This window comes from Xenorhabdus santafensis (genome assembly GCF_033949405.1).
In the GTDB taxonomy this organism is placed as follows: domain Bacteria; phylum Pseudomonadota; class Gammaproteobacteria; order Enterobacterales; family Enterobacteriaceae; genus Xenorhabdus; species Xenorhabdus santafensis.
This window is the reverse complement of record NZ_VCDN01000001.1, coordinates 1-57,671: the sequence shown is the minus strand read 5'-3', so window position 1 is coordinate 57,671 and position 57,671 is coordinate 1. Positions and strand designations below refer to the sequence as shown.

General features: G+C 42.7%; 54 protein-coding genes and 1 tRNA gene (1 of these 55 running past the window's edge). 17 read left to right on the top strand and 38 right to left on the bottom strand.

Going from position 1 to position 57,671, the window contains the following annotated elements; translation table 11 throughout:
* Positions 1-1,021: the 3' portion of a transcription-repair coupling factor gene (gene mfd, locus FE392_RS00280; RefSeq protein WP_319928238.1), read on the top strand. 2,429 nt of this gene lie to the left of the window's left edge; the window shows 1,021 of its 3,450 coding nt (coding positions 2,430-3,450); its start codon lies off the left edge, out of view; its stop codon occupies positions 1,019-1,021.
* Between the two features lie 190 nt (positions 1,022-1,211).
* Here the strand turns inward: mfd and umoD are convergent, their stop codons facing one another.
* From umoD to yceD, 19 genes are all read right to left on the bottom strand, one after another.
* Positions 1,212-1,685 (bottom strand): UmoD family flagellar biogenesis regulator, encoded by a 474-nt coding sequence (gene umoD, locus FE392_RS00275; protein WP_319928237.1) that lies wholly within the window; start codon positions 1,683-1,685, stop codon positions 1,212-1,214.
* Positions 1,686-2,340: 655 nt separating this feature from the next.
* Positions 2,341-3,645 (bottom strand): NAD(P)/FAD-dependent oxidoreductase, encoded by a 1,305-nt coding sequence (locus tag FE392_RS00270; RefSeq protein WP_319928236.1) that lies wholly within the window; start codon positions 3,643-3,645, stop codon positions 2,341-2,343.
* A 429-nt stretch (positions 3,646-4,074) separates the two neighbouring features.
* Positions 4,075-5,094, bottom strand: coding sequence for a beta-N-acetylhexosaminidase (nagZ, locus tag FE392_RS00265; protein ID WP_319928235.1), 1,020 nt, complete (start codon positions 5,092-5,094; stop codon positions 4,075-4,077).
* Positions 5,095-5,209: 115 nt separating this feature from the next.
* Positions 5,210-6,106 (bottom strand): phosphotransferase, encoded by an 897-nt coding sequence (locus FE392_RS00260; RefSeq protein ID WP_319928234.1) that lies wholly within the window; start codon positions 6,104-6,106, stop codon positions 5,210-5,212.
* Entirely contained in the window at positions 6,069-6,641 is a 573-nt protein-coding gene (gene lpoB / locus FE392_RS00255; RefSeq protein WP_319928233.1) for a penicillin-binding protein activator LpoB, read from the bottom strand. The genes FE392_RS00260 and lpoB overlap by 38 nt, the downstream gene beginning before the upstream one ends.
* A 288-nt stretch (positions 6,642-6,929) precedes the next feature.
* Complete coding sequence (hinT, locus tag FE392_RS00250; RefSeq protein ID WP_319928232.1) at positions 6,930-7,280, bottom strand: purine nucleoside phosphoramidase; 351 nt, start codon at positions 7,278-7,280, stop codon at positions 6,930-6,932.
* A gap of 20 nt (positions 7,281-7,300) precedes the next feature.
* Positions 7,301-8,086, bottom strand: a complete 786-nt coding sequence (locus tag FE392_RS00245) for a metal-dependent hydrolase (RefSeq protein ID WP_319928231.1) — start codon at positions 8,084-8,086, stop codon at positions 7,301-7,303.
* A 13-nt stretch (positions 8,087-8,099) separates the two neighbouring features.
* Positions 8,100-9,098, bottom strand: a complete 999-nt coding sequence (gene holB, locus FE392_RS00240) for a DNA polymerase III subunit delta' (protein ID WP_319928230.1) — start codon at positions 9,096-9,098, stop codon at positions 8,100-8,102.
* Positions 9,095-9,736, bottom strand: coding sequence for a dTMP kinase (gene tmk / locus FE392_RS00235; RefSeq protein ID WP_319928229.1), 642 nt, complete (start codon positions 9,734-9,736; stop codon positions 9,095-9,097). Before tmk ends, holB begins: the two co-directional genes overlap by 4 nt.
* Positions 9,733-10,758, bottom strand: coding sequence for an endolytic transglycosylase MltG (gene mltG / locus FE392_RS00230; RefSeq protein ID WP_319928228.1), 1,026 nt, complete (start codon positions 10,756-10,758; stop codon positions 9,733-9,735). The genes tmk and mltG overlap by 4 nt, the downstream gene beginning before the upstream one ends.
* A 91-nt stretch (positions 10,759-10,849) precedes the next feature.
* Entirely contained in the window at positions 10,850-11,677 is an 828-nt protein-coding gene (gene pabC / locus FE392_RS00225; protein WP_319928227.1) for an aminodeoxychorismate lyase, read from the bottom strand.
* A 207-nt stretch (positions 11,678-11,884) separates the two neighbouring features.
* Entirely contained in the window at positions 11,885-13,126 is a 1,242-nt protein-coding gene (gene fabF, locus FE392_RS00220; protein ID WP_319928226.1) for a beta-ketoacyl-ACP synthase II, read from the bottom strand.
* A 74-nt stretch (positions 13,127-13,200) separates the two neighbouring features.
* Positions 13,201-13,437 (bottom strand): acyl carrier protein, encoded by a 237-nt coding sequence (gene acpP, locus FE392_RS00215; protein WP_004247087.1) that lies wholly within the window; start codon positions 13,435-13,437, stop codon positions 13,201-13,203.
* A gap of 151 nt (positions 13,438-13,588) precedes the next feature.
* Positions 13,589-14,323, bottom strand: a complete 735-nt coding sequence (fabG, locus tag FE392_RS00210; RefSeq protein WP_319928225.1) for a 3-oxoacyl-ACP reductase FabG — start codon at positions 14,321-14,323, stop codon at positions 13,589-13,591.
* A gap of 11 nt (positions 14,324-14,334) precedes the next feature.
* Entirely contained in the window at positions 14,335-15,264 is a 930-nt protein-coding gene (gene fabD, locus FE392_RS00205; protein ID WP_319928224.1) for an ACP S-malonyltransferase, read from the bottom strand.
* An 18-nt stretch (positions 15,265-15,282) separates the two neighbouring features.
* Positions 15,283-16,236 (bottom strand): beta-ketoacyl-ACP synthase III, encoded by a 954-nt coding sequence (locus tag FE392_RS00200; protein WP_319928223.1) that lies wholly within the window; start codon positions 16,234-16,236, stop codon positions 15,283-15,285.
* On the bottom strand, positions 16,237-17,295 hold the full coding sequence (gene plsX / locus FE392_RS00195) for a phosphate acyltransferase PlsX (RefSeq protein WP_319928222.1): 1,059 nt from the start codon (positions 17,293-17,295) through the stop codon (positions 16,237-16,239).
* Between the two features lie 29 nt (positions 17,296-17,324).
* The gene (gene rpmF / locus FE392_RS00190) at positions 17,325-17,495 is read right to left on the bottom strand and encodes a 50S ribosomal protein L32 (RefSeq protein WP_004247080.1); all 171 of its coding nucleotides are present in this window, start codon (positions 17,493-17,495) and stop codon (positions 17,325-17,327) included.
* Between the two features lie 12 nt (positions 17,496-17,507).
* Positions 17,508-18,032 (bottom strand): 23S rRNA accumulation protein YceD, encoded by a 525-nt coding sequence (yceD, locus tag FE392_RS00185; protein ID WP_319928221.1) that lies wholly within the window; start codon positions 18,030-18,032, stop codon positions 17,508-17,510.
* Positions 18,033-18,175: 143 nt separating this feature from the next.
* On the opposite strand from yceD, the gene FE392_RS00180 reads away from it, so the two are divergent.
* The gene (locus FE392_RS00180) at positions 18,176-18,769 is read left to right on the top strand and encodes a Maf family protein (protein ID WP_319928220.1); all 594 of its coding nucleotides are present in this window, start codon (positions 18,176-18,178) and stop codon (positions 18,767-18,769) included.
* Here the strand turns inward: FE392_RS00180 and rluC are convergent.
* Complete coding sequence (gene rluC / locus FE392_RS00175; RefSeq protein ID WP_319928219.1) at positions 18,763-19,719, bottom strand: 23S rRNA pseudouridine(955/2504/2580) synthase RluC; 957 nt, start codon at positions 19,717-19,719, stop codon at positions 18,763-18,765. The genes FE392_RS00180 and rluC overlap by 7 nt on opposite strands.
* Before the next feature lie 561 nt (positions 19,720-20,280).
* Here rluC and rne point away from each other — a divergent pair.
* Both rne and FE392_RS00165 read left to right on the top strand, forming a co-directional pair.
* Positions 20,281-23,565 carry a ribonuclease E gene (gene rne, locus FE392_RS00170; RefSeq protein ID WP_319928218.1) on the top strand — a complete coding sequence of 1,095 codons (3,285 nt, stop codon included), beginning with the start codon at positions 20,281-20,283 and terminating at the stop codon, positions 23,563-23,565.
* Positions 23,566-23,733: 168 nt separating this feature from the next.
* Positions 23,734-24,360 (top strand): SDR family oxidoreductase, encoded by a 627-nt coding sequence (locus FE392_RS00165; protein ID WP_319928217.1) that lies wholly within the window; start codon positions 23,734-23,736, stop codon positions 24,358-24,360.
* 84 nt (positions 24,361-24,444) lie between these two features.
* Here the strand turns inward: FE392_RS00165 and tmaR are convergent, their stop codons facing one another.
* The gene (gene tmaR, locus FE392_RS00160; RefSeq protein ID WP_319928216.1) at positions 24,445-24,765 is read right to left on the bottom strand and encodes a PTS system regulator TmaR; all 321 of its coding nucleotides are present in this window, start codon (positions 24,763-24,765) and stop codon (positions 24,445-24,447) included.
* Between the two features lie 93 nt (positions 24,766-24,858).
* The gene (locus tag FE392_RS00155) at positions 24,859-25,269 is read right to left on the bottom strand and encodes a GNAT family N-acetyltransferase (protein WP_319928215.1); all 411 of its coding nucleotides are present in this window, start codon (positions 25,267-25,269) and stop codon (positions 24,859-24,861) included.
* Between the two features lie 312 nt (positions 25,270-25,581).
* Between FE392_RS00155 and sbcB the strand changes: the two genes are divergently transcribed.
* The gene (gene sbcB, locus FE392_RS00150) at positions 25,582-27,012 is read left to right on the top strand and encodes an exodeoxyribonuclease I (protein WP_319928214.1); all 1,431 of its coding nucleotides are present in this window, start codon (positions 25,582-25,584) and stop codon (positions 27,010-27,012) included.
* A gap of 104 nt (positions 27,013-27,116) precedes the next feature.
* Here the strand turns inward: sbcB and dld are convergent, their stop codons facing one another.
* The 8 genes from dld to yieE form a co-directional block, all read right to left on the bottom strand.
* Positions 27,117-28,862 carry a D-lactate dehydrogenase gene (dld, locus tag FE392_RS00145; RefSeq protein ID WP_319928213.1) on the bottom strand — a complete coding sequence of 582 codons (1,746 nt, stop codon included), beginning with the start codon at positions 28,860-28,862 and terminating at the stop codon, positions 27,117-27,119.
* A gap of 266 nt (positions 28,863-29,128) precedes the next feature.
* The gene (locus FE392_RS00140) at positions 29,129-30,505 is read right to left on the bottom strand and encodes an APC family permease (protein ID WP_319928212.1); all 1,377 of its coding nucleotides are present in this window, start codon (positions 30,503-30,505) and stop codon (positions 29,129-29,131) included.
* A 681-nt stretch (positions 30,506-31,186) separates the two neighbouring features.
* Positions 31,187-33,166, bottom strand: coding sequence for a ligand-gated channel protein (locus tag FE392_RS00130; protein WP_319928210.1), 1,980 nt, complete (start codon positions 33,164-33,166; stop codon positions 31,187-31,189).
* Positions 33,167-33,324: 158 nt separating this feature from the next.
* Positions 33,325-34,113, bottom strand: a complete 789-nt coding sequence (locus FE392_RS00125) for an ABC transporter ATP-binding protein (RefSeq protein WP_319928209.1) — start codon at positions 34,111-34,113, stop codon at positions 33,325-33,327.
* Positions 34,110-35,195: a FecCD family ABC transporter permease gene (locus FE392_RS00120; RefSeq protein ID WP_319928208.1), complete on the bottom strand. Its 1,086-nt coding sequence runs from the start codon at positions 35,193-35,195 to the stop codon at positions 34,110-34,112. Before FE392_RS00120 ends, FE392_RS00125 begins: the two co-directional genes overlap by 4 nt.
* 19 nt (positions 35,196-35,214) lie before the next feature.
* A complete protein-coding gene (locus tag FE392_RS00115; RefSeq protein ID WP_319928207.1) occupies positions 35,215-36,315 on the bottom strand; it encodes an ABC transporter substrate-binding protein in 1,101 nt (366 codons plus the stop codon).
* Between the two features lie 262 nt (positions 36,316-36,577).
* Positions 36,578-38,092: an amino acid permease gene (locus FE392_RS00110; RefSeq protein ID WP_319928206.1), complete on the bottom strand. Its 1,515-nt coding sequence runs from the start codon at positions 38,090-38,092 to the stop codon at positions 36,578-36,580.
* A 137-nt stretch (positions 38,093-38,229) separates the two neighbouring features.
* Positions 38,230-39,093 (bottom strand): DNA-binding transcriptional regulator YeiE, encoded by an 864-nt coding sequence (gene yieE / locus FE392_RS00105; RefSeq protein ID WP_319928205.1) that lies wholly within the window; start codon positions 39,091-39,093, stop codon positions 38,230-38,232.
* Between the two features lie 189 nt (positions 39,094-39,282).
* Between yieE and FE392_RS00100 the strand changes: the two genes are divergently transcribed.
* A complete protein-coding gene (locus tag FE392_RS00100) occupies positions 39,283-40,368 on the top strand; it encodes a YeiH family protein (protein ID WP_319928204.1) in 1,086 nt (361 codons plus the stop codon).
* A gap of 106 nt (positions 40,369-40,474) precedes the next feature.
* Complete coding sequence (gene nfo / locus FE392_RS00095; RefSeq protein ID WP_319928203.1) at positions 40,475-41,317, top strand: deoxyribonuclease IV; 843 nt, start codon at positions 40,475-40,477, stop codon at positions 41,315-41,317.
* Here nfo and fruK read toward each other — a convergent pair whose 3' ends face one another.
* A complete protein-coding gene (gene fruK / locus FE392_RS00090) occupies positions 41,318-42,256 on the bottom strand; it encodes a 1-phosphofructokinase (protein ID WP_319928202.1) in 939 nt (312 codons plus the stop codon).
* A gap of 274 nt (positions 42,257-42,530) precedes the next feature.
* Here fruK and FE392_RS00085 point away from each other — a divergent pair, with 274 nt between their 5' ends.
* Positions 42,531-42,950, top strand: coding sequence for a nucleotide triphosphate diphosphatase NUDT15 (locus FE392_RS00085; protein ID WP_319928201.1), 420 nt, complete (start codon positions 42,531-42,533; stop codon positions 42,948-42,950).
* A gap of 233 nt (positions 42,951-43,183) precedes the next feature.
* Positions 43,184-44,428 (top strand): tryptophan permease, encoded by a 1,245-nt coding sequence (mtr, locus tag FE392_RS00080; RefSeq protein ID WP_319928200.1) that lies wholly within the window; start codon positions 43,184-43,186, stop codon positions 44,426-44,428.
* Here mtr and FE392_RS00075 read toward each other — a convergent pair.
* Positions 44,403-44,576, bottom strand: a complete 174-nt coding sequence (locus tag FE392_RS00075) for a hypothetical protein (RefSeq protein ID WP_319928199.1) — start codon at positions 44,574-44,576, stop codon at positions 44,403-44,405. The genes mtr and FE392_RS00075 overlap by 26 nt on opposite strands.
* Positions 44,577-44,662: 86 nt before the next feature.
* On the opposite strand from FE392_RS00075, the gene yeiP reads away from it, so the two are divergent.
* Positions 44,663-45,235: an elongation factor P-like protein YeiP gene (yeiP, locus tag FE392_RS00070; protein WP_319928198.1), complete on the top strand. Its 573-nt coding sequence runs from the start codon at positions 44,663-44,665 to the stop codon at positions 45,233-45,235.
* Between the two features lie 78 nt (positions 45,236-45,313).
* Here yeiP and FE392_RS00065 read toward each other — a convergent pair whose 3' ends face one another.
* Both FE392_RS00065 and FE392_RS00060 read right to left on the bottom strand, forming a co-directional pair.
* Complete coding sequence (locus tag FE392_RS00065) at positions 45,314-45,625, bottom strand: YmdA family protein (RefSeq protein ID WP_319928197.1); 312 nt, start codon at positions 45,623-45,625, stop codon at positions 45,314-45,316.
* Between the two features lie 280 nt (positions 45,626-45,905).
* Positions 45,906-46,229: a YmdA family protein gene (locus FE392_RS00060; RefSeq protein ID WP_319928196.1), complete on the bottom strand. Its 324-nt coding sequence runs from the start codon at positions 46,227-46,229 to the stop codon at positions 45,906-45,908.
* Positions 46,230-46,693: 464 nt separating this feature from the next.
* Between FE392_RS00060 and FE392_RS00055 the strand changes: the two genes are divergently transcribed.
* Together FE392_RS00055 and mepS are read left to right on the top strand one after the other, a co-directional pair.
* Positions 46,694-47,398 carry a phosphatase PAP2 family protein gene (locus FE392_RS00055; RefSeq protein ID WP_319928195.1) on the top strand — a complete coding sequence of 235 codons (705 nt, stop codon included), beginning with the start codon at positions 46,694-46,696 and terminating at the stop codon, positions 47,396-47,398.
* A gap of 347 nt (positions 47,399-47,745) precedes the next feature.
* On the top strand, positions 47,746-48,333 hold the full coding sequence (gene mepS / locus FE392_RS00050; RefSeq protein ID WP_319928194.1) for a bifunctional murein DD-endopeptidase/murein LD-carboxypeptidase: 588 nt from the start codon (positions 47,746-47,748) through the stop codon (positions 48,331-48,333).
* Positions 48,334-48,441: 108 nt separating this feature from the next.
* Here mepS and FE392_RS00045 read toward each other — a convergent pair whose 3' ends face one another.
* The 3 genes from FE392_RS00045 to rsuA form a co-directional block, all read right to left on the bottom strand.
* Positions 48,442-48,783 (bottom strand): YejG family protein, encoded by a 342-nt coding sequence (locus FE392_RS00045; protein ID WP_319928193.1) that lies wholly within the window; start codon positions 48,781-48,783, stop codon positions 48,442-48,444.
* 629 nt (positions 48,784-49,412) lie between these two features.
* A complete protein-coding gene (locus tag FE392_RS00040) occupies positions 49,413-50,594 on the bottom strand; it encodes a Bcr/CflA family multidrug efflux MFS transporter (protein WP_319928192.1) in 1,182 nt (393 codons plus the stop codon).
* Positions 50,595-50,611: 17 nt separating this feature from the next.
* A complete protein-coding gene (gene rsuA, locus FE392_RS00035) occupies positions 50,612-51,319 on the bottom strand; it encodes a 16S rRNA pseudouridine(516) synthase RsuA (RefSeq protein ID WP_319928191.1) in 708 nt (235 codons plus the stop codon).
* A 322-nt stretch (positions 51,320-51,641) separates the two neighbouring features.
* Here rsuA and radD point away from each other — a divergent pair, with 322 nt between their 5' ends.
* On the top strand, positions 51,642-53,399 hold the full coding sequence (gene radD / locus FE392_RS00030) for a DNA repair helicase RadD (protein WP_319928253.1): 1,758 nt from the start codon (positions 51,642-51,644) through the stop codon (positions 53,397-53,399).
* A gap of 164 nt (positions 53,400-53,563) precedes the next feature.
* The gene (gene rplY / locus FE392_RS00025; protein ID WP_086112888.1) at positions 53,564-53,845 is read left to right on the top strand and encodes a 50S ribosomal protein L25; all 282 of its coding nucleotides are present in this window, start codon (positions 53,564-53,566) and stop codon (positions 53,843-53,845) included.
* A 119-nt stretch (positions 53,846-53,964) separates the two neighbouring features.
* Here the strand turns inward: rplY and yejK are convergent, their stop codons facing one another.
* On the bottom strand, positions 53,965-54,972 hold the full coding sequence (gene yejK / locus FE392_RS00020) for a nucleoid-associated protein YejK (protein ID WP_319928190.1): 1,008 nt from the start codon (positions 54,970-54,972) through the stop codon (positions 53,965-53,967).
* Positions 54,973-55,247: 275 nt separating this feature from the next.
* Here yejK and FE392_RS00015 point away from each other — a divergent pair, with 275 nt between their 5' ends.
* From FE392_RS00015 to FE392_RS00005, 3 genes are all read left to right on the top strand, one after another.
* Positions 55,248-55,475, top strand: coding sequence for a YejL family protein (locus tag FE392_RS00015; RefSeq protein ID WP_092512380.1), 228 nt, complete (start codon positions 55,248-55,250; stop codon positions 55,473-55,475).
* A gap of 31 nt (positions 55,476-55,506) precedes the next feature.
* Positions 55,507-57,246: an LPS biosynthesis-modulating metalloenzyme YejM gene (yejM, locus tag FE392_RS00010; protein ID WP_319928189.1), complete on the top strand. Its 1,740-nt coding sequence runs from the start codon at positions 55,507-55,509 to the stop codon at positions 57,244-57,246.
* Positions 57,247-57,319: 73 nt separating this feature from the next.
* Positions 57,320-57,396, top strand: a tRNA-Pro gene (locus FE392_RS00005).
* The last annotated feature ends 275 nt before the right edge of the window (positions 57,397-57,671 follow it).

The window sequence follows — 57,671 nt, the reverse complement described above, 5'->3', positions numbered from 1 at the left end:
AGTGTACTATCTGTATAACGATGTCGAAAATATTGAGAAGGCCAAAATTCGCCTTGAAGAATTAGTGCCGGAAGCCAGAATTGTTGTTGGTCATGGGCAAATGCGTGAGCGTGATCTGGAACGCGTCATGACGGATTTCCATCATCAGCGTTTTAATGTTCTGGTTTGTACCACAATTATTGAAACAGGGATCGATATCCCCAGCGCCAATACCATCATTATTGAACGTGCTGACCATTTCGGGTTGGCTCAATTGCATCAATTGCGGGGACGGGTTGGGCGTTCACATCATCAGGCCTACGCCTATTTATTGACGCCACATCCAAAAACAATGACCAGCGATGCGCAAAAACGGCTGGAAGCCATTGCATCCCTTGAAGACTTAGGGGCCGGGTTTGCATTGGCTACGCATGATTTAGAAATCAGGGGAGCCGGTGAATTGCTGGGTGAAGACCAAAGCGGGCAGATGGCCAGCATCGGCTTCACGCTTTATATGGAATTACTGGAAAGTGCCGTTAATGCACTCAAGGAAGGCCGCGAACCTTCACTTGAAGATTTAAGCAGTAGTCAGACAGAGATAGAGTTGCGCATGCCTGTTTTACTCCCGGATGACTATATTCCCGATGTTAATATGCGCCTGTCTTTCTATAAACGTATCGCCAGTGCGCGGGATGATGCAGAACTGGATGAGCTTAAAGTCGAACTCATCGACCGATTTGGTTTACTCCCCGATCCAGGCCGTCAGTTGCTGCAATCCGCATCTATTCGCCTGACAGCACACAAACTGGGCATTAAACGGATTGAAGCACATGAAAAAGGTGGATTTATCGAGTTTAGGCATGACAACAAAGTAGATCCTAACTATTTGATAGGGTTATTGCAGACACAGCCCAATGTTTATCGGCTTGATGGCCCATCAAAACTAAAATTCATTACTGAATTGACTGAACGGGCGGCTCGAGTCTCTTTCATCCAAGAATTATTGGGGTCTTTCGCTAAACACTTGCTGTGTGATCAATAGATCCCAGCAGTAACCCGTAGTTTTCACGCACTGGGCAGTGGATAGAAAGATTATGTGGATAAGAAAGATTCAGGTTTAATTTTAAGGTTGCGCTATCACGTCAACGCAATTCACCGAAGTAATTTCATGTGAATTGCGTACAAAGATAGCGCAATCATGAGCGCTATCTTTGACTATCGGGCAGAGAGAATTAATATTCTCGCGGGGAGTTAATAATTAATTGCCCTTTCTCATTTAAAGGGATTGAGCTTCCCGGTTCATATGGCATTCTGACTTTGCCGCCGCCTTTATCCCCGATCTCGTAATTGATGTCATATCCAATGATACTGATTTGCTCAAAATTAACGGGTATGCAATGTTCCAGTGTCGATTGAGATAAAGCAGGATATTCTTTCTTTACTTTTAAGTAATCAAGCAGAGTTAATATCTGGTATTTACGGGCAACCAGACTATTTCCCGGCAGATTTTTTACTGTAACAGGAATAGGGAATACGGCGATATGGCAATAGGATTGATGAATGGTAATAGATGCTCGTATAGGTTCCGAAGATACTACTTTCGCAACATTGGGAAACGGGGGTTTAAAAAAATACGTTGCAACACCAATGGTAGCAATAGTAATTATGAAACCAAGTAAGTACTGTCTTATATTTAGTTTAACCACATAGCACCTTGATATATTAATAATTTTGCGCGCATTTTATTAAGCAATTTTTTCAATGTATAAAAGCAACTAAAAATGCGTTTAATTTATTATTTAAGAAAAGTCCTATTCCAATAATCCAATTTTATAAAAAATATAATTTATTCCAGTAGGATTTACGTGCGTTTATTCCCTCAAGTTTATCTGTATACGAAGCTGATTTGAAATAACAAATAAAATATCTTAGTGGGATACTTTCTAATCCTAACAGCTCAAGTAAAATTGTGATACTACAGTAAGCTAACCAAAACCTGCTTTATTACAACGATTAGTTAAGTGCATAAATAAATTACTTCACTTTCTTAGAGAGCATACCGCAGTAAAACTATCTAAATTATCCCTTTGTATCATATAAATATAACAATATCTCCATTATTTAAAATAAACTCACATATAACAATAATTAGTTATTTCAACGCGATGGCTTCATGGAGTGTAAATAAAACTTTATTCATTATAATAAACAAGTTTGGTAAATTTAGAGAAGAATAATTATGATATGTATAATAATAAATATAACGCGTAAAAAAATGGCCTACGTGAATTAATTAAATTCAGGCAGACCATTTTTCAAATCAGTTTCTCAGCTCAGTTTCCCTGCCGAGTTTTCAATGAGTTAATGCAATTTCAACCGAGGGCGAATCACACGGTTAATTCCACCAACCAACATCATCAGACCCGTTTTAATATACCCGTGCAACGCCACCTGATGCATGCGATACAACGAGATATAAACGATACGTGCAATACGGCCTTCTACCATCATTGAACCACGCATCAAGTTACCCATCAGGCTGCCGACTGTGCTGAATTTAGATAATGAAACTAATGAACCATGATCTTTATAAACATATTCTTTCAATGGTTTTTCATTCAGCAATGCCAAAATATTATCGTAACAACGACTTGCCATCTGGTGAGCAGACTGCGCCCTAGGAGGAACAAAACCGCCCTCTTTTTTCGGACATGAAGCACAATCCCCGATAGCGAAAATATGGCTGTCACGCGTAGTCTGCAGCGTTGGCTCCACGACCAATTGATTGATTCGGTTTGTTTCCAACCCACCAATGTCCTTCATGAAGTCAGGCGCTTTGATCCCCGCCGCCCAAACCATCAGAGAGGCTTTGATCTGTTCGCCATCTTTAGTATTCAGGCCGTGCTCGTCAGCGCTGGTCACCATGGTTTTGGTTAAAACCTTAACGCCCAACTTGGTTAATTCCTGATGAGCTGCGCTGGAAATACGCGTAGGCAATGCAGGCAGGATACGCTCCCCTGCTTCAACCAAAGTCACATTCAAGACATCTGAATTCAGGTTTTCAAAACCATAGCTGTTAAACTGTTTCACTGCATTGTACAACTCAGCTGACAGCTCTACGCCCGTCGCACCGCCACCAACAATCGCAATATTCACCTTTTCTTCTGCACACTGATTTGCAGAATATTTCAGGAATAGATTTAACATCTCGTTATGGAAACGATGCGCCTGATGCGGATTATCCAGGAAAATACAATTGTCTTTCACGCCAGCCGTACCAAAATCATTTGATTGGCTGCCCAATGCCATGACAAGAATGTCGTAAGCCAGCTCACGCTCTGGAACCAACAAATCGCTGCCTTCATCACGGATTTCAGCCAAAGTGATTTTCTTTGCCTCACGATCGATATTCGTGAGTGTACCCAGCTGGAAATTGAAATGATGATTACTGCCATGAGCTAAATAACTCAATGCATCCACACCATCATCCAGAGAACCCGTCGCTACTTCATGTAATAATGGCTTCCATAAGTGGCTGTTATTGCGATCCACCAACGTAATTTCGGCTTTCTGCTTACGCCCTAATTTATGCCCCAAACGCGTTGCCAGCTCTAAACCACCAGCGCCCCCACCAATGATGACAATTCTTGTCTTTGGCGTTGTCATGACTACCCCACTGAAAATACAACTAATGTTATGTAAGAAGTTGAACGCGTTTTTAAATCAAAAACGTTAAATAACGCTCTTAAATAACATCAGGCTAGACAAATTTCATACGGAAATATCCCCAGAATATCATGGCTGGTCAGTTGGTCATACCAAAAATAGCCACAACTAAATTCTTTTGACTAATTAGACACCAATCACAAATTTTGCATTCTTATTTTCAATTAGTTGGATATTAATCATATTTATCACTGATTAATCTTTACAGTGTTAACGCAATGTGAATTGGAAATTTTTCGGTTCAACCAAACCCATCATCAGGGTTCTTGAAAGACTTATGAAAGGGAGTCTCAGAGTAAAAAAGGAATAGGGTAATCAATCACATCCCTATTCCTGATTTTATGGAGAAAAGAACAAATTATTTAAAAATCATTCACATCTTAACCACTTGTCGCATAAATCACGCAATGCCTTATTCGCTTGTTGCCAACGTTCAGATTTATGCAGTTCCTCTAGGCTAAACTGTTTTCCTTGATGATACAACCGCGATACCTTCTCTGAATTGATGATCGGCAGATTATCCAGCACACTGACCGCGCCTTCTCGGTTATTGCACACCAAAATCATGTCACAGCCCGCACTTAACGAGGCTTCTGCGCGTTCGGCATAACTCCCCATAACAGCCGCACCTTCCATTGATAAATCATCAGAAAAAATGACACCTTCAAAACCCAATTGCCCACGCAACACAGATTTCAGCCAATATGGCGAACCACTGGCAGGACGATGATCGACCTGAGGATAAATAACATGGGCAGGCATAATTGCATCCAACAAATTGCGTTGGATAAAATCACGAAATATCACCATATCATGGCAATTAATGTCATCCATTGAACGGTTATCCCTTGGTGTCTCTTTATGGGAATCAGCCGTTACCGCACCATGTCCGGGAAAATGTTTACCCGTTGAGCGCATTCCCGCAGAATGCATGCCCTTAATAAATTTTTCAGCCATTGCCATTGCAGGTGCAGGCTCTTCATGAAACGAGCGCTCACCAATGGCCGTGCACTTGTGCCCCAAGTCCAGCACTGGCGCAAAGCTGATATCAATATCCATCGCAATCATTTCTGAAGCCATCAGCCAGCCAGATTCTTCAGCCAGATAGGCCCCCATAAGATTATCATTCACACTGGCAAAAGATTGTGCGGCAGGTAAACGAGTAAAGCCTTCGTGAAAACGCTGAACACGCCCTCCTTCCTGATCAACGGCAATGACCAAGCGGCCATGGGAAGCCTCACGGATTTGGCGGACTAATTCACGTAATTGTTTTGTATCATGGAAATTGCGGGTAAACAGAATTAAGCCGCCCACTAATGGATGTTGCAGAATTTCGCGTTCTTCACTATCCAATTCATAACCAACAACATCTAACATTACTGGTCCCATAGCTTTCCTCATTATTTCTCTTTATTGGTTGTCATTTTTGACTCATGATCAGTTAAAACCTGCCAGCACAACACACCTGTTTTAAACTTATTACCTGAGTTTAAATTACATGAGCTTAAAGTTTAAAACTGTGGCGCAGAGGAGCCACCAATGATAAAAATTGTTGTTCTCTCGTCTGCTGCCAGCGTACCTCATACCACATCAGCATCATATACCTAACCCATGGCTCCCATCGTTTGATTTGCTGCTGTAACCGCTGGATATCCGAATAGCCTGATGCCTGAATACAATAATAATTCAAAAAAGTTTGTTGCTGTATCTCATCCCATTGATTTCCGTTAAACAGCACAGCCAAAGACAAACCAATATCGACATCTGCGGCATATTCCCAATCAATCAATTTTATCCCTTTATCGGTGATCAGCAGATTATCGGAATGAATATCCATATGGTCAGGCGCAATTTTTAAAGCGGCAGGCATTCTGGCCGTCATAAACAATTTATGTAAGTGTAACCAGCTGGGAGACAGGCGGTTCCGATCAATTTGCTGCCATTGGGAGGCAATTTGTTGTTTGAGTTTGAGTGGATATCCCATTGGAGGATGTCGATGCAGGACAGAAATTGTCTGGGCCAACGACTGTAACAGAGCAGGCTGGCTCAATGTGGTAGAGATTACTTTTTCCCCTGTAACCCACTTCAGCAGTAGCCAACGTTCGTTCATGGCGATAACTTTAGGGGCAATATCGCTAGTAGATAATCTGCGTAATATTTGTTTTTCCCGCCAGCGATTTACCCCAAGCGTTCGGTTATGTATTGTTTGTGCACGCCCAATCATCTGGCGCACACCATCCGTGATATAGTAACTGCCTTGTGTCAGCCCCGTTAGAGGCTCAATCTTCCAATACTCTGCCGGAATATCAGGCCATTGCTGGCATAATATTCTCAGCAAAGAATGATGCTGCAAAATGTTGTCGTCAGTTAACGTCACCACGACCTGACCACAGTATTTCACCCGTTTTAACCAGCATCAACTGCATTTCAATATTACGCTGACCATTGTGATTAGAAACCATAGAGTAAAGAACATAATCAGCATTCAAATAGCGTGCCAGACCGATAGACTTACTCCGCAGACCTAAACTATCCTCCGATGACAACCTAAGTGCTTGTCGAGCTGCATAAATTTGGGATTTGGAAACCACCCGGAAAACTTGTTTTCGACTGATGGCATCTGTAATCGCCTCTGTTGCTTTCAGAGTTCGCAATGAACTGTTGGTATTGTTTTTCACAGAATCAACCAACAGTAATTTTCCGGCATCCGCACCACTGGCTTTAGCCATCTTTTCAATCAATGGCTGAACAATGTCATTCCAATTAGTGGACTGGATTTTGGGAGGCAGGGGAACTTTTTCCGAGGGTTCTATCGGAGATGGTTCCTGTTTTGTCTCAGGCTGGGCTGGTGTAACAGGAGCAGGCTGTTGTGATTCGTGGAATGCACAACTTGCCAGCAGCATCGCTGATAATATAACAAAGAGAACTCTTTTCATTAATCTACTCCGGTTACATCGCTAACTTTTATTGGTACTTACTATCTATTTATACCCGTTGTCTTTCAAGTTACAGCTTTGTTGGCCGCACTCATTCATCCCGCCCCGCTTATATCAATATAAGGTTACTCTGCGCAGTGGCTTCTGTTTCCGAGAAGGGATAAATGGAAAGCTCCCGCCTTTGACCAAAGATCTGCTGTTGACTGGGCAAATTCGTTCCCGACGAACTTGCCACTCCCTTGTTGCCTCAGCAAAACTCAGAAATCCATAGGGTATATAATAAAACTATTATTTTGCTAACAGCGGGCCTAATGGGCGCCCACCAACCATATGCATATGGATATGGAATACTTCCTGCCCTGAATGACGGTTACAGTTCATGATTAAACGATAGCCATCTTCTGCGATGCCTTCATCCTGAGCGATTTTTGCTGCGACAGTAAATAGGCGACCCAGTGCCAGTTCATGATCAGCAGTAACATCGTTAACTGTCGGGATCAATACGTTGGGGATAATCAAAATATGTGTCGGTGCTTGAGGAGAAATATCACGAAATGCGGTTACCAAATCGTCCTGATAGATAATATCAGCTGGAATTTCCCGACGAATAATTTTACTAAAAATAGTTTCTTCTGTCATATCAATTCTCCTTTTATCACTTATTTTTCAGTAAGATCAACATGAAACAATTCACAAAAGTTTTTTGTTGTTACTTCGGCCAACTCATCAATGCTAACACCTTTCAAGACTGCCATATATTCAGCAACATCCCGTACATAGGCAGGCTGATTCTGTTTACCACGATGAGGAACTGGTGCCAGATAAGGCGAATCAGTTTCTACCAAAATTCTATCAAGTGGTACAAATCTGGCGGCTTCACGGATCTGTTCCGCGTTACGGAAAGTAACGATACCAGAAAAAGAGATATAAAAACCTAAATCCAGCAATGCCTTGGCGGTTTCTTTATCTTCTGTGAAACAGTGCAAAACACCACCGCAATCTTGCACATTTTCTTCTCGCAACACCATCAACGTATCATCTCTGGCTTCACGGGTATGCACGATCACCGGTTTATTTAATTCACGGCCAATTTGTATATGTTTACGAAATGAAGTGCGTTGGAGTTCTGCATTATCTTTCTGGTAATAATAATCCAGCCCCGTTTCCCCCATTGCTATGACATCTGTATCAGCGGCCAATCGGGCCAACTCTTCAAAATCGTAACCTTCATCCAAATTTAATGGATGGATCCCGCAGGAATAAGCGACATTTTCCCGCTTACCAATCAGGTTTTTCATCTGCTGAAAACCGGGCAATGTTGTTGCCACTGCCAGCATATATTTCACATCCCGCTCTGCAGCTTTTGCTACAACTTCATCAACACTTTTGTGCAGTGTTTCATAATCAAGGCAATCGAGGTGACAATGTGAATCAACTAAAAACATAATATGCTCGTATCTAAAGGGGTGACTGTATGGAACAAAGCTGCTTTTCCCATTTGAGTAAGTGTTCTGTCAGCAATAATTCCCGGTTGATGCCCACTACAGACAGTAATTGATGACGGCAAAGCACCCAATCATCAACTGTACTTAATAATGTTTCCACACTTTGTGAAAAAGCAAGGTGCTGAATTAGGGCTTGTTGATCTTGGTTAACGCAGTAATCCCGCGCCTGCTGCCGCCATTTCACTGCATCAGACAATAAACTTATCAACCAAAACAAAAATTGTGGCGCATCATCGCGATTCAGCAACGGCAAAAGCGACAGGGTATCACATTTACGCAAACCCTGTGTAATTGCCTGACAAAGCGAATTTCGCTGCTGCCATTTTTCGGTCTGGAGTAGTTGTTCAGCCGCCAATGGCGCCCCTTGTGACAACTTCAATGCAGTCAGTGCATCTGACGATGTTACATTAGGTAATTTATTTTGCAGCCAATAAAGCCCGATTGACGTTTCCGGTGCCGGAAGAAAATAGTAAAAACAACGGCTACGCATTGTCGCCAGCAAGTTTGCGGGATGTTGGCATTGCAATAAGAAATAGGTACTTTTAGGCGGCTCTTCCAGCGTTTTCAGCAAAGCATTCGATGCAGCATCGGTTAAGGATTCTGCCGAAGGTATCCAGACAATTTTCGCCCCACCTTGCTGAGAATATTCATAGAGCCTTTCGCTGATATGGCGCACAGCATCCACGCCAATGATATGCTTTCCCTTTTCGGGAGCAAGCACATGCCAGTCAGAATGGGTACCAGCCAACATCAAGTGGCAGCCATGACACTCGCCACAGCTTTTCATTCCCTGTTTATTCTGGCACATCAGCCAGCGGCTCAATCCGTAGAGTAATGCTTTCGCACCAGTTCCTTCGTGAGCATGCAGTAAAATAGCGTGGTGCCCACGCCCCTGTTGATGAGATTCAACTAACTGACGATACGCATGATTGAGCCACGGATACCAATTCATGCCGGTGTTTCCTGTTGTTGTAGCCACTGGAGCAAAATATAACGAATATTCGCTTGTACTTCTTCCAGTGATTGAGTTGCATCAACCTTTTTGATTCTGTCATCAGACATCACAAACTCAAGATATTTCTCACGAGTACGGTTGAAGAAATCCAAGGATTCCTTTTCAATGCGATCTAATTCGCCTCGCTCACGGGCACGCTTTAGACCTACCTCTGGTGGTAAATCAAGATAGATAGTCAAATCTGGGCAAAAATCCCCTAATGCAGCGCCACGCAATGATGTCATCAGGTTCTGGTCAATGCCACGTCCCCCACCCTGATAGGCCTGGGAAGAAAGATCATGGCGATCACCTACAACCCAAGTTCCCTTTGCCAAAGCAGGTTTGATAACATTTTCAACCAATTGAACTCTGGCAGCATATAGCATCAGTACTTCTGCTTTATCTGTCAGTATTTCACCTTCAATACCTTGTTTAATCAACTCGCGCAACTTTTCTGCCAATGGCGTTCCGCCAGGTTCGCGAGTAAAAATAAGATCAGAAATGCCGTACTGTTTCAATGTTTCAACGACCGTTTTGATTGCAGTCGTCTTTCCCGCACCTTCAAGCCCTTCAATTACAATAAATTTGCTGTTCATTTATCCTGCTTTAACCTCTGACGGTAAAGGGTTACTGCTTTATTGTGCGCAACCAAATTAGTAGTGAATGTATGACCGCCATTGCCATTCGCAACAAAATATAAGTATTCAGTTACGGCGGGATGCGCCGCTGCTTTTATTGAAGCCAGACCCGGCATAGCAATGGGTGTGGGAGGCAGCCCATCAATCATGTAAGTATTGTACGGGGTAAATGTAGTGAGATTGCTACGAAAGATAGTCCCCGTATATTTATCTCCCAAACCATAAATAACCGTAGGATCAGTTTGCAATCTCATTTTTAACCGCAAGCGATTGACGAAAACAGATGCAACTTTGGTACGCTCAGATTCAATTGCCGTCTCTTTTTCAATGATGGAAGCCATGATCAACATTTCATGTGCATTCTTATACGGCAAATTTTTCTCGCGTGATTTCCACTCCTGCTCCAGCACTGTTTTCATTTTATTGTGGGCTCGCTTGAGTAATTCCATATCACTCGTGCCAGCGGTGTACATATACGTGTCTGGGTAAAACCACCCCTCCAGAGATTCTCCCACTTTCATGCCCAAAGCATCAGTCAATTCTTGTCGTGTTTTATTTTCCACAACGTGCTTTAAGTATGGTGCATTTTGCAATATTTTTGACCAGTCAGAGAGATTGCTCCCTTCAACAAAACGAATAGCAAATTGCATTTCTTTACCACTGGCAAATAACTGCAATACAGCTCGCAGAGACATCCCTTTCTGCAAACGGTAAGTTCCGGCCTTAAATTTCATCAACTCAGGCTCCAAGCGGAATAACCACGGCATGAGTTGATTATCATCAATTAATTTATGCTTAATCAGTAAGGCTTCTAAGCCTGTACGCCCAGTTCCCGCCGGCACAGTAAATATGAGATCTTGGCTGAGGTTAATTTTTTGATCAGCAAAGTTTTCTATTTTTTTCATAAAAGAGAAGAAAATGATCACTGCGATCACAATAATCAGGCCAGGTAGAATGAGAATATGTTTTTTAAATTTCATTCGTAATCACTTTTATATGTACTTTAATAACGAATACTTATAGCCGATGTTTTAAGCGTTAATTGAACCAACCGTTTAAGCAATAGAAACGCTAAAGACTTAAGCAGCCGGGTAATAAATACTCACACAACTCTCTTGATTGATATTTCCACAGAGGTTGATTTTTATGTGCTTGTATTTGATTTATTGGGAGTACTGGCATCAAGGAGTTGCAGATAATCACCTCATCGGCATGAGCCAACGCTTCGGGATAGCGCATAATACATGACAGGTTATAATCACTTTCCGATAATAGTTCGATTATTTTCTGACGCATCACTCCTTCGACACCACATTGGGTTAGTTCAGGAGTATAAACATTTTTGCCTTTTCTCCAGAAAATATTAGCAGCGCTACATTCAACCAATAATCCATCACTATCCAGCACTAATGCATCATCAGCTTTAGATTTTTCAATAAACCGTTTGATTAAAACTTGTTCCAACCGATTCAGATGCTTAATACCTGCCAAATGGGGATTAATGCCCAAAGCAACAGGGCTAAGAACCAGTGAAATGCCTTTCTGGCGTTGAGTAATATACTGTTCTGGATATGGTTTCAACGATAAAATTTGAGTAGGTGCAACTGTACCATCCGTGCCATAGCCTCTGCCCCCTTCCCCTCTGGAAAGGATCACTTTTAAAACACCTGATCCACATCCCTTTGCTGCTTGTTTAATTTGGCTCTCAAGTTGCAGCCAATCAAATTCGGGCATAAACAACTTTTCAACACCTTTTTGCAGCCGTTTAATATGTAAAGACAACAAAGCTGGCTGTCCTTGTTCTACTCTTATTGTAGTGAAACAGCCATCACCAAACTGTACAGCCCGATCGCTTACCGCTATGCGATCACACTGATTACCATTAATCCAGTACGTCATTTTTATTTCTTATGTCGATGAAAAGGTGCAATAACCTCAGCTACTAAGGGGCGCTATAATAGTATAGGTGCCCCGACAGTGCAAAAAACCATACCATATATTCAGTTAACCTACATTCGATGACCATTCTTCATTAGTAATAAGAAAAGCAGGCATAAAAAAAGCCCCAACAAAAAATGTTGAGGCTCTTTATTGACGCAAAGTGTTTTAGATCTTGCGGAAAATCAATGACCCATTGGTGCCACCGAAACCGAAAGAGTTACACAGAGCGTACTCCATTCCTTCAACTTTGCGCGCTTCACCCGGAACTAAATCCAAATGACATTCTTCATCCTGATTTTCCAAATTAATGGTAGGAGGAACAATCTGATCGCGCAGCGAAAGAATAGTAAAAATGGATTCAACCGCACCAGCCGCACCTAATAGGTGGCCTGTCATTGATTTGGTAGAACTCACCAATACTTTAGTGCCCTTACCAAAAACAGACTCAACTGCACGCGCTTCTGCAAGATCACCAACTGAGGTTGAAGTACCATGAGCATTAATGTAGCCCACTTGCTCTGGTGAAATACCTGCATCTTGCAAGGCGTTGCTCATTGCCAAAGCAGCACCTGCACCGTCTTCAGGAGGTGATGTCATATGGTAAGCATCACTGCTCATGCCAAAGCCGACAATTTCAGCGTAGATTTTTGCACCACGTTTTTTGGCATGTTCATATTCTTCAAGAACGACAATACCAGCACCATCACCCAGCACAAAGCCGTCACGATCTTTATCCCAAGGGCGGCTAGCGCCTTGAGGATCATCATTACGGGTAGACAATGCACGTGCCGCACCGAATCCGGCAATACCAAATTCTGTGCTCGCTTTCTCCGCACCACCTGCCAGCATAATATCAGCATCATTATAGGCAATAATACGAGCCGCATGACCGATATTGTGTACGCCAGAAGTACAAGCGGTTGCGATGGAAATGCTGGGACCACGCAGACCATAAAGGATGCTCAGATGACCTGATACCATATTGATAATGGTCGAAGGTACAAAGAATGGGCTGACCTTACGAGGGCCACCCGAAAGCAATGTACTGTGGTTTTCTTCAATCAGGCCCAAACCACCTATACCAGAACCAATAGCAGCACCAAAGCGGCTAGCATTGGTTTCTGTTATGTCAATTCCTGCATCTTCAATGGCTTGTATGCCTGCAGCAATACCATATTGAATGAAGAGATCCATCTTCCGTGCTTCTTTGCGCGAAATATTAAAATCTTCATGATTAAAATTCTTCACCACACCAGCAAATTTAGTTGCATGGTTACAGGCGTCAAAATGTTCGATAAGGCCGATACCACTCTGTCCGCTACAAACAGCATTCCAAGAAGATTCTACTGTGTTGCCGACAGGAGATAACATGCCTAGTCCGGTCACGACTACTCGACGCTTAGACACGGTTATCCTCCAGGGAGGGAAAAAATTTAGGACAAAAAACATAGGCGGTCGAACGACCGCCTAGGTATGTGTGCTTATTTACCTGCGTTTTCAACGTAGTCAATAGCAGCCTGAACTGTGGTGATTTTTTCAGCTTCTTCGTCTGGGATCTCGATATCGAACTCTTCTTCCAGAGCCATTACCAGTTCAACTGTGTCAAGAGAATCAGCGCCCAAGTCATCAACAAATGAAGCTGAATTTACAACTTCTTCCTCTTTAACACCCAGTTGTTCAACGATGATTTTCTTAACGCGTTCGTCGATAGTGCTCATACTATTAAATTTCCTATCAAAACTCGCTTTTGCGATGGTTTTCGTAGTTTATAAAATACAGGAAAAGATGCAACCAAATCCCGGCTGGTCGAACCACAATCTGCCTCTTTATGTATAAAAAACACTCCAGAAACAGATAGTTCGCTCATTTTTAGATCATGTACATGCCGCCATTGACATGTAATGTTTCACCCGTAATGTAAGCGGCCTCGTCAGAAGCAAGAAACGCTACAGCACTGGCAATTTCTTTTGCATCACCAAGACGATTGGCAGGAATTGTAGATTCAATACCTGCACGTTGTTCGTCAGTCAACGCTTTGGTCATATCTGTTTCGATAAAACCAGGTGCAACAACGTTGACGGTGATACCACGGGAAGCGACTTCACGGGCCAATGATTTACTGAAACCAATAACCCCTGCTTTCGCTGCCGCGTAATTCACCTGCCCAGCATTTCCCATCGTTCCAACAACAGAGCCAATGGAAATAATACGTCCATAACGTTTTTTCATCATAGAGCGCATTAGTGCTTTTGACAGACGAAAAATCGAAGAAAGATTAGTGTCAACAATGTCTTGCCACTCATCATCTTTCATGCGCATCAACAAGTTATCACGAGTGATGCCTGCATTATTCACTAAAATGTCTATTTCACCAAATTCAGCACGAATATTCGATAGTGCATTTTCAATGGATTCCGAATCTGTGACATTTAGTACAAAACCTTTGCCCTTATCACCAAGGTAGGCACTGATTGCTTCAGCACCTTTTTCACTGGTCGCAGTACCAATAACACATGCACCGCGTTCAGCCAATAATTCTGCAATTGCGCGACCTATACCGCGGCTGGCACCTGTTACCAGTGCAATTTTTCCATCAAAGCTCATGTTTTCCCCAGTCATTTGTTCAGAGCAACTGTGAGTGATGATACATCATTAACTGCCGCAGCACTTACAGTATCAACAATTCGTTTAGTCAACCCGGTTAATACCTTACCTGGCCCAATTTCCAACAGTTGTTCTACACCTTGTGCAGCAATGTATTCAACCGATTCAGTCCAGCGTACAGGATTATACAACTGACGAACCAGCGCGTCGCGAATAGCGTCGGCAGATTTTTCTACTTTTACATCGACATTATTCACGATAGGGAACAGTGGCTGGTTAAATTCAATCGCTTGCAACGCAACTGCCAATTGTTCAGCAGCCGATTTCATAAGTGCGCAGTGTGAAGGCACGCTCACAGATAAAGGCAATGCGCGTTTCGCACCGGCCGCTTTACATGCTGCGCCAGCGCGTTCAACTGCATCTTTCTCGCCAGCTATCACAACCTGACCAGGTGAGTTGTAGTTAACCGGTGAAACAATTTGCCCCTGTGCTGCTTCGTCACATGCTTTTGCAATGGATTCATTATCCAGACCGATAATGGCATACATCGCCCCTTGCCCTTCTGGTACAGCATCCTGCATCAGCTTTCCGCGTAGTTCAACAAGTTTGATTGCCTGGCTGAATTCAATCACGCCAGCACAAACCAATGCCGAATACTCACCGAGGCTGTGACCGGCCATGATGGAAGGTGCTTTTCCTCCCTCTTCTTGCCAGACACGCCAAATGGCGACTGAAGCTGCCAGTAACGCAGGTTGGGTCTTCCACGTTTTATTCAGCTCTTCTACGGTTCCTTGTTGGACTAATGCCCATAAATCATATCCCAAAACCGCAGAAGCCTCTGCGAAGGTTTGTTCAACCAGCGGAAATTCCGTGGCTAAGTCTGCCAACATCCCCAAAGATTGAGAACCCTGGCCGGGAAATACCATTGCAAAATCAGACATGTTTAGTTTCCTGTTGAATTAAAAACGTACTAGCGCTGAGCCCCAGGTAAAGCCACCGCCAAATGCTTCAAGTAAAACAAGCTGGCCGCGTTGGATCCTTCCATCACGCACCGCTTCATCAAATGCTGTCGGTACTGATGCTGCCGAGGTGTTACCGTGACGATCCAATGTCACAACAACTTTATCCATTGTCATATTCAATTTCTTGGCTGTCGCTGAAATAATACGCAAATTTGCCTGATGAGGCACCAGCCAATCAAGCTCGGAGTGAGACATGTTGTTAGCTTCCAATGTTTCATCAACAATATTCGCCAACTCACGGACAGCAACTTTAAAGACTTCATTGCCGGTCATGGATATATATGCCGGATTATCACGTTCCACTCGACTTTGATGGGGCAAGGACAACAAATCGCCATGACGGCCATCAGCGTGAAGATGGGTGGATAATATGCCGGGTTCCTCAGAAGCCCCAACTATCATAGCTCCGGCCGCATCCCCAAAGAGGATAATTGTACCGCGATCTTCTGGATCCACAACTCTTGAAATAATGTCAGATCCAATGACCAGTGCATGCTTCGCTGCCCCGGTTTTAATAAATTTATCAACAACGCTCAATGCATAAGCAAAACCCGCACATGCTGCTGCAATATCAAAAGCTGCAACATTTGGAATTCCCAATAATTGCTGGATTTGGCAAGCGGCACTTGGGAAGGCATGCGTTGAGCTTGTTGTTGCTACAACAATTAGATCAATTTCTGTTTTATCGATGCCAGCCATTTCAATGGCTTTTTCTGCAGCTTTAAAACCCAAGGTTGCAACATTTTCATCTTCAGCTGCAATACGGCGTTCACGAATGCCCGTACGAGCTACAATCCACTCGTCAGACGTATCCACCATTTTTTCTAGATCTGCGTTAGTACGCACATGCGCAGGCAAATAACTGCCCGTACCTAAGATTTTTGTATACATTTATGCTTGTTCACTCTTGGGTAATACTGCATCCAGTCGGGCAGCGATTCTGTCAGGAACCTGTTTTTCTACAGCCTGAACAGCTTGATCAATAGCCGCTTTAAACGCACGTTCATTGGCAGCGCCATGGCTTTTAATGACGATACCACGTAATCCCAATAACGTTGCTCCGTTATACTGATCAGGGTTCAAATGACCAAATCGCTTCGTTACCTGCTTTAGCAACCATTTTTTGAATATCTTCATCTTGAATATTTTCATCAGCCAAGATGATTTTTTCTGCTGACCATCCGGTGATTTTACCAGAGATAGAATCACTCTAATTGCACCTTCCATCGTCTTCAGCGTAACATTACCTGCGAAGCCGTCACATACGAGCACATCAGTTTTCCCCGTCAGTAACTCATTTCCTTCCACATAGCCTATATAATTAATAGTCGGGCTATTGCGCAAGGTTATAGCAGCTTCGCGGATATTATCCAGCCCCTTGGATTCCTCTTCCCCTATATTGAGCAGCGCCACTCGTGGGTTATCTACGCCAGCAACATACTCTGCCATTACAGCGCCCATAATCGCAAACTGAACTAACATACGGCTATTACAATTAATATTAGCGCCTAAATCTAATACAACGGTCTTCCGCTGTTTCAGGTTAGGTATCACAGTCATTAATGCCGGTCGTTCAATCCCTTCTATGGATTTTAGCATCAATTTGGCCAACCCCATCAAAGCCCCCGTATTTCCCGCACTGACACAGGCCTGTGCTTGCCCTGATTTGACCAGTTCCAGCGCCACACGCATCGAAGTACCATGACTGGAGCGAATAGCCTGTGAAGGTCTTGCATCGTTGGAAACGACATGTTCCGCAGGGATAATTTGCAAACGGCCAAGCAGCTCGGCATTTTCATTTGCAAGCAAAGGGGAAATGGTTTCGGGGTTACCGACCAACAATAGCTTTAATTGCGGATTAGATGCCAGTGCCTGCAAAGCAGCAGGCACTGTGACGCGAGGACCAAAGTCCCCGCCCATAGCATCTAACGCTAGGGTTAGATTAGCCAAGATATCAACTTGCTAATGGTTAGCTGAGATTACTTGTTGATTACCTTGCGGCCACGGTAGTAGCCATCAGCGGTCACGTGGTGACGCAGGTGAGTTTCACCAGAAGTTTTGTCTACAGAGACATGTGTTGCAGTCAGTGCGTCATGAGAGCGACGCATACCACGTTTAGAACGAGTTGGTTTATTCTGTTGTACGGCCATTGACCTTACTCCTTAAGTACTTTTCTTTAAACTGGCTAATACGGCAAATGGGTTTGGTTTTTCCGCTTCAGCGGGCAATTCACCAAACACCATGTCCGCGTCGGACACTTCACAGTGTTCAGAATCATGTACCGGAACTACCGGCAGAGACAGAATTATTTCATCTTCAATCATTGCCAGTAAATCTATTTCGCCAAATTCATTAACGTTAATTGGCTCATATTCTTCCGGTAATGCCTCGGCCTTCTCGTCATTGACGATCGGGCTAAAACAATACGTTGTGTGAACATGATGACTGAAATTACTGCCACAACGCTGACAGGCAAGCGTGACATCCACATCGGAATGCCCTTTTACAACAGCCAGACGCTGATTATCAATTTCAAACGATAGTGAGCTATCTACATCACCATCCACACTGACCACACTTTCTGCAATGCGACGAACTTGCTCAGCAGAATAACTACCTTGGTAGTCTAATCTTTTCTGGGCAGCTCGAAGTGCATCAATGGTCAGGGGTAATTTTACCTTCTGCATAAGGCGCGCATATTATCTTTGTAATGAGACATAGTCAAAGAAAAAGGCCACACATCTTACCTTTCCGCCAAATATTCGCTTATTAAGCGACGCATAGTTTAAAATGTCCGCGAATATTTCTCTACGTATTTTATGGAAAAATGATGCTTCCGATTGTTTTATCGTCAACTTCTGTATATCGCCGCCAATTATTGGAAAAATTGGGTTTATCTTTTACTTGTGCTTCTCCTAATGTCGATGAGGAGCCACAAGAAAATGAAAAACCAGAACAGTTGGTAATGCGGCTATCACATGCAAAAGCGACCGCATTGCAATGTGATTATCCCAACCACCTAATTATAGGTTCAGATCAGGTTTGCGTTTTAGATAACAAAATTACAGGCAAGCCACATAATTTTGAAAACGCGTTCAAGCAACTACAAAAAGCCAGCGGGAAATGTGTCACGTTTTATACTGGTGTTACGTTATTTAACAGCAAAACCGGGAGTGCAGATACCCGCTGTGAACTCTTCCATGTTTATTTTAGACAAATTACCGACGCAGAAATCATCAGTTACTTAAACAAAGAAGAACCTTTTAATTGTGCAGGCAGTTTTAAAAGTGAAGGTTTAGGGATCACATTATTTGAGAAACTTGATGGCAGAGATCCAAACACTCTAATCGGCCTGCCATTGATTACCCTGACAGATATGCTGATCCGTCAGGGGCTTAACCCTCTGACGGACTCTTCTCATTGATTATTCTGCCGCAATATTCTTAAACAAGTTTTTAACTTATCATCCAGCGGGGCTTCGAAACGTAAAGTTTCCCCCGTAGATGGATGGGTAAACTTCAGGGAACTTGCGTGCAAAAACAGCCGGTTAAGACCCGTCGCTGCCAATTGTGCATCAAATGCTCTATCACCATAGCGATCATCAAAAGCGATAGGATGACCCGCATGTAATGTATGTACCCGGATCTGGTGCGTTCGACCTGTAACCGGGCTTGCCCGCACCAAAGTCGCAAATGTATACCTTTCTTCAATTTTAAAGCGTGTTTCAGAAGGTTTACCTTCGCTGCTGATTTTTACTACCCTTTCCCCGCTTTGCAGAATATTTTTCAACAAAGGAGCTTCAACCACTTTGCAATGGGATTGCCACTGGCCGCGTACCAGCGCCAAGTAATCTTTCTGCATCTGTTTCAAGCGCAGCTGTTCATGAAGGGCGCGCAACGCAGAGCGTTTTTTTGCAATTAATAAAATGCCCGAGGTATCGCGGTCAAGGCGATGCACCAGCTCAAGAAAACGGGCTTCAGGGCGCAATGCCCTCAACCCTTCAATAACACCAAAACTCAACCCACTGCCGCCATGAACTGCTGTTCCGGACGGTTTATTAATGACCAGAATATAGTCATCTTCATACAAAATACACTCAGCCAGTGCTGCAACCTTGCCCAGTTTTGCAGATACAGGGGGATCCTGTTTCTCTGATACTCTGACCGGAGGGATCCTGATGGTGTCTCCTGCTGCCAATTTATATTCGGGTTTGATTCTGCCCTTGTTAACTCGAACTTCACCTTTGCGCAGAATCCGGTAGATCATGCTCTTAGGTACACCTTTTAAACGAGCCAGCAAAAAATTATCGATTCGCTGACCGGCCTCATCGTCATCAATAGTGACAAATTGTACAATTTGATTATTTGTTTTCATGGGCGAGATTTTAATTATCCAACAAACAGAGCGCCACTCAATTTTTTCAATGTGACTAAATAACATCCATGCTTTTCTACTTCATTGGTATGAATGTCTTTATTTAAAGACCAAAGATTAACAACTTATCACTATTTCCTGATAAAAAAACCCCAAAGCGATAAAGTCACCTTGCTATCACCCCAAAAGCAATGGAATAATGCTTTCTGGCCACAGTTCACTAAACTATGAATGGCAAGATTGAAATTGTTTGTTATCTGTTTGATCGAACAAAAGCGCAGCAATGGCGTAAGACGTAATGTTCAATCAAACAATTTATGGGCTGCGAGTTGCAGCTTACTGGATTGGGTAAAATCTGTGCTGGCTTAATTACAGTATTCCCCAATAAATAGAGTACTGTATTTGAATGAAATCCAGACTCGCCGGCAAATAGGCGCCTCTATACAAACGATAGCCGTGAGGCTGACGGTTTTGTAAAAGACACGAGGCCATCGGTAACCAGTAGCTCATCTTTTTTACTCGCAGCTCTATACCAATGTAAAAAATAATGAGTAAGTTAGAATGAAAAGAATGCTAATCAACGCAACCCAACAGGAAGAGTTGCGTGTCGCCCTTGTTGATGGGCAACGTCTGTATGATTTGGATATTGAAAGCCCTGGGCACGAGCAGAAAAAGGCCAATATATATAAAGGTAAAATTACACGAATTGAACCTAGCCTGGAAGCTGCTTTTGTTGATTATGGTGCAGAGCGACACGGTTTCTTGCCCATAAAAGAAATTGCTCGCGAATATTTCCCAAGTAATTATCACCCGCACGGCCGCCCTAACATTAAGGATATCCTTAAAGAAGGTCAGGAAGTTATCGTTCAGGTTGATAAAGAAGAACGTGGAAATAAAGGGGCAGCCTTAACTACTTTTATTAGTCTGGCCGGTAGCTATCTGGTTCTGATGCCCAATAACCCAAGGGCCGGCGGTATTTCTCGCCGCATTGAAGGCGATGATCGCATTGAACTGAAAGAAGCACTCTCCTCGCTCGAAGTTCCTGAAGGGATGGGGCTGATTGTACGTACCGCAGGTGTAGGCAAATCCGCAGAAGCCTTACAAGGAGATTTAAATTTCCGACTAAGACACTGGGAAGCTATCAAAAAAGCCGCAGACAGCCATCCTGCTCCATTCCTGATCCATCAAGAAAGCAATGTTATTGTACGTGCCTTCCGTGATTATCTGCGTCCAGACATCGGGGAAATCTTGATAGATAACCCGAAAATCCTTGATTTGGCCCGCCAGCATATCACTGCGCTGGGGCGCCCGGATTTTGCCAGTAAAATCAAGTTATACAGTGGTGAAGTTCCCCTGTTCAGCCATTATCAAATAGAATCGCAAATTGAGTCAGCTTTCCAGCGTGAAGTTCGCTTGCCTTCCGGCGGTTCAGTGGTTATTGATACGACTGAAGCCTTAACTGCCATTGATATTAACTCATCACGCTCAACCCGCGGTGGCGACATCGAAGAAACTGCCTTCAATACCAATTTAGAAGCCGCAGATGAAATTGCGCGTCAATTGCGTTTACGTGATCTCGGTGGTTTGATTGTCATTGACTTTATTGACATGACACCCGTACGCCACCAACGAGAAGTTGAAAACCGGCTGCGTGATGCCGTGCGCCAAGATCGTGCCCGTATTCAAATTGGCCGAATTTCTCGTTTCGGTTTGTTGGAGATGTCCCGTCAGCGTTTAAGCCCATCACTGGGGGAATCCAGCCATCACGTTTGCCCTCGCTGTAGCGGCACTGGGACTATTCGTGATAACGAATCACTTTCTTTGTCTATTCTGCGCCTAATCGAAGAAGAAGCACTAAAAGAAAATACACATCAGGTTCATGCGATTGTTCCTGTACAAATTGCTTCCTATTTGTTGAATGAAAAACGCAGGGCTGTCAATGCCATTGAACATCGTCAAGGAGGTGTCGGCGTTGTTATTGTGCCAAACGACCAAATGCAAACGCCGCACTTCTCTGTTTTGCGTGTGCGTAAAGGCGAAGAAATTTCTGCAGTAAGTTACCACCTTCCACAATTGCATGATGCAGAAATGGCAAATGTTCCGGATGACAGCCAGAACGAACGTAAGCGTCCAGAACAACCCGCTATTTCGACATTTGATCTTCCAGCAGATGCTCCTGCTGCGGCTACAGCAAAAGCCAGAAGTGATAAAAAAGCAGTTGTCAGCAATCAGAAGCAAGCTGCTACTCCAGGTTTGTTCAGCCGTTTCCTCACCGCTCTGAAAAAATTATTCAGTGCTGAAGAAGAGAAACAACCTCAAGCTAGCAACAAAAAGCCTTCTGGCAATGATAATCGCCGCTCATCAGAACGTCGCAATCCACGCCGTCAAAACCAACGCCGTGATCGCAACGAAAATGAAAATCGCAATAACCGCGAGCGCGATGAACAACGTAAGGGCCGCAATACACAGCAGAAAAATAATGCTAATGCACAAGAAAACGTTGCGATAGACAATGAAGCACGCGAAGCTCAGCAACAACAACGCCGTGAGCAACGTGCAGAACGTCAACGCCGTCGTCAGGAAGAAAAACGTCAGCAGCAACTGGAAGCCAAGGCTGAACAAGCAGCAAGCAAACCAGAACAAAATGAGGAAGAAGCGGAAGAGCGCCAGCCAGTCATGCCTCGCCGCCAACGCCGCCAGCTTGAGCAAAAAATACGTATAACTGATGAGGTGAAAAAAGAGGCAGTTGTCGCTGCTTTGCCAGCCATCGTGCCAGAAACGGTATCAACCAATGTCGGAGAAGAGAAAAAAGTCTCTGTACCTGCCATTATTGATACTCATGTTGAAGCAGCAAACCAACCTGCAATATCGCAGAATTCGGTTGCTCAGGACATGGCTTCCCAGAACGATGCACCTCAAAATGCTGCCTCACAAAATAACGAGCAGCAAGATAACACCATGCCACGCCGTTCCCGCCGTTCACCGCGCCATCTGCGTGTCAGCGGTCAACGCCGTCGCCGTTATCGTGACGAACGTAGTTTGACTCAATCTCCAGTACCGTTAGAAATGGCTGTGGTTTCACCAGAACTGGCATCAGGCAAAGTTTGGGTTCGTTATCCAGTTACACCAGTGACGACGGCCGAAGCTGAAATGCCAGCGGCTGTTGAAACCGTTGACGAAGCTGCTCCGGTACAACAAGAAAATGTGATCTTGATTCCGGCAATAACAGAGCCTTCACCAAGCCCAATGGAAACTCGTGCGGAAGTGGTAGAACAACTAGAGATCGCTGTTCATCATGAAGCTGCTGTAACCCATGAGGATGCTAAATTAGCTGAAGAATCTTCTTCTGTTGTGGCATCGGAAGAGCCAGAAGCTGAAGCGGTAGAGCCGGTTATTAGTCATGATGAACAACATCCAGCAGAAGTTTTATCGGACGATAAAGCTCCGCAGGTTGACAGCTTGCATAATGAAGCACCTCATAATAAAGAACTGCATAACAAGGTTGTGCGTGATTCTGAAGCATCAGATCCAATCATAGTGTCGCCTTTAGTTGAACAGGAACATCATGAAGAACAACCAACTGTCGCAGCGGAAACAAGCGCTCAGGCAGAGGAAGTTAAAACGGAAGAGACAAAGGTTACTGAGTCTCCGATTATCGTGGAAAAATATCATCACGCTTATTCCCCAATGACGAGGGCACCAGCACCAGATTTGGTGGAAAAGCCCGTCGTGATTAACGAATTGCAGCGCCCTGCTAGCCCATTCAAAGGGAAAGGTGGAGCGGGTGGTCACTCTGCGACAAATATTGCAACTTCTGGCATGGTTAAACCACAATTTTTCAAATAATCGAAAGTTGTAGCTTCTTATAAAAGCAATGGCTCCTGATAACAGGAGCCATTTTTTATCCCATTTCCACAAAAAAACAATCAATCTCATTTCTTTCAATGGGTTATTCCAATAAACTTAAATAATTATCATTTAAAGTTCATTAATTTTATGGAGAGCATCCTGCCTATGAAACCTTGGTTAATTTTTGGTGCTGGGAAAGGTATTGGAAGACATTTAGCCATCATCGGACTCAAACAAAACCGTCCTGTTACTGCTTTGATTCGTAATGAGCAACAAGCTGCCGAACTGAGCGCAATGGGCATTAATGTGATATTCGGTGATGCCTGTGACCACAAGAGCATAGAAACAGCGATTGCAAATGCAGGGGAAAATCCGGTTGTCTTTTCAACCATTGGCGGCGGCAATTCAGATCATTATGGCAATATCGCCATCATTGATGCGCTGGAGAAATCTCAGGTTTCACGCATGCTATTGGTGACATCCATCGGATGTGGAGAAAGCTGGAAGACGTTATCGCAGCGAGCAAAATCACTATTCGGGCAATCAGTCAGGCACAAATCACTGGCGGAAAGTTATTTGCAAACCAGTACACTGGATTTTACCATTATTCGCCCTGGCGGCCTGACCGATCAGTCTGGCACTGGAAATTGCCAACGCTATCAAGATGAAATTCATGGCATGGTAAGCCGTATCGATGTCGCGGAGCAATTAGCTCAGATGGCAGATGATGAACACACTTATTATCAAATTTACGCCTTGGTCGATCCTGAACTCAAACCGCATTGGAATTGATATTCCTATCACCAAAGCCAAAAAAGATAACTACGCGCAATGGCGTGGTTATCTTTATCAAACCCAATATTGGCAACTGAAAGCTTATTTAACCCCACCATCCATCGCTTTCAATTTTTTAGATAATTCACGGCGCTCTTTAGATAGCTCAGCATTCTTGATGATATATTCATCAACACGTTCTTCATAATCACTGCGCATATGGGAAATAATTCCCTGAATATCATCAATCGACATGCCCGGTTTAATGTAATCGCTCAAATTATCGAGCAGTAATACACGCTTTTGGTTATCGCGGATCTTTTTCTCATTATCGACAATTTCGCGTTGCAATTTGTTTTTACGACGAAATATGCGCACAAACTCCAGTACATTATGGAATGTTGGTTTATTTGTGTTGTCCATTATTTACACCTTTTTAATCTGACTGATAATTTATTATGCTAACCCCACAATACAATTTCAGGCAACGTATAGACAAGTCAGTTTCGATAATTTTTAGGATTTAGGCGTTAAACGCCGGTACATTCCCTGTGCTTCTGGGTCCGTCAATTGATAACCGAGCTTTGCATAAAATTCGGGTTTATCTGCAATCAAAGAAACATAAGAGCCTGATAATGCTTGTGCCTCCAACCACGCATCAATCCGAGCCATAATTGTTTTACCAAGCCCTTGCCCCTGATAATCTGGATCAACAGCAATATCCACAATTTGGAAAAAACATGCGCCATCACCAATAACACGCCCCATTCCAACCAGTTTTCCTTGAACACGTAAGTAAACAGCAAACAGTGAGTTAGGTAATCCTTTCTGCGCAGCTTCTATGGATTTTGCTGATAACCCAGCGCGTTCACGCAATGTGACATACTCTTTGGGTGTCGGAAGTGTGTCTGTAATTTCTACCATCATTATCATCCTGTTTAATTAGAGGATTCACGAGATTAAAATAGGGCGTTTACTCCCAAATAATACATTGGAATTAAATCGTTCAATAGCCCAAATGTCACTCTTCTGGCTTTCGCTGAGCCGGCTCATTCTTTCCATGCCACAAACATTCAGATCTGCTAATTCAGATTAGCCAAAATATGGTTTACCATGTATAACTCGCAATTTCGTGTTACTGAGAGCCATCGTTTTTAGTACGCGCAGTTTTTGGTATGCACAGCTTTTGGTACGCATTTTCGACATGATTTAATTGGCGGCGACGGAGAATACACAACATTGAACACCAGTAAAGAACAACAAAGTTTCTACTTCCACGATTATGAGACGTTTGGTAAACATCCTGCCTTAGATCGCCCAGCCCAATTTGCGGGAGTTCGCACCGATAGTGATTTCAATATCATTGAAGAGCCTTTGGTGGTGTATTGTGCTCCCGCTGATGATTACCTTCCCGACCCTGAAGCGGTGATGATTACGGGAATCACACCGCAGTTGGCATTGAAAAAAGGGGTCAATGAGGCTGAATTTGCCCGTCAGATCCATGAAGCCTTCAGCAGACCCAACACGTGTATTCTTGGATACAATAATATTCGTTTTGATGATGAAGTTAGCCGTAACATTTTCTATCGTAACTTTTACGATCCGTACGCTTATAGTTGGCAAAAAGGTAATTCCCGCTGGGATTTACTTGATGTATTACGTGCTTGCTATGCCTTGCGCCCAGAAGGGATTGTCTGGCCGGAAAATGATGATGGGCTGCCGAGTTTCAAATTGGAACACCTGACAAAAGCCAACGGTGTTGAGCACAGCCATGCCCATGATGCAATGTCCGATGTTTACGCTACCATCGCCATGGCAAAGCTGGTGAAAAAAGCCCAGCCCCGCTTATTCGATTACTTTTTCCAATTAAGAAATAAACAAAAAATCAGCAATCAAATTGATATTCCACAAATGAAACCTTTGGTTCATGTATCGGGAATGTTTGGGACTTTACGCAGCAATATTAGCCTTATTGCCCCTTTGGCATGGCACCCGACGAATCGCAATGCTGTTATCATGTGTGATTTGGCAGGTGATATTACTCCACTACTGGAACTCAGTGCAGATAAACTACGTGAACGTTTATATACCCGACGCGATGAATTACAGCCAGATCAAAGCCCGGTTCCTATCAAGTTAGTGCATATCAATAAGTGCCCTATTATCGCGCCAGAGAATACATTACGGTCAGAAGATGCAGAGCGAGTCGGATTAGACCGCAATCAATGTGAGAAAAACTTGGCTATTTTGCGCAATCACCCACAAATCAGGGAAAAGGTTGTTGAATTGTTTTCGCATCCCGAAGAATTTCCTGAATCTGATAATGTTGATGCCAAGCTATATAGCGGATTTTTCGGCGATGCCGATAAAACTGCCATGGAGATTATTCGGGAAACTTCTCCACAGAACTTGCCAGCCTTGGATTTAACTTTTCAGGATGCGCGTATTAAGGCATTGTTATTCCGCTATCGAGCCAGAAATTACCCGGCGACCCTGGATTACGATGAACAACAACGCTGGTTACATCATCGTCAGGATCTCTTCACACAAGAGAGTATCAGCCAATACCTTGCCACTATTGAAGCGCTTTTTGTTGAATATCAATCCGATGAAGATAAATGTCGTCAGCTAAAAGCACTGGTTGATTACGCAATCCAACTGGCTGAGTAAACTTTTCTAATTATTTTACTTTATTAATCAAGCAAAAAGACAAAACAGAAACTTTGTCTTTTTGCTCCCTTATTTCTTTCATCTTTTTTCACTGCAAAAACAAGTCAGTCATGGTGATGTTCAATATCTTGGCAGTCATGTCCCTTTCCCCAATTTTTCAGTTTGGAGGTTTTGCCAATGCCCGGATTCAACGTATTTGTCGGATCCGTCATTTGATAGAATCGCTTAAGCTGAGGTTTAGCGTGATATAAATGCCCAACATTATGTTCAGCAGGATATTCTGCTCCACGCTGATTCAATATTGCCAACATTTCCGCTTTCAGCGCCTTAATATCAGTACCTTTTTTGACAATATAATCCTGATGGAATACGTGACACATAAAATGCCCGTAATAAAGGCTATGCACTAGTTTTTCATTAATTGCAGGAGGCAAGGATTCAAACCATTCATGATCGTTACGCCGCAAGGCTATATCCAATGCCAGAATATCTTCTACATCCTTGCAATGGACTGCCTGATAACGAATTGCAGCCCCAGCCGCTGCGAAGCGATGCAAAAATGCTTTTGTCCCCTCTTCAGGCGTACAGGCAAAATATTCGCCCCCCGCTTGTTTGAAGTAATTTTCCAGCCACTCTTCTGCTTCTTTAATGCCATCACCGGACATTTTTAACATCAAATGATGTTCAAAACGATTTCGATATTCTTTTAAACGAGGGGGTAAATGGGAGGGCAATAAACGGCTCAACCCCTGCATAGCACGATCAGTCAGATGCGAAGGCAAAAATGGTACCTTACCAAACATGGCATCCATCCTCCCTTTCAGATTGAAAAATTTTGGCATTTTATCTGTGCCTAATTTGTCAATCATGACAAAGGTATCTTTTCCATATATTTCCGCGATATCAAAGATATCCCGGTGCATATATTCCCCCGCAACGGGTAAGTGCCGAAAGTTTGAGAGAATATGACGACGTAATTCCGTCAATTCTTGTGGTTGGTTGGTGCCAATATAGAAAACCTGCGAAGAGGACTCAGCCGGAAAAGTATCAAGACGAACAGCGAAAACCACTAGCTTACCGGCACAACCAGACGTTTCGAATAACCTGCGTTCATCAGCATTAAACCGTGCTGGTGTATCAGCATCAACGTCTCGGATACGTTGTAGATATTCATGGTCAGAAGCTACCCTGTCGCTACTCTGAATATCTTCCGTACGATAGTGTTGAGCCTCCAGACGAGTCAGAATTTCTTCTGGTGTATCGCCTAACGCAATGCCTAAATGGTTAATAAGTTCAGCCTGACCTTTTTCATTGACACGACCATACAGCGCCAACTCAGTATATGCGGGGCCACGTTGAACCAATGAGCCTCCTGAATTATTGCAGATCCCGCCAATGACAGACGCGCCAATACAGGATGAGCCAATGACCGAATGAGGTTCACGCCCCAGTGGTTTTAGTTCTTTTTCTAAATGCCACAGAGTGCTGCCGGGGAAAGCAATAACTTGATTGGTCGAGGTAAGGAGCTGTATTTTATCCATTCGGAGCGTATTGATAATGATAATATCACGATCATAGTTATCGCCATCCGGAGTAGAACCCCCTGTTAATCCCGTATTGGCGGCCTGCATTAAAATAATTTTATCCGTGTCGACACAAGCCTTGAAAACATTCCATAACTCTAATAGCGAGCCCGGAAATACAACCGCGAGCGCATTTCCCTGCCCAGAACGAAAGCCTTTACGGTAACGTTCTGTTTTCTGAGATTCAGTGAGAATATGGGGCGTTCCGACAATATACGTAAGAGTGGCGATTATCTGCTGATCTTGAGAGTTGTTGACATCATTCATAATGTTCCTCTTACCTTATGGCACCAGTCAAACAGGCTTTTAATGAAATAAGATGTGGCTACTTATCACTTATTATATCCCGTTTCTTTTCGTTTACTGATTTCTTGCTCACGTTTAGACTCAGAGTCTACAAGATACGCTGTGATGCTTTCGGGTACTTCATTATATTTTGTAAGCAATAGGCCAATAGTAGGCAAAATGAAAACAGCACCCGAAGGTGCTGTTTCAAATATAAGGGGTTCTTTCTATTTATGAGCCACTGGCTCTTATGATTCACTGAATTGTGGCATCGGCTGACGGAAGCTGCGCGTCAGGAAGAACATATACAGTAAACCAATTCCACCCCAAATCAGACCTAACTCCATGGAGTGTTCATCCAGATTCATCCACAAGACACCGACTGTCGCAGCGCCAAGCAAAGGGAGGATCAAGAAATTCAGTGTATCTTTCAAAGTGCTGTTGCGGCGTTCACGAATATAAAATTGTGAAATGACCGACAGATTCACGAAAGTAAAGGCCACCAGCGCACCAAAATTAATCAATGCAGTTGCCGTCACCAAGTCCAGCCAGCCGGCGGATAACGCAACAATGCCAACCAAGATGACGTTAATGGCCGGAGTACGCCATTTCGGATGAACATAGGCAAATACTTTCTCAGGCAACACTCCGTCTCGGCCCATTACATAAAGCAAACGGGAAACGCCTGCGTGGGCAGCCATACCAGAAGCCATTACAGTTACGCAGGAGAATACTAGAATAATCGCCTGGAAGAATGCGCCGGCAACAAACAACATAATTTCTGGCTGAGATTCATCAGGGTTTTTGAACCGAGAGATATCTGGGAAATAGAGTTGTAGGAAATAAGACACCGCAATGAAGATAGCTCCACCAATTAATGCAGTCAGGAAAATCGCTTTTGGAATTACCTTTTCTGCGTTTGGTGTTTCTTCAGATAATGAACTGATACCATCAAACCCGAGGAAAGAGAAACAAAGTATCGTCGCCCCGGTTATCATTGGGATCAATTTGGCTTCTTCTGACGTAAATGGTCGCATGCTGAACAGTGTTCCAGCACCCTCACCATGATGTACGCCATACATTAATAAACCGACAAAGACCACCATAACAGCAATTTGTACAACCACGATCAGGCCGTTGAGATTTGCCACAACATTAATGCCACTCAGGTTGAACACTGTCATCAATACCGCCAAGCTGACCACAAAGACCCAAGGGTCGATTCCTGGAAAAATGGCTTGGAGATAAATTTTTGCCAACAGGATATTGATCATTGGCATGAGCAAATAATCCAGCAAGGATGACCAACCTACCATAAACCCAAGATGGGGATTTATTGATTTTTGTACGTATGTGTAGGCAGAACCTGCTGACGGAAAGCGTTTTACTAATTTCCCATAGCTTAAAGCTGTAAATAAAATTGCGATTAATGCGATAGCGTAAGATGTTGCAACATGTCCACCAGTCAGACCAGAAACAATGCCGAACGTGTCAAAAATAGTCATTGGCTGCATATATGCAAGCCCCATCATAACTACCTGAAACAGGGTCAACGTTCTTCTTAGTTGAACGCGATTATTAGCACGAGTCTGAGTAGTGTCAAAAGTGATTGAATTATGCGACATGAGCGAAACCTCCCATAACTTCGATCTGGGTACTACTACAACTACTTAATCGATAGTTACTGGGTAGACTTCGCATCTGTCTATAGACAGAAAAGAAAGAAGAATTAGAGGAGGATGAACTAGCAGAGAGGCCTGCCCCATAGTCATCATTGCAGCAACGAGCGCCAATTGGCACAAGTGCAAAAGAGAATAATTGCTCCATTTTTTATTCCTCAGTACAGCAACCCGCTTTCAATTATGGTTGCTTATGGTCAGTATCGATCCGGAACAAGCTCCGGCCTCTTTGTGTGGTAAAAAATAACTCGATTGCAAAAAAAATAACTGGTGCATTTTTACACACCAGTTATTTTTTAGTGCACGCATTTTGCACTTCAAGTACTGAAATAGCAAGCGCTAGACACTAAAAAATTTATTATTTTTTACTACACTACAGAGCCTTACAGAATCGGCTCTTACTGAGTGAATGCTTGGGTTCATCGCCATCATATCCATTGTTGGCCTCTGATAAACTTTTAGCACAGGGTGTGACTATTTGCCATTTAATGGCGTACATTTTTATAGCAAAAAAGTCATTCTATCACCATAAAAATGATCACAGAATGACTTTGCATTATGTCTAAATGTGAATACGTCTAAATGTTAATTATGATTACTAATATTAATAAACAAACCCAATATTAATTAAAAGTCATAATTAAGACCGATGTTGTAACGACGGCCATCAAGTGTAGCCTTATGGATTTCTTGAGTCACACGTTTATCAAAGATGTTATAGACACCACCCAATAAACGTAGCTGCTTCGTTATATTGTAAGTCATACCAAGATCAACAAAGGTGTAAGAAGGTGTCCCATTCTCCATACGGGAACGATATTGGTAATTTTTCGATTTACCACGGAAATTGATGCGTGCCCATGTATTCATTTCTGGTAGTGCTTGCCAATTCAATGTTGCATTAGCCATATGCGTTGGCATCTTATTCAAAGACTTACCTTTGAAAGGGCCTGTTTTTTGCTTGGAATAAGAATAAGTATAATTTGCTGCTAATGAGATATCTTCTGTGATATTCCAATTCATGGTAGTTTCTATACCACGAAGGTTGGCTTCATCGACATTCATGTTTCCATTAACAAAGTCATAGCCCTTATATGGGCCATCACACATTACAGGCTTTCCTGTCTCGTTATCACAGATATTGAATTCAGTAATTTTATTTTTAAAGTCGGTATTAAAGACCGTGACTCCTGTATTAAAACCGTTTTGGTTATTCCAAATAACACTAATTTCCTCACTGACACTTTTTTCTGGTTTCAAATCAGGATTGCTTTCAATGACCCCATTACTATTACCACCGCCTGTGCCATGTAACCAATTCGGGGCAACCTGTCGTAAATTAGGGGAGCGATATCCGGTAGAAACTCCACCTTTAATTGTCCATTGTTCATCTGCATGCCATACACCATACAAACGAGGTGTCCAATGAGCACCAAAAAGCTCATCTTTATCCAAGCGAATGCCACCAGTTAAAGCAAAATCATTGGTCATTTGCCATTCATCTTCAGTAAATAATGACCAACTCCAGCGCGTAAGCTTATTCGTTCCTTTTTTAGCCATTACTTTATTTTCACCGTCACTCAAATCTTCATAACGGTATTGCCCACCCACACTCAATGTATGCGTATCCAGTGCAAATGTTGTCTGGTTACTAAAGAGAGTGTCTGAATTTTTCATCTTACGTCCTGGATTATTAGATTCATCCCTCTGGATATAAGAAGTCATCGTACCAAAATCATAAATTCCATTATGGCTAATTGAGTAATTATTGCGCTCATAACGGTTAATGTCGTCTGATTTAGCACTAACCCGACGGCTTTTACCAATATGCGAATTACTATCCTGTAGATTACGGCCTACCTCAAAATCAAAGCTATTTTGCTCATCCGGTGTTAAAGAAAATGTTACCGTACCATTACGTATTTCCTGTTCCTTAAAACCACTGGGGATTTTATCTTCGCTGCGATGAGAGAATAAACCGTTTAGTTTTATTCCCAATAAACCATCAATCAACGGTCCAGCAACATAAGCGCTTGTTTGGTAGGTATTACCTGATTTTTTTTGCTCAGTCAGAGTTGTATCTGCACGCAAGCTACCGTGCCACTCTTTTTGAACTTTACGGGTGATGACGTTGATGACTCCGCCCATAGCATCAGACCCATAAAGCGAAGACATCGGCCCGCGTACAACTTCAATGCGTTCAATTGCTGCTAATGGTGGCATCCATCCTTGCTCAATGCCGGAGCCATCACTGTTAGGACGTGTACTACGGGTATCGACCCTTTTTCCATCAATCAGTATCATAGTGTATTTGGAGCTCATACCCCGGATACTAATGTCGCTACTGCTGCCACCGCCAGTAATCATCACACCCGGCACATCTTTCAATGCATCCGTGACATCACGGTAGACTTTGGTTTCTAACTGTTCACGACTGATAACTGAAATAGATGCTGGTGCATCTTCAATTTTTTGCTGAAAACCTGCTGCGGTAGTCACAATAATTTTATCTTCGCCATTATTAACTGTATTGTCAGCCAAAACAGAGCTGGATGACATGGCAGCAATAATGCCGAGTACAATTTTTTTCTTTGCAAAAATAGACATTCCCGATTCTCCAAAAGGTAGAATAGAATTATTTAGATTAATATGGATAATCGACATATACCCATTGCACGGGAATAATGATTTATTCCCGTCAGTATTATATTTTTTTAATTAGATATACTTTAAAGTTAATAAAGCACTCTATCTCTTTTATTATTTTAACTTACTAGTTCCGTTACCAAACCATCAATTAACACCCGAGGTATACCTTGGGAACAGCGCTCAATCCGGCCTTTAATGCCATAGACCTGTGCCAGGCTATCTGCCGTAATAACTTGCTCCGGTAGACCTTCAGAGATTAACTCTCCATTTTTTAACATTAATACATGGTCGCCATGCCGCAATGCAATATTGATATCGTGGACAACGACAACAGTAATAATATTACGTCGGCGTGTTTCACGAGCAACTAAATCCATTACGTGATACTGATAATTTAAATCCAGTGCGCTTAGCGGTTCATCCAATAATAATAAAGTTGGATGGCGAATTAATGATTGAGCTAATCCGACTAATTGTTTTTGCCCGCCAGATAATTGATCCAAATAACTCAAAGCCAAATGTTCAATACCAAGCTGCCGCAGCAACTCCATGACTTCTTGCTCACATTGACGGTTATTCACACCACCAGATGCGCGCTGGGCAACAATCACAGACTCCAACACATGCAAGTGAACGCCCGCAGGTAGTGACTGAGGCAAATAAACTACGCGCTTTGCCCGTTGGGCAAAGTTCATTTGCATTAAATCTTGCCCATCCAGCAATAATTCGCCTCTGGCTTTATTTAAACCAGCCAACGAGCGCAAAAGTGTAGATTTCCCACAACCGTTTGGCCCCAATAATACGGTGATTTTGCCACGCGACAGTGAATCGATATTCAGATTTTCAATAACAGAGTGTTTGGGATACCCTGCCGTTAATCGATTAATCTTCAACCCCTGATTCATACATTCCCCCGATGGCGTAAAACAATGCTAAGGAAGAAAGGTACACCAACCAACGACGTCACGATCCCTACGGGAATGATAACTCCCGGAATTAAGTTCTTAGATGCAATGGAAGCCATTGACAGAACCAGTGAGCCAATCAGGGCACTTGCGGGTAAATAGAAACGGTGATCTTCACCAAATATCATTCTGGCAATGTGGGGAGCTACCAAGCCAATAAAGGCTATCGGCCCAACAAATGCGACGGCCAATGCAGTCAGGATACTGATCCGCAACAATGTGCCCAAACGAAGGCGGCTGATATTAATACCAAAGCTTATCGCACGGTCTTCTCCTAAACGCAGGGCAGTCAATTTCCAAGAGTTAGACAGGGAAATAGGCAAAAGGATGGAGAAAACCAATACTAAGATGCCCAATTTTTCCCATGTTGCTCTGGCAAGGCTACCCATGGTCCAGAAAACTAGCCCCTGTAATGTATCTTCCGTCGCGATAAATTGCATCATGGAAACAAGTGCTTCGAAGGTAAATACCATTGCAATGCCGAACAATACAACCCCTGAGGTTGCCACCCTTGTCCAACGGGTAACGGCATCCAACATCAAAGCAGCCAGCAGAGCAAAGAGAAATGCGTTTGCTGAGATGAACCATTGATCCGGTACGCCCGGAATCCCGATCCCCAGTACAATCGCCAATGCTGCCCCAAACGAAGCAGCATTGGATACCCCCAAAGTAAACGGGCTAGCGAGTGGGTTATTTAAAATTGTCTGCATTTCTGCACCGGCCAGCCCAAGGGACAGGCCAACCACTACCGCCATCAAGGTATATGGTAATCGAATATCCCAAACAATTACCCGCGTTCCTGCATCAACACTTTCTGGTGAAACCAGTGTTTTCCAGAGGGTTGGCAGAGATAACCCTGATGGCCCCATTGTAAAATCAAGTACAACAGAGGTGCCAATCACCAAGACGATGAATAACATCCATGCAATACGTCGACGTAATATATTGCGATAGTGTGCTTTTATATCGCTTTCATTCAATTGCTGCTTCACCGTTGGCATAGGCTCGGTAGTAACACTCATTTTTATTACCCGTTACTGCTTATTTTTCACTGACCCAATACGTACCTGCTGGCTCAATAGCCAAGAATTTACTGTGGAGTTCTTTTAATGTTTGTTGTGGGTCTAAATCAGCAAATTTTTCAGGGTAGAACCATTTAGCAAAAACCTGCGTAACAACAACGTTATAAGGCGAGTTGTAATAGTGGTGCCAAATCGCGTGGCTACGCCCTTCTTTCACCGCAGTTAAATTATTGATGCCTTTACGCTCAGTAATCATTTTCAGGCCAGCACGGGCTGTATCCGCAGAAGTTTTGGCTCCCATCTGGATCCCAACACCTTTTTCACCCGGATCTTGCGCGCCGCTTGCGATATAAATATAAGGATCATCAGCAATCACTTTTTCCAGATTCATGGTTCCCAACGGAGATGGCAACACCGCCTTGGCAATGTTTTTGCCTCCGGCCAGATCAATAAAATTGCCCATATTGCCGTTGCCTGCTGTACCACAGCAATCTTCGCTAGAGCCCGCTCTTAATTCAATAAATACAGAAGGCTTCTGGGCCTCTGGGATACGATCAGTAATGTCAGTCACCAGCTTCTGATTTTTTTCATAAAAATCAGCATAGGCATTGGCTTGTTCTTCACGATGCAAGATCTTACCCAGCATACGCATGCTTGGTAATGTATTTTTCAAAGGGTCATTGCGAAAATCGACAAAAACAACAGGCACGCCTGCTTTTTCCAACTGCTGCACCAGCTCGCTGTTTTTCCCTGGCCCATGACCAGATAAACCAAAAATAGCGACATCAGGGTTGAGTGTAAGCACTTTTTCAGAACTGACACTTTCAGCGCTCGTGTTACCAATCAGAGGGATATTATCGATTTCAGGGAATTTAGCTTTGTAGACAGCGTAAGTTTGTGGATCCAGTTTACGGAAATCACCTTGCCACCCAGCAATACGGGCCAGCGGTTTGTCCCCTTCCAACAATGCAACCGAATGGAACAGGCGACCTTCACCTAGCAAAATGCGATTAACTTTTTCTGGTACCTCAACAGTTCGTCCAGCAATATCAGTGACTGTTTCAGCCCAGGATGCAAAACTTGCTACCATGGCAGAACCTGCCATTAGACTGATACTCATACTTTTCACGACTGCTCGAAATGCAAACTTCACTTTAGTTAGCCTCTTGATGACTCAATTTTGCCGTTAACAATAAAGCAAATAAGAATACTTATCAATGCGATTAGGGCGGCATAACCGAAATTTACTGTTCAACTTCCTCAGCTAACCCTATGAAAAATAAAAACTGCCAATCCCATCACAGAATCGGCAGTTTCTTGCAAAGAAATCACAATAATATGTTAATCAATAAATAGCAATTTACCTGAGTTCTATTAACAACTTAGCTTTTATCTGAATAGTCAAATGCCGGAAATTCCATCTCATTATATTTAATAAAACGGGTTTTCCTTTTCAGCTTGTAACCAAACCAAATAAGCAAAAATAACGGAATACCAATGTAAGTTGCGATCACACCATACCAATCGATATTATCCTGCAAAAACGCCTGATAATTCTGACCCAGCGTGATGGTTAAACATAATACAAAGGCAAAAATCGGCCCGACAGGGAAAAAGCCTGAACGGTATGGCAGGTTATTGATATCCAAGCCCTGCGCTATGTAACCTTTGCGGAAACGGTAATGGCTGATTGCAATGCCCAGCCATGCAATAAACCCGGTCATCCCTGAAGTATTCAGTAACCACAAATATACCGTTTGGTTGCCAAACATAGAGCTGAAAAAGCATAATCCTGCAACCACAGTCGTCGCGTAAAGCGCATTGCGCGGTACACCACCTTTTGACAAGTGACCAAAGATCTTCGGTGCCTTACCTTCTCTCGCCAATGTGAATAGCATGCGCGTTGAGGCATACATTCCTGAATTTCCTGCCGAAAGCACAGCCGTCAATATGACTGCATTCATAATGGCAGCTGCTGACAATAATCCGGCATTTTCAAATACCAGTGTAAACGGGCTGACACTGATATCTTTTACGTCATTACGCAATAAGCTAGGATCAGTATAAGGAATGATCAGGCTGATAATTAAAATGGCAAATACATAGAATAATAGGATGCGCCAAAACACCTTGCGCACAGCGCGAGGGATATTTTTTGCCGGATCTTTAGATTCCCCCGCAGTAATGCCAATCAGCTCTGTTCCCTGGAAAGAAAAACCGACAATCATTGCCACCCCAATCATGGCAGAGAAACCACCTGCGAATGGAGCATCAGCAATTTCCCAATTATGCCAGCCGGCACTTTCAGCGCCTTTCATAATGCCAGTAATCATGAGAATGCCGATAATAATAAAAACAATTACCGTAGAAACTTTGATTAAGGAAAACCAATATTCTGCTTCACCAAAGCCTTTGACAGAGATGTAGTTCAACAAAAAGATTAAGCCAAGGAATAGCGCACTCCATACCCAGCCAGGAACGTCAGTAAACCAATATCCCATGACCAATTGTGCCGCTACAAGGTCAACCGCAATCGTTACTGCCCAGTTGTACCAGTAGTTCCATCCCAATGCGAAACCGAAACCTTCATCAACATACTTGGAACCATAAGTTGAAAATGATCCGGAAACTGGCATGTACGCGGCTAATTCGCCCAAACTGGTCATCAAGAAATAGACCATGAGACCAATCAGTGCATAAGAAAGCAAGGCACCTCCAGGACCAGCCTGAGAAATTGTTGCACCTGACGCAACAAACAGACCTGTTCCAATTGAACCACCAATGGCAATCATTGCCATGTGACGAGCCTTTAATTCACGACGCAACGTTGGTGGCGCTTGCGTGCTTTTATCCCGTGGCGTGCCTTGACCTCGCGACGTACCTTGTTCTTGAGACATTCTATTCCTATATTATTGAATAACTATAATGCGGGATTGTAACAAATCCTTGTCCCTAGAATAGTAACGAATGCTTGGTTATAAGATACCTTCATAATCCACAGCTAATTATTAGCTGTACGATTAGTTTCTAATAATTAATTACAATAACTTAATAATTTTTGTAACGCATTGGACATGTGTTTTTGGCGATGGTAAATCAGATACAGAGTACGTTTCAGATGAAGCCCGGGGATTATCAATTCTGTTAATGTTCCATTTTTCAATTGCTCTTGGATGACCCGACGCGAAAGGCAACTGATCCCCATTCCATACTGGACTGCATGTTTAATGGCTTCCGAATTTCCCAATTCCATCGCAATATTGAATCTCGGCATCTGAGAAAATAACAGATGATCAAGCACTTCCCTTGTTCCGGAGCCCTTTTCCCTCAATATCCAGGGAGCGCTTATCAAATCTTCCACTGTAATTTCACGCTTCAATAATGGGCTATCAGGTGAAGAGAAGATGACCAATTCGTCTTTCATCCAAGACTGCGCGATAACTTCAGGATCATGACACAAGCCTTCAATCAGACCTAAATCAACCCGAAACTCTACGACTGCCTTTATGACATCTTCAGTATTGCTGATATTCAATTCCAAAGGCGTATCAGGATAATCCTGACGATACTTCGCCAGCATTTCAGGCAACATATAATTACCAATAGTACTGCTGGCTGCCAGCCGTAATGCTCCCAACTCCAGTTTGAAAAGCTGTTCCACTTCACCTACCTGCTCAAGCAGTGCCAATGCCTTGGGATAAAGCAGACGCCCATGTTCATTGGTCACCAACCGTTTTCCTACCCTATCAAACAGCTGTACACCCAATTGCCCTTCTAGATCTGTCAGCGACGCACTTACCGCAGATTGTGATAACGCTAACTGCTGAGAAGCCTGTGTCGTTGAACCACTTTTTAGAACTTCTGTAAATATTTCCAGTTGCCTCAGAGTGATACGCATATGGCCTCACGGGACGCAAAGTAAGTTAGAAGGAAAGATAGTCTTGATTTTAGACAGTATTGTGCAACTTAACAAAAATCACCTTAGCTAATTTAATTTACTGGTTAGTTATATAGATTTTATCAATTTTATTGATTTGCAAATATTCTATATGCTTATTCCTAAAACATATAAGCATAGGTCACTGCAATGTCTGAAAATCAGCTGAGGGAATTCACAAAACCCTATCAACATACCGTATTAAAATTAGTTCCCGGATTGTTATTGACAATGGCGCTGACAGCCCTCGCTACCTATATCGGCAACATTTCATGGTTTATTAATCTGGGGTTAGGCACTCTGACGCTCGCCATTTTATTGGGAATGCTTGCCGGAAATACGCTGTATCCCTATTTAAAATCTTCTTGTGATAATGGCATTCATTTTTCCAAACATTATTTATTGAGAGCTGGCATTATTCTTTATGGATTCAGGTTAACATTTCAACAAATCACGGATGTTGGCACAACTGGGATCCTCATTGATGTCACCATGCTTTTATCAACTTTTTTTCTTACCGTATGGCTTGGGCGCAGTTTGTTTCGATTGGATAACCAAACTGTATTGCTGATTGGCGCAGGAAGCAGCATTTGCGGAGCCGCTGCGATTATGGCAACAGAGCCAGTTGTCAAATCATCGGCCAGCAAAGTCACTGTCGCAGTTTCTACTGTCGTGATTTTTGGCACACTTGCCATCTTCATCTACCCGTGGTTTTACCAGTTGATGCTTCATTATCAATGGATTAATTTATCGCAAGAAGCTTTTGGCATTTTTACTGGATCAACCGTTCACGAAGTCGCTCAGGTCGTTGCCATTGGGCATACGGTCGGAAATGAGGCTGAAAATGCGGCGGTTATTAGCAAAATGATCCGCGTTATGATGCTGGCTCCCTTTCTGCTACTTCTTTCTGGTTATGTCAGCCGCAGCGCAAGGGCGAAAAATAACCCTGATTCCTCCCAAAATGCCAGAATTTCCATTCCCTGGTTTGCGGTCTTCTTCATTATCGCCGCAGGTTTTAACTCTTTTAATTTATTACCCCGCTTCTTTGTCGAATATATCATTGCCGCTGATACCGTAATGTTAGCCATGGCAATGGTTGCCCTCGGCTTGACCACTCATATCAGTGCCATCCGTCAGGCAGGCGTAAAACCTATTCTGCTGGCGCTCATTATCTTTATCTGGTTGATGGCTGGAGGATTCATCATTAATCAAGGCATCCAGCATTTATTGAGCTAGGCAGATTTCGCGTTTAGCTAAACTGGCTGTTTCTGACGGGGTTTTATCAACCAGATGAACAATACCACCAAACAATGCCATAATAAGGGAAAATAGGAGAATAAATATGAAATTTGTTGGAGCCCATGTGAGCGCGTCGGGCGGTGTTGATCAAGCGGTGATCCGTGCCCATGAATTAAATGCAACGGCATTTGCCCTGTTCACAAAAAATCAACGTCAATGGCATGCAGCACCGTTATCATCTGATGTCATTGATAAATTTAAAGCAAACTGTGAGCGTTATGGCTATGGCAGCCGACAAATTCTTCCTCATGACAGTTATCTGATCAACCTTGGCCATCCTGAAGCCGAAGCCTTGGAAAAATCCCGTGCGGCTTTTCTTGATGAGATGCAACGTTGTGAACAATTGGGCATAGATTTGCTGAACTTTCATCCCGGCAGTCATCTCAATAAAATTGACATCGATAAATGCCTCGCCCGTATTACTGAATCCATCAATATCACGCTGGATAAAACCCAAGGTGTTACAGCCGTCATTGAAAACACCGCCGGCCAAGGAACTAACCTCGGTTTCCAATTTGAACAACTCGCGGCAATTATTGATGGTGTTGAAGATAAAACCCGTGTAGGCGTCTGCATTGATACCTGCCACGCTTTTGCAGCAGGTTACGATTTGCGCACAGAAAAGGACTGTGACGAAACCTTCAAGGCCTTTGATGAAATTGTTGGATTTGAATATCTCAAGGCGATGCACCTGAACGATGCCAAGAGCGAGTTTTCCAGCCGCGTTGACCGGCATCATAGCCTTGGCGAAGGTAACATCGGTAAAACGCCTTTCAGCTATATCATGAAAGATGATCGCTTCAATAATATTCCCTTGGTTCTTGAAACGATCAATCCAGATATCTGGGATCAAGAAATTGCTTGGCTGAAATCCCAGCAAATCTAATCACCTCAGTGAAGTTAGCTCTATCTTTGACATCATTGATGCCAATTCAACCCTGCTTCTAATCCCTACATTCGGCTGGCTGACCGTAAGCGCAGAAACTGCGGTGGCCAGACGCAATGTATATTCGCTGGATTCCCGCATCAGCAAACCGTAAACCAAGCCGCCGACCATGGAATCTCCTGCCCCAACGGTACTGATCACTTCACAATGCGGTGGTTTTGCCAGCCACGCGCCGGATGCATTAACCCATAATGCCCCCTGCTCCCCCAATGAAATGACGACATGGGCGATTCCTTTATCACGTAATTCATGGGCAACATCAATGATGCTATCCAAATCCGGCAATGGCTTGCCCGCCCAAATTTCTAACTCATGGTGATTGGGTTTTACCAGCCAAGGCGATGCCTTAAGACCGGCCACAAGGGCTTCGCGGCTGCTGTCGAAAATAATGCAAGGGCAACGTTGCCGCAGTTGTATCATCCAGTCTGCAAGCCGTTCCGGCTTAATTCCCTCAGCCAAACTTCCGCTGACAACAACCATATCAAACTGATCTATCCACGTGAGAGAATCATTAACAAACCGCTCCCACTCTTCTTCTGTCACATGAAAACCAGAAAAATTAAAATCCGTCACTTCACCATGTTTTTCTGTTAGTTTTACATTGATGCGCGTTCGCCCCGAAACTAAATGGAAACGATTTATCATATTATTTTCGCTGAAAAACTGTTGAAAACCTTCCTGATTTTCCCGTCCCAAAAATCCACTGACCGTGACATCAATGCCTAAATCACGTAAAACCTTCGCGACATTATTTCCTTTACCGGCAGCATGAAGCCCTGCCGTTTGTACACGGTTAACTCTTCCCTTGACAATATCTGGGCACAAGCCAACTAGATCATAAGCTGGGTTTAAGGTAATGGTGGCAACTCGACGGCTCATTTTGCCCAGTATCTCCTGAATAAACAGTCATAAGTAAAATTAAGATTTATCTGTTATTTATAACATCAAAATTGAATCGTTTCAGTTAAAATTACTACTTGATTGATCATTGTGTTACCACGATCTAAAACTAAAAAAATTCTGAGAAAAAAATTAAAACTTCTACAGTACAAAGAGCTAGAACAAAGATAACGATGACAACTGTAGCGATGGCAAATAAAATAACCACTCTGCATTCAAATACGTCGTTACCCTTCACTGGAGGAATGTATCTGTGTCAGTTGTAGTCGGAGTTGGCGTCATTATCGTTAATGATAACGGTGAAATCTTATTGGGAAAGCGCACCAGCCAACATGCGCCCTACTGGTCTATATTTGGCGGCCATGTTGATCCCGGAGAGTCATTTGAAGAGTGCGCCATTCGTGAAATTAAGGAAGAAATTGGTTTAACCATTCAAAGCCCCCAAGTTTATGGTATCTGCAATAACCTTGAAACTTACCGTCAGGAAGGAAAGCATACCGTTTCAGTTTGCTTGTTGGCTCATTACTGTGGTGGAGAGCCTAAACTAATGGAACCGGAAAAATGTGAGCAATTGATTTGGTGCACCCCTGACAATCTTCCTGAACCCCATTTTGAAGCCAGCCGCAATGCCATCAAGTTGTGGAAAAATTCTCAATTCTATTCAATTAGTTAACATTATTACGCCTCAATAAATAGCCGTCCTGAGGCCCCAAATAGCTAACCATTTGAAAAATTGAATTAAAAATAAAGGGAGGTTAATTAGCTGATAACCTCCTTAGTCCCCGTTGTAAGACAAATACAACAAACCCCATTCCGTTTTCTTCCCATAAATATTTATTTACACTCATTATTCATTAATGTATCGTTGCGCTAGTACAAGGTAACATCACTCATCATGGGGTTCACATGACTATTGAAGTAACGAAAAATTTTAAACGTCCCTCCATCTTTGGTGGCGCGATGATCATTGCCGGTACCGCGGTCGGTGCTGGCATGTTTTCCATTCCTATTGTTACTTCCGGTGTGTGGTTCACAGGCTCAATCATTTTGCTGATATATACCTGTATTTGCCTTTACTTCTCCGGCTTGATGATTTTAGAAGCTAACCTGAATTATCCCGCAGGTGCCAGTTTCCATACCGTCACCAAAGATTTATTAGGTAAAGGCTGGTGCACTCTGAATGGGTTATCTATCACATTCGTTTTATACATCCTGACCTATGCATACGTTTCGGCCGGAAGTTCAATTATCTTCCACAATATCCAAAGTATCATTCCGGTAACACAACCGGTGGCAGGTTTAATTTTCGCTTTTGTCGTTGCCTTTATTGTTTGGTTATCCACTAAAGCAGTAGACCGCTTAAGCACTATCTTGATAGGCGGTATGGTAATTACCTTTATCATGTCTGTTGGCGGGATGTTTGTTGATGTCAAAACTGCCATTTTATTCGACCATGCCAATACCGACATGAGCTATTTACCCTATGCTCTGGTTGCATTGCCTTATCTGCTGACTTCCTTTGGCTATCACGGAAATGTCCCAGGTTTAGTCAAATATTATAATAAAGACAGTAAGGCCGTGGCCCGCAGCTTGTTATATGGCACATTATTAACATTGACCATTTACATCTTGTGGCAGTATGTGATTCAGGGAAATATTCCCCGTGAAGCCTTCAAGCAAATCATTGCTGATGGAGGTAACATCGGTAACTTGCTGCAACAAATGAATATGACATCCAGCAGTAAAACGGTGTCCCAACTATTGAATACTTTCTCGTATATGGCATTAGCAAGTTCATTTTTGGGGGTTTCACTCGGATTGTTTGACTATCTGGCTGACTTCTTTAAATTTGATGACAGTCATCAAGGCCGTTTAAAAACAGCACTGATTACTTTTGTCCCTCCTACCATTCTCGCATTGATCTTTCCAAACGGGTTTTTATATGCGATCGGTTTTGCAGGATTGGCAGCAACAATTTGGGCTGTCATTGTTCCAGCGTTAATGGCCCGAGCCAGCCGTAAACGTTACCCTTCATCCAGCTACCGTGCACCGGGCGGTAACTTTTTAATCGGGTTCATTATCCTGTTTGGTTTGATAAACGCAGTAACGCATATTCTCTCGTTGTTTAATCTGCTGCCAACTTACCGTTAATATTTTCTCCAGCCCCGATATTTTTATCGGGGCATCTATACCCTATGGATTTAGAGTTGCGGCGCGGCGGCAAAGAATGACAAATTCGTCGGGAACGAATTTGCCCAGCCAACAAAGCAGCAGCTTGAAAGACGACGGGAATATTCATTTCTTGCCTAATACGACGACTGCGAGTAATTTTGTCGCCACCCGAATATTCATTCCACAATTTCCTTGTTCTTACGGAAGGTATCTATGGCTAAAGCCAATGAAATTAAACGCGGCGCTGCTATCAGCCACAATGGAAAATTATTGCTCGTTAAAGACATTGATATTCAATCTCCCAGCGCACGTGGTGCCAGCACCCTATATAAAATGCGTTTCACGGATATTCGTACTGGTCAAAAAGTAGAAGAGCGTTTCAAAGGTGACGATATCCTTGAAACCATCACACTGACTCGCCGTGCAGTGAGTTTTTCTTATATTGATGGTGATGAATATATCTTCATGGATGACGAAGATTTCACCCCTTATCACTTCAAAAAAGATCAGATTGAAGAAGAATTGCTGTTCATTCCAGAAGAGGGTTTACCCGGAATGCAGGTGTTGACAATGGAAGGCCAATTGTTGGCTCTCGAACTGCCACAAACCGTTGATATGGTGATTGAAGAAACTTCACCGGGCATTAAAGGAGCTTCTGCCAGTGCTCGTACCAAGCCCGCTAAAATGGGGACTGGGCTGACGATTCAAGTACCTGAATACCTAAGTTCCGGCGAAAAAGTCCGCATTCATATTGCAGAACGTCGCTATATGGGACGCTGTGATTAATTCTGTGTTTTCAAATATGAGTTGCTCTTTTAGCTAACATAATAACTTGACGAAAAGAGCAACTCATCACCTATTAAGTTAGAAATAATCCACATTAACGACTGCCACTCGTTTTTGGGCGTCCGTCCACTTCACACTGGAAACACCTATATTACCAGGAAGCATGGCGTTGCCTGTTGTTTTATGCGTTGAAATAACTTGTTTAACGGTAACGTTTTGTCCTAATCGATAGCAAGAGATATTGGCCTGAGTGTTTGATACGACAACCTGACATCCTGGATCAACAATCGCACCTGAGAACTGAATTATTCCTCCTGTAGATTCAGCATATCCATAAGAAAGCCATGAAAGTAATAAACAACTAATTGCTAATTTAAGATAATTTTGCATGGTCACCTCACTTTCGTTTTTCCATTAACTAAAACTCAGTTACCTTTTATCCTCTCATCTTCATCATAACTATTTCATGTAAAAAAAATACGACATCAACATATTTTATTGATAAAAATCAAAAGCGAATTTAAGTCAGAAAAATAACAACAACAATCCTATTAAATAGTTTACAAAATGTTATAAAAATCATCACTGAACTAAATTGCAAAAACCCTATTTCACACTATTTTATCTTAAATAAGAAAACCAAAATATTCAGGTGTTATATATATAATATTTAGTGATATGTAATAGTAATTACGCCTAACCTTTTATTTTCTCCTGTCCATTTTATTTCTTCTATTCCTATATGCTTTTGGTGAGATAAAGGAGACTTGTTATCCACTTGGTATTTTATAGTTTTATCTTGATTTAATGGCTTGCCATTATACCAGCAAACCGTTTCGGTATGCTCTTCATTCCAATTAAATTGGCATGGGGGGTTAACAATTGCACCATGAAAGTGAATAGCTCCAGAACTGGAAGTTGACGAAGAATACGCCATGGCAGGATAATATAAAGACATAAACAAAAAAGTCGTCATTTTTCGTAACATAAGCATTCAACCTCCACAATAGGTATTATTATCTTTTTCAATTTTACCCCGCGCTAATTTGAAAACCAGATAATGGTGTAACGCTCTGCTATCTATATAACGATATAACGGAAAATAAAACAAATTCTTTATATCTTTTATTTACATTATCTTAAATTCGAAATAATGTTCTAATAAATTTGGATATGAGGGAGTTAACTCGCAGTTATTTAATAATAGTCAAGCATCAATGTTACACTAAATATATATTTTCGTTACTGGCATGAGGATTTAGCTATTTTTTCGATATCATCGAATCATTCCCATATTAACAATGATCAAACTCATTAATAAAATGTATAAATATGCTGATATAACCACACCTTAACCATGCTCACCTTAGGTTATTACTCTTTCCACTAAATTTTGTTATAGTGCCATCTCAGTTAATTTGACTACCAAAATCCATTTTTGTGTTAAATAGGTATCCCATGACCCGCAGTCACCCACTAGCCATAATTGTGCTCAATATCCTCGGTATCGCCCTGTTTCTCTCATGGTATCTGCCTGAGAATCACGGCTTTTGGTTTCATATTGATTCCGCCATTTTTTATTTCTTCAATGAGAAACTGCTGCCAAACTCAAAATTTTCCCTATTTGTTGCTATCGCGAATGTCAGGGCATTTGATATCATCTCGCTTTTGTTCATGGGACTGCTGTATTACAGCGCATTTCGCAAACAAGATTATGCGGGCAAACGCCGGCTATTCATGATTGGCCTGGTGATGCTTATTTCGGCGGTCATTATTAATCAAATCGGCCATCAGATCCCGGTTAGCCGCCCAAGTCCGACATTAACTTTTGACAATGTTAACCGCATAAACGAAATGACAACTTGGCATACAAAAGATGCATCCAAAGATAGCTTTCCCGGCGATCACGGGTTAATGCTACTGATTTTCAGCAGTTTTATTCTGCGTTATATCTCTCGTGGAGCATTTTTTATTGCTCTGCTGATTATGATCGCTTTCGCCCTGCCACGAATCATGGCCGGCGCTCACTGGTTTACGGATATTGCTGTGGGTTCCCTGTCTTTGACACTAATAGGAATGAGCTGGGTGCTGCTGACGCCACTCAGTGACATTATGGCGAAATGGCTGGATAGCAAATTACCTCACATTGGGAGAGGTAATTAAGGGGGATTATATTGGGGAGTTTTCAGTTATCTCCCCAATATTACAAAATATTTATCAAGTCAGGGTGAAATACCAGCAAATCATTCTAAGCTTCTAGTTCCTAATCTAATTTTTTGTAAAGACTCTCTATTGTCTCTCGCTTTTCACTAATGATTTCAGTACTCTTTCCCCCGTCCTTTTTATTAAAATAATACTCTTTGTAAAGATAGTAATAAAATGTGTTGCTTCGCACACTTTAAGGACAGAAAATTTGTTAATTCACCATGTTCTGACTACGCTTTAAAACGTTAAGTGTTTTATATGATGGTGAAAAATCACATTAAGGACTGCAAGGGAAAAACAATACAATGGTCACATCTCAACCAATACTGAGATATATATTGCGGCTCATTCCCGCAATTTTAGTAGCAGTAGCACTAACCGCCTGTAGCTCACCAGATTCTAAGCTTCACAATAAACACACTGAGACGCATGCAGTAAACTCTCAAAAGCATTTCTTACTGCAACCATCTCAGGATGAATTTGAAACTTTGGTTAAAAGTCTGGATATAAAGTCTAAACTGCTTAATCAATATGCAGACTGGAAAGGTGTTGCCTATCGCCTCGGCGGAAACACAAAACGCGGCATTGATTGCTCCGCTTTTGTTCAGCGAACTTTTCATGACCAATTTGGCATGGCTCTTCCCCGTTCCACATTTGAACAACAGAAAATTGGCCAAACAGTCAGCCGTTCTAAATTACGTGCGGGGGACTTAGTGCTGTTCAAGACCGGTGTTCATATGCGCCATGTCGGTATTTATATCGGTAATAATCAATTTGTCCATGCTTCAACCAGTAGCGGCGTTATGGTTTCCAAACTGACTGATAATTACTGGAGCAAACGTTATTATGGGGCCAGACGGGTCTTATCGGACAAAACGGAAGTATCGATATAGCCCCGCACTAACATCCCGTTACTCAAGCATATCCCTTGCAGACAATTAAAAAACGCTTCCAAAATGGAAGCGTTTTTTATCAATGAGTAAAACAATAACCAACGGTAATTAGAGTGGATACAACGCAGTTATGTTTTCCGCAATCGCAGCTCCTAACGTCTTTAAACGACATATTACTGCGCTCTCATCTTCCTTGGCAAAAAACAAGCATGGCTCCCCTTCCCACTCAATCACTGCACTTAATATCTGTAGATCAGCAAGAGACTGATTTATAACATGTAAGATATCCCGTGCCTTCTCACCTTCATGGCTCAATAATTTCAGCCCAGTCAGGCTACCTATGTCTGTCTCTTCCGCTGGCAGTATTTCAACCTTGGTGCCAACGAAACCAGATGACCACCGATAACTTTGCGGTAGCCTGTGTACCACCGAAAGTTGGATATTATTCACGTATTATTCCTATCAGAAACAACATTAATACATTTAACCACCGGCTATAGGCTATTGATTCGTCAAAACCGAATAACCACCCAACAAAAAAGTAAATAAAAAGTTAAAATAAAAAATCGCCTTATTGCACTTTTTTTGCTCTACACCTTAAAAAAAGTGCGATCAACCTCGCATTTTATATATATTTATACTGTTTAGGTAAAAAATTCAACTTATTTTTATGCAATGTGGCAACTTTTCATTCAATTTTTATTTACATATTCATTCTGTCCGAACTTTGCTTCATATAAATGGAAGCATAATATGCTTTAGTTACAACAGATTGATTGATGACAAATATAGTATCATCTATAGATATAGAATTAGCCACAAAAAGTTAACAAAAAACCAACACAAAATTCCAAACAGGAATAATTACGTAAAAAAAAATCTACATTCATCGATAATAACTCGATATTTCCTGTCTATTGGGTGAGCTAATGTAGCTTCGCGGATTCAAAATCATTTCAGGAAGAGCAACCTTTACCGGTTGGAGAAGATAGGAACTAAGCCTTTGTTTTTCAATATATGAACACAAATAACAAACAGGCTATCCATACAATGGATAGCCTTACAAAAAATAAAGTTTTTTATGCCTTACGGGCATAGAGAACAAGCGACACGGCCAACACCGCACATAACACCATAGAGCCCACCATTGGCCAGGCATTTTCCTCTGGCAATAAAGATAAGGTCGCCCCCACTAAAGCGGCAATGCTAAAGCGGATAGTGCCCGCCAAAGAAGAAACCGTTCCGGCCATATGGGGATAATCATCCAATATTACCGCCATAGAATTCGAGGTAATCATGGAAATACCACTAATATAAATGGCCACCCCCATAACTAAAGAAATAAATCCGAAATCAAACAGAGTGCTGATAAACAGCCACAGCCCCATGATAAATTGAACAGACAACCCAATATGTAGCATTGTCAATGGGCCATATCTACGGACACACTGGCTATTAATCGTTGCCATGATGAACAGAAAAATGATGTTCAAACCGAAATAGTAGCCAAAATCTTGTACGGATACCCCATTCAATTTGATATAAACAAACGCCCCAACAGTCAGAAAAGAGAACATTCCTGAAAAGGAAAAACCACTGGCCAAGATGTAACACAATACCTGACGTTGCCGGAACAGCATCACAAATTGCTTCATGGTAGTTTGTAAGTGGAATTTCTGTCTTTTCTCTTTCGGCAGCGTTTCTCTAATGCATAAAGCAACCAAAGCAAAAGCGATTACCGATACTATGGCAATTGACCAAAAAATCGCGTGCCAACTGAACCATATCATCACCATCCCACCTAACATGGGTGCCAATAATGGAGCAATAACCATCACCAATGTCACAAAAGACATACTGCGTGAGAACTCTTCCTTCGTGAACATATCACGCATTAAAGCGTTAATGACAACACCGGCTGCTGCTGCGGAAAAACCATGCAAGAAACGCATGGAAATAAAGGTATGAATATCTTGAGCCAAAGCACACGCGGCTGAAGATATAGCAAAAACAATGACGCCCCCCAAAATAACTGGCTTGCGCCCCCAACTATCCGACATCGGCCCATAAATGATTTGCCCAATGGCAAAACCCAGAATATAGCTATTCTGCGTCATTTGCACCAAACCATCACTGACACTAAAGTCTTCAGCAATTGTTGGCATACTTGGCAAATACATATCAATTGCCAATGGCATTAACATAGAAAGTAAACCAAGGATCATGACTAATCCTAAGTAGGATAACCTCTGTTGTTGCACGTGTTGCTCCTGAAAAATTAAAGTGTTGGCATCTGGATGCTATTAATTTCACTCTCAGTCAGCGCCCGGTATTCGCCCGGCTCTAATTGAGGATCGAGATAAATTTCACCAATTCGTTCTCGATGAAGCTCAACAACGTGATTTCCTACTGCCGCAAACATGCGTTTTACCTGATGGTAACGCCCTTCGCTGATAGTCAAACGTACTAATTGAGGCTCAATAATTTCCAGTTTTGCAGGTTTTGTTACTGTTTTTTCCCCGTTCAATTGCACTCCTGCCAGAAATTTTGCCTCGGTGTCGTCTGATATTGCTTGTTCTAATGTGACAAGGTATGTTTTCTCGCAATGATGTTTGGGTGATGTAATGCGATGTGACCATTGACCATCATCTGTCAGCAACACTAATCCGGTGGTATCAATATCCAATCGCCCGGCAGAATGTAATTTATGGGCAACGGGTTCATCAATAAAATATAGGATCGTCGGATTTGAGGGATCATCTGTTGAACAGACGTATCCTTGGGGTTTATTCAGCATGAAATAACGCGGGCCACTTAATTGTTGCAATATTGTTCCATCATAAGCAACTTGCTGTTCAGGCTTTAATTTATAGGCTCCTGTTTTAATGATTTCATCATCAACAGTAACCAGCCCTGCTCTCAGCTCGCGTCCCACATCGTTACGACTAATACCTAATTGTTGTGATAAAAATTTATCCAATCGCATGAATAGATCTACCTGGCAAAAAAACAAACATGAATACACCTTAAATATTACAAAGAATTTCAATGTGTTATATATCTATCGTGATCAAGATGCAGCTTATTGGCCCATCTTAAGCCCTATTGAGTATAAAAATAATAGATTCAACAGATACTTTTTATGACAATCATAACCCGGCCTGCCATAACGCCATCATAAACATCGTCATGGTACGCCGGATTCAAAAAAATATTGGGAAGTCATTTCCCGCCAGCAAGGCTGAATGAAAGATGTTATTCTCTACATCAACTCTCTTTTACCTGATACCAATGACAGTAACATAAAAATGGCTTTTATTTTACGCCCTTATCAACAAGAAGCAGTAGATGCTACGATCCGCTATTTCCGGCAACACAAAGATCCAGCAGTTATCGTTTTACCTACAGGCGCAGGTAAGAGCCTGGTCATTGCAGAATTGGCAAAACTGGCCCACGGCCGCGTTTTAGTGCTGGCTCATGTCAAGGAACTCGTTGCACAAAATCACAGTAAGTATTGTGCATACGGGTTAAATGCCGATATTTTTTCAGCCGGATTAAATCAAAAACAGAGTGAAGGGAAAGTCGTTTTTGGCAGTATACAGTCCATTGCCCGTAATTTGGATCGTTTTAACCATCACTTTTCCCTGCTAATCATTGATGAATGCCATCGCATCAGTGATGACGAGAACAGCCAATATCAACAAATCATCCAACAACTCAAAAAAAATAATCCCCAAATCCGTATATTAGGCTTAACAGCAACACCTTATCGTTTAGGCTCTGGCTGGATATACCAATATCATTATCATGGCATGATACGTGGCGATGGGCAGAGTTTTTTTCACGATTGCATTTATGAACTTCCCCTGCGTTATATGATTAAACATCACTTTTTGGTTCCTCCAGAAAGACTGGATATGCCTGTAATGCAATATGACTTCAGTCAAGTACGTACCAGCCAACAAGGGATTTTCAATGAAGCGGATCTAAATCGGGAGCTGAAACGCCAAAAACGCATTACACCGCATATCATTAGGCAAATAATCGAATATGCCCAAGACCGAAAGGGAATAATGATTTTTGCAGCTACGGTCGAGCACGCCAAAGAAATATTACAATTATTGCCTGTCGGGCAAGCGGCTTTGGTTAGCGCAGATACACCCGCATCTGAACGGGATTTCTTGATAACCGAATTTAAAGAACAACGACTACGCTATATGGTTAACGTTGCCGTACTGACGACCGGTTTTGATGCTCCCCACGTTGATTTAATCGCAATATTGCGACCGACAGAATCCGTTAGCCTTTACCAACAAATTGTTGGGCGCGGATTGCGCCTATTTCCGGATAAAAAAGAGTGCCTAATACTGGACTATGCGGGAAATCCTCACGATCTATACACTCCTGAAGTCGGCAGCAGCAAACCCAATTCACAAAGCCAACCCGTACAAGTCTTCTGCCCTATTTGCCAATTTGCCAATACGTTTTGGGGGACATGCACCGCAGACGGCGAAATTGTTGAACATTTTGGGCGGCGCTGCCAAGGTTGGGAGCTCGATATCAATGGGAACAAGCAACAATGTGAATTTCGCTTTCGTTTTAAATCTTGTCCACATTGTGGGGCAGAAAACGACATAGCTGCCCGGCGCTGCCACCGCTGTGAGGAAATTCTGGTCGATCCTGACGATATGCTGAAAGCTGCCTTAAAACTGAAAGATGCTTTAGTGCTGCGTTGTGGTGGAATGCAATTAACGCCGGGGCAAGATGCCAAAGGTGAATGGCTGAAAATCACCTACTACGATGAAGATGGCGCAGACGTATCAGAATTGTTTCGTTTATCTACACCCGCCCAGAAAAAAGTCTTCGAACTGCACTTTCTTCGCCAGCATCAACGTGCACCCGGCACGCCTTTCCACTGGAAAACCGCAGAAGACATTGCCCACCAGCTTCCTTTATTACGTCATCCTGATTTTGTTGTAGCGCGCAAAAAAGGCCAATTTTGGCAGATTCGAGAAAAAGTTTTTGACTATCAAGGGCGCTTTAGGCGAGCAGACTCTCTGTACTAAACCTTCCCAATCATCGGTTGGAGGCATATTCCATTTGCTGTCATACCGGTTTTTCGTTAGAATGCCGCCCGCTTAACATAATATCTAATGTTAAGCCAAGTCTCGAACCTGCTGCTGGGTCGCCTGTAGCAGGATTTATTTTCTTCTTTTACAGAGAAAAAATAATGTTAACTATTAATGCAGAAGTACGTAAAGAGCAGGGTAAGGGTGCGAGCCGCCGCCTGCGTAGAGCTAACAAGTTTCCAGCAATCATTTATGGTGGTAACCAAGAGCCAGTTTCTATCGAACTGGATCACGATGCAGTTATCAACCACGAAAGCAAACCAGAATTCTACGAAGTTATGACTCTGGTTGTTGATGGTAAAGAAACTCAAGTTAAAGTGCAGGCAGTACAGCGTCATCCGTTTAAACCTAAACTGACGCACATCGATTTCCTGCGTGCTTAATTAGCCACAGTCGAGCTTTTATCGGGACGCCGAGTAAATAACGCCGCATTTGCGGCGTTATTTATTTTTATCGCTTTATATTTTTTTACCGCTAAAACCACCAACGATGCCGATAGATATTAACGATTACCACCACTGCGGCGTTGCAACTGATCGCGCAAATTCGGCGGTGTACCTTTGATCGTTAAAGTATCGGTTGCGGGATCCCAAAAAATCCGCTCGCCCATCAGCATGGCATCAAAGTTGATGGTTAAACCTCCCCCACTGCCTGCAAACTTTGTCAATTGACGCAAAGTTCCGCGATCGGCTGGGAAACTCTCTTCCAGTTCATATCCCTGTTCCTGTGAGAACTGCTGAAAGTTTTGCTCACCCAATGGAGGTAATTCCTGAGCTAAATCCTCTAGCTTAATCTCTTCGCCTGCCTGTAACTGTTCGTTACAGTAGCCATAAACTTGCTGCCGATAAGCCTGGCGCTCATTTTTATCCAACTGTGCTGATTCACAATAATCATCCACAGCTTGCAGTAATCCCTTATTCTGCACTTTTGCATTCATACCCTCACTAGCCGCCAGAAAATCCATAAAAAAGTCAGAAACCTTACGCCCCACACGACCTTTCAAGAAAGTAAGATAGCGGCTTGATTCAGGATTAGTTTCCCATTCAGTCAAATCAATTCTTGCCACAATATCGGCATGAGGAATATCAAGATACTGTGTCGTATTGATATCCAGCTCATCATTGACGGACATGCTGTTACAGCTATTCAGCACGGCAATAAACAAATATTCCACTGCCAGATATCGATATTGGCAAAACAGCACGGTTCCGCCTTCTGCAAACGGATATTTTGCCAATTCATCTTTCAGACGAACTGTTGCCGCCCGACTAAAACCGAGAAAATCATCATTCCCTTTACGCAAGTGACGAAGAGACTCTGCCAGTTCACTCTCTTCATTGAACAAACCATAGGCTTTACTTTTTGCACTATACACACGGTGCAACTCCGCCATCATCTCTTCTACCACTTGATTGGTGTCGAGCAGAGATTCACGCAGGATCACTTCCAACGTTTGTTCATCACGTTTAATCAGTCGGTGTAACGCGATCTGGGTAATTTCCAGACTCATTATTTATACTCCTTTTGCAGCTTTGACCGAACGAGGCCTTGCAGTTAGCGGCGTATTCAAACACTGTTATCTTTCTGCTGCAACCAAAAAACCAAGTGTTGGAAAAACGTTCATAATTTAGTTATCAACGCTTGCATACAGCGTTTAAAATAGCGCAACAAATTCAAAAATGGCAGCTATGCCCGCTCCGGTGAATTAATTTGTTATAAAAAAGCAGAAAAACGCCCCTCTATACGGTAAGATATGGGGCTTTGTACATTCAGGATATTTGATATATGCCACAGTCATCTCGCTATAGCGATGAAAAAGTTGAACATTTATTAGCTGAATTGGTAAATGTTTTCGAGAAAAACCATACGCCGACCGATCTTACTCTGATGGTTTTGGGCAATATGGTAACGAATTTAATCAATACGAGTATTGCTCCTGCTCAACGCAAACACATTGCAGACTCGTTTGCACACGCGTTACAGTCTTCAATTAACGAAGACAAAGCGCATTAATTTTTAATTAAAACTGTAACGTAAAGAATATATGGTGACTAGCCGTCAGCATTACCGCGAAAAAGTTTCTCTAATGATCAGTTGGGGGCACTGGTTTGCGCTGTTCAATATCATGTTCAGTCTTGTGCTGGGCAGTCGCTATTTATTTGCTTCTGACTGGCCGGGTTCACTGTTTGGTCGCATCTACGCGCTGGTCAGTTGGCTCGGTCATTTCAGTTTTATTGTCTTTGCTGCCTACGTACTGATTTTATTCCCGCTGACATTTATCGTCATGTCTCAGCGGTTACTCAGGTTTATTTCAGCCGCTCTGGCAACTGCCAGCCTGACGATGCTGATCTTTGATTCCTCCGTTTACGTTCGCTTTCACCTGCACTTAACGCCATTAGTCTGGGATTTAGTCACCAATCCAGAGCAAGGTGAATTGGCAAGGGAATGGCAGTTGATGTTCATCTGTATTCCAATTATTTTCTTGATACAGATGCTCTTTGGCACATGGAGCTGGCAGAAACTACGCAGCCTGAACCGGCAACGGTTTGGTAAACCTCTGGCAGCGGTATTTATCACCGCCTTTATCGCCTCCCACCTCATGTATATTTGGGCAGACGCCAATTTTTATCGTCCAATCACCATGCAGCGTTCTAACTTACCGCTCTCTTACCCAATGACAGCGCGTAAGTTCCTTGAAAAACATGGGTTATTGGATCATCAGGAATATCAACGCCGGGTTGACCAGCAAGGAAATCCCACTGCATTGGGTGTTGATTACCCCCTGAATAAGCTGTCTTATCAAGACAGCGGGCGCGGCTATAACCTGCTTCTGCTCGTTGTGGATGAACTGGATAATCAAGACATTCTCAACAATATGCCAGCCTTAGAGCAATTTGCAAAAAGTAATATCCAGTTTACTCAGCATTTCAGTACTGGCATTCATAATGACACAGCATTATTTGGCCTATTTTACGGCATCTCATCGGGTTATCTTGACGGCATCCTTAATGCGCGGAAACCATCGGCACTGCTGGATGCCTTGACACATCAAGGATACCAATTCGGTCTTTTCTCCTCAAATGGCTTCCAAACCCCACTTTACCGCCATGCTATTTTGACCGATTATTCCTTGCCGAATAACAGCAAACAAAACGATAACTTAACCATAGAGCAATGGCGTCACTGGCTGGACTCGCGCAGTGGCTCAACTCCATGGTTCTCACTCCTGAATATTAACGGCTTCACACATTCACCGGATAAGTTTGATAAAAAAACGCTGGATGCGGAGATCAACACTGTTTTAGGCACTTTGGCGAACAAAGGGATTCAGGATAAAACGATTGTTATCATAACAGCCAAACAAAACAAAGAAGCCGTTGATAACGCAACCGGCTGGTTTAGCGGGAAAAAGTTCAACCGTGCGCAGCTCCATGTCCCGCTGATAGTTCACTGGCCCGGCACGCCTGCACAGGCAATAAATAAGTTGACCAGTCATCAAGACATAATGACAACACTTATGCAGCGTTTACTGCATGTCAGTAACTCTCCGGAAGATTACTCTCAAGGCGAAGATTTGTTCAATGCACAGAGGGAAAATCCATGGCTGATTACAGGTGATGATGGTTCATTGATTATTACCACAGCTAAAAACACAATCTATCTTTCTAAAGATGGAGAATATTATCTGTATGATTTAAATGGCAATGAAGTTCATGGCGCGAAACCTAATCTCGCCCAACTATTACAGATATTAACTGAATTGAAACGTTTTTTAGCAAATTAATCGTTTAAAAATCAAGCGCTCATTACATTGAGGTCTTGCGTTAGAAATAAAAAACGGTAATATATGGAGCCATCGGCATGTAGCGCAGCCTGGTAGCGCACCGTCATGGGGTGTCGGGGGTCGTAGGTTCAAATCCTATCATGCCGACCAAAATTCCCTAGAAAAACCAACCTGTTAAGGTTGGTTTTTTTATGTCTCAAATTTGCTTGGTGTAAAACTGGTGTAAAATGGGTGTAAAACCCAATCCAAAAACACCATCTTTGTTGAGATAGAAATCATCATGTTTTGATTATTTGCTTGTTCAAAATCATTACTCTAATCCCCCTCTGTTTTTGCCACCAATTTTATATTTATGATGAGTGTTCATCAGTTTAATCTTTCTGTTTTTTCCTCATCAACCTGCCTCAAATTCCACACCGAATCTT

Excerpts from the sequence above, each read along its gene's own strand:
- lpoB (WP_319928233.1), bottom strand. The coding sequence starts at position 6,641 with ATGAAAAGAGTTCTCTTTGTTATATTATCAGCGATGCTGCTGGCAAGT.
- FE392_RS00015 (WP_092512380.1), top strand. The coding sequence starts at position 55,248 with ATGCCACAGTCATCTCGCTATAGCGATGAAAAAGTTGAACATTTATTA.
- yejM (WP_319928189.1), top strand. The coding sequence starts at position 55,507 with ATGGTGACTAGCCGTCAGCATTACCGCGAAAAAGTTTCTCTAATGATC.
- rsuA (WP_319928191.1), bottom strand. The coding sequence starts at position 51,319 with ATGCGATTGGATAAATTTTTATCACAACAATTAGGTATTAGTCGTAAC.
- FE392_RS00130 (WP_319928210.1), bottom strand. The coding sequence starts at position 33,166 with ATGTCTATTTTTGCAAAGAAAAAAATTGTACTCGGCATTATTGCTGCC.
- fabD (WP_319928224.1), bottom strand. The coding sequence starts at position 15,264 with ATGTCTGATTTTGCAATGGTATTTCCCGGCCAGGGTTCTCAATCTTTG.
- pabC (WP_319928227.1), bottom strand. The coding sequence starts at position 11,677 with ATGACGTACTGGATTAATGGTAATCAGTGTGATCGCATAGCGGTAAGC.
- tmk (WP_319928229.1), bottom strand. The coding sequence starts at position 9,736 with ATGAACAGCAAATTTATTGTAATTGAAGGGCTTGAAGGTGCGGGAAAG.
- FE392_RS00200 (WP_319928223.1), bottom strand. The coding sequence starts at position 16,236 with ATGTATACAAAAATCTTAGGTACGGGCAGTTATTTGCCTGCGCATGTG.
- yieE (WP_319928205.1), bottom strand. The coding sequence starts at position 39,093 with ATGCGTATCACTCTGAGGCAACTGGAAATATTTACAGAAGTTCTAAAA.
- yceD (WP_319928221.1), bottom strand. The coding sequence starts at position 18,032 with ATGCAGAAGGTAAAATTACCCCTGACCATTGATGCACTTCGAGCTGCC.
- FE392_RS00055 (WP_319928195.1), top strand. The coding sequence starts at position 46,694 with ATGACCCGCAGTCACCCACTAGCCATAATTGTGCTCAATATCCTCGGT.
- radD (WP_319928253.1), top strand. The coding sequence starts at position 51,642 with ATGGCTTTTATTTTACGCCCTTATCAACAAGAAGCAGTAGATGCTACG.
- acpP (WP_004247087.1), bottom strand. The coding sequence starts at position 13,437 with ATGAGCACTATCGACGAACGCGTTAAGAAAATCATCGTTGAACAACTG.
- rluC (WP_319928219.1), bottom strand. The coding sequence starts at position 19,719 with ATGAAAACAAATAATCAAATTGTACAATTTGTCACTATTGATGACGAT.
- mepS (WP_319928194.1), top strand. The coding sequence starts at position 47,746 with ATGGTCACATCTCAACCAATACTGAGATATATATTGCGGCTCATTCCC.
- FE392_RS00060 (WP_319928196.1), bottom strand. The coding sequence starts at position 46,229 with ATGCTTATGTTACGAAAAATGACGACTTTTTTGTTTATGTCTTTATAT.
- rpmF (WP_004247080.1), bottom strand. The coding sequence starts at position 17,495 with ATGGCCGTACAACAGAATAAACCAACTCGTTCTAAACGTGGTATGCGT.
- tmaR (WP_319928216.1), bottom strand. The coding sequence starts at position 24,765 with ATGGACAACACAAATAAACCAACATTCCATAATGTACTGGAGTTTGTG.
- FE392_RS00180 (WP_319928220.1), top strand. The coding sequence starts at position 18,176 with ATGCTTCCGATTGTTTTATCGTCAACTTCTGTATATCGCCGCCAATTA.
- FE392_RS00100 (WP_319928204.1), top strand. The coding sequence starts at position 39,283 with ATGTCTGAAAATCAGCTGAGGGAATTCACAAAACCCTATCAACATACC.
- yejK (WP_319928190.1), bottom strand. The coding sequence starts at position 54,972 with ATGAGTCTGGAAATTACCCAGATCGCGTTACACCGACTGATTAAACGT.
- holB (WP_319928230.1), bottom strand. The coding sequence starts at position 9,098 with ATGAATTGGTATCCGTGGCTCAATCATGCGTATCGTCAGTTAGTTGAA.
- FE392_RS00165 (WP_319928217.1), top strand. The coding sequence starts at position 23,734 with ATGAAACCTTGGTTAATTTTTGGTGCTGGGAAAGGTATTGGAAGACAT.
- nagZ (WP_319928235.1), bottom strand. The coding sequence starts at position 5,094 with ATGGGACCAGTAATGTTAGATGTTGTTGGTTATGAATTGGATAGTGAA.
- FE392_RS00270 (WP_319928236.1), bottom strand. The coding sequence starts at position 3,645 with ATGACAACGCCAAAGACAAGAATTGTCATCATTGGTGGGGGCGCTGGT.
- FE392_RS00245 (WP_319928231.1), bottom strand. The coding sequence starts at position 8,086 with ATGTTTTTAGTTGATTCACATTGTCACCTCGATTGCCTTGATTATGAA.
- FE392_RS00140 (WP_319928212.1), bottom strand. The coding sequence starts at position 30,505 with ATGTCGCATAATTCAATCACTTTTGACACTACTCAGACTCGTGCTAAT.
- FE392_RS00120 (WP_319928208.1), bottom strand. The coding sequence starts at position 35,195 with ATGAGTGTTACTACCGAGCCTATGCCAACGGTGAAGCAGCAATTGAAT.
- FE392_RS00155 (WP_319928215.1), bottom strand. The coding sequence starts at position 25,269 with ATGATGGTAGAAATTACAGACACACTTCCGACACCCAAAGAGTATGTC.
- dld (WP_319928213.1), bottom strand. The coding sequence starts at position 28,862 with ATGAATGATGTCAACAACTCTCAAGATCAGCAGATAATCGCCACTCTT.
- FE392_RS00110 (WP_319928206.1), bottom strand. The coding sequence starts at position 38,092 with ATGTCTCAAGAACAAGGTACGTCGCGAGGTCAAGGCACGCCACGGGAT.
- rplY (WP_086112888.1), top strand. The coding sequence starts at position 53,564 with ATGTTAACTATTAATGCAGAAGTACGTAAAGAGCAGGGTAAGGGTGCG.
- fruK (WP_319928202.1), bottom strand. The coding sequence starts at position 42,256 with ATGAGCCGTCGAGTTGCCACCATTACCTTAAACCCAGCTTATGATCTA.
- FE392_RS00075 (WP_319928199.1), bottom strand. The coding sequence starts at position 44,576 with ATGAATATTCCCGTCGTCTTTCAAGCTGCTGCTTTGTTGGCTGGGCAA.
- yeiP (WP_319928198.1), top strand. The coding sequence starts at position 44,663 with ATGGCTAAAGCCAATGAAATTAAACGCGGCGCTGCTATCAGCCACAAT.
- mltG (WP_319928228.1), bottom strand. The coding sequence starts at position 10,758 with ATGAAATTTAAAAAACATATTCTCATTCTACCTGGCCTGATTATTGTG.
- nfo (WP_319928203.1), top strand. The coding sequence starts at position 40,475 with ATGAAATTTGTTGGAGCCCATGTGAGCGCGTCGGGCGGTGTTGATCAA.
- fabG (WP_319928225.1), bottom strand. The coding sequence starts at position 14,323 with ATGAGCTTTGATGGAAAAATTGCACTGGTAACAGGTGCCAGCCGCGGT.
- hinT (WP_319928232.1), bottom strand. The coding sequence starts at position 7,280 with ATGACAGAAGAAACTATTTTTAGTAAAATTATTCGTCGGGAAATTCCA.
- mtr (WP_319928200.1), top strand. The coding sequence starts at position 43,184 with ATGACTATTGAAGTAACGAAAAATTTTAAACGTCCCTCCATCTTTGGT.
- FE392_RS00125 (WP_319928209.1), bottom strand. The coding sequence starts at position 34,113 with ATGAATCAGGGGTTGAAGATTAATCGATTAACGGCAGGGTATCCCAAA.
- rne (WP_319928218.1), top strand. The coding sequence starts at position 20,281 with ATGAAAAGAATGCTAATCAACGCAACCCAACAGGAAGAGTTGCGTGTC.
- FE392_RS00115 (WP_319928207.1), bottom strand. The coding sequence starts at position 36,315 with ATGAGTATCAGTCTAATGGCAGGTTCTGCCATGGTAGCAAGTTTTGCA.
- FE392_RS00065 (WP_319928197.1), bottom strand. The coding sequence starts at position 45,625 with ATGCAAAATTATCTTAAATTAGCAATTAGTTGTTTATTACTTTCATGG.